Annotated in this window: 55 protein-coding genes (1 of these 55 only partly in view); 17 read left to right on the forward strand and 38 right to left on the reverse strand. The window is 66.5% G+C overall.

Annotated elements, in window-relative coordinates; genetic code table 11:
* Positions 1-384: 384 nt before the first annotated feature.
* The 7 genes from FHR66_RS15795 to FHR66_RS15825 form a co-directional block, all read right to left on the reverse strand.
* Positions 385-2,763, reverse strand: a complete 2,379-nt coding sequence (locus FHR66_RS15795) for a TonB-dependent receptor (protein ID WP_160967261.1) — start codon at positions 2,761-2,763, stop codon at positions 385-387.
* A gap of 295 nt (positions 2,764-3,058) precedes the next feature.
* On the reverse strand, positions 3,059-3,541 hold the full coding sequence (locus FHR66_RS15800) for a nuclear transport factor 2 family protein (protein ID WP_160967259.1): 483 nt from the start codon (positions 3,539-3,541) through the stop codon (positions 3,059-3,061).
* A 120-nt stretch (positions 3,542-3,661) separates the two neighbouring features.
* The gene (locus FHR66_RS15805) at positions 3,662-4,093 is read right to left on the reverse strand and encodes a hypothetical protein (protein ID WP_167087940.1); all 432 of its coding nucleotides are present in this window, start codon (positions 4,091-4,093) and stop codon (positions 3,662-3,664) included.
* 120 nt (positions 4,094-4,213) lie between these two features.
* Positions 4,214-4,606 carry a hypothetical protein gene (locus FHR66_RS15810; RefSeq protein ID WP_160967256.1) on the reverse strand — a complete coding sequence of 131 codons (393 nt, stop codon included), beginning with the start codon at positions 4,604-4,606 and terminating at the stop codon, positions 4,214-4,216.
* Between the two features lie 449 nt (positions 4,607-5,055).
* The gene (locus FHR66_RS15815; RefSeq protein ID WP_160967254.1) at positions 5,056-5,508 is read right to left on the reverse strand and encodes a hypothetical protein; all 453 of its coding nucleotides are present in this window, start codon (positions 5,506-5,508) and stop codon (positions 5,056-5,058) included.
* 59 nt (positions 5,509-5,567) lie between these two features.
* Positions 5,568-5,849 (reverse strand): hypothetical protein, encoded by a 282-nt coding sequence (locus tag FHR66_RS15820; protein ID WP_160967252.1) that lies wholly within the window; start codon positions 5,847-5,849, stop codon positions 5,568-5,570.
* 105 nt (positions 5,850-5,954) lie between these two features.
* Positions 5,955-6,230: a hypothetical protein gene (locus FHR66_RS15825; protein ID WP_237475324.1), complete on the reverse strand. Its 276-nt coding sequence runs from the start codon at positions 6,228-6,230 to the stop codon at positions 5,955-5,957.
* 411 nt (positions 6,231-6,641) lie between these two features.
* Here FHR66_RS15825 and FHR66_RS15830 point away from each other — a divergent pair, with 411 nt between their 5' ends.
* On the forward strand, positions 6,642-7,319 hold the full coding sequence (locus FHR66_RS15830; RefSeq protein WP_160967250.1) for a hypothetical protein: 678 nt from the start codon (positions 6,642-6,644) through the stop codon (positions 7,317-7,319).
* Positions 7,320-7,425: 106 nt separating this feature from the next.
* On the opposite strand, the gene FHR66_RS15835 is transcribed toward FHR66_RS15830, so the two are convergent.
* From FHR66_RS15835 to FHR66_RS15845, 3 genes are all read right to left on the reverse strand, one after another.
* Positions 7,426-7,884 (reverse strand): T6SS immunity protein Tdi1 domain-containing protein, encoded by a 459-nt coding sequence (locus FHR66_RS15835; protein WP_237475323.1) that lies wholly within the window; start codon positions 7,882-7,884, stop codon positions 7,426-7,428.
* Between the two features lie 70 nt (positions 7,885-7,954).
* Positions 7,955-8,218, reverse strand: a complete 264-nt coding sequence (locus FHR66_RS15840; RefSeq protein ID WP_160967248.1) for a hypothetical protein — start codon at positions 8,216-8,218, stop codon at positions 7,955-7,957.
* Between the two features lie 64 nt (positions 8,219-8,282).
* A complete protein-coding gene (locus FHR66_RS15845; protein ID WP_160967246.1) occupies positions 8,283-8,711 on the reverse strand; it encodes a hypothetical protein in 429 nt (142 codons plus the stop codon).
* A gap of 88 nt (positions 8,712-8,799) precedes the next feature.
* On the opposite strand from FHR66_RS15845, the gene FHR66_RS15850 reads away from it, so the two are divergent.
* Entirely contained in the window at positions 8,800-9,501 is a 702-nt protein-coding gene (locus FHR66_RS15850; RefSeq protein WP_160967280.1) for a transposase, read from the forward strand.
* Between the two features lie 188 nt (positions 9,502-9,689).
* Here FHR66_RS15850 and FHR66_RS15855 read toward each other — a convergent pair whose 3' ends face one another.
* The 11 genes from FHR66_RS15855 to FHR66_RS15910 form a co-directional block, all read right to left on the reverse strand.
* Complete coding sequence (locus FHR66_RS15855; protein ID WP_167087942.1) at positions 9,690-10,097, reverse strand: Imm41 family immunity protein; 408 nt, start codon at positions 10,095-10,097, stop codon at positions 9,690-9,692.
* Between the two features lie 36 nt (positions 10,098-10,133).
* Positions 10,134-10,340: a hypothetical protein gene (locus FHR66_RS15860; protein ID WP_160967243.1), complete on the reverse strand. Its 207-nt coding sequence runs from the start codon at positions 10,338-10,340 to the stop codon at positions 10,134-10,136.
* Between the two features lie 408 nt (positions 10,341-10,748).
* Complete coding sequence (locus FHR66_RS15865) at positions 10,749-11,114, reverse strand: hypothetical protein (RefSeq protein ID WP_160967241.1); 366 nt, start codon at positions 11,112-11,114, stop codon at positions 10,749-10,751.
* Between the two features lie 188 nt (positions 11,115-11,302).
* On the reverse strand, positions 11,303-11,785 hold the full coding sequence (locus tag FHR66_RS15870; protein WP_160967239.1) for a hypothetical protein: 483 nt from the start codon (positions 11,783-11,785) through the stop codon (positions 11,303-11,305).
* 373 nt (positions 11,786-12,158) lie between these two features.
* The gene (locus FHR66_RS15875; RefSeq protein WP_160967237.1) at positions 12,159-12,425 is read right to left on the reverse strand and encodes a hypothetical protein; all 267 of its coding nucleotides are present in this window, start codon (positions 12,423-12,425) and stop codon (positions 12,159-12,161) included.
* A gap of 124 nt (positions 12,426-12,549) precedes the next feature.
* Positions 12,550-13,137 (reverse strand): hypothetical protein, encoded by a 588-nt coding sequence (locus FHR66_RS15880; protein WP_160967235.1) that lies wholly within the window; start codon positions 13,135-13,137, stop codon positions 12,550-12,552.
* 1,081 nt (positions 13,138-14,218) lie between these two features.
* The gene (locus FHR66_RS15890) at positions 14,219-15,238 is read right to left on the reverse strand and encodes a P-loop NTPase family protein (protein WP_160967233.1); all 1,020 of its coding nucleotides are present in this window, start codon (positions 15,236-15,238) and stop codon (positions 14,219-14,221) included.
* Between the two features lie 320 nt (positions 15,239-15,558).
* Entirely contained in the window at positions 15,559-16,566 is a 1,008-nt protein-coding gene (locus tag FHR66_RS15895) for a tetratricopeptide repeat protein (RefSeq protein WP_160967232.1), read from the reverse strand.
* Between the two features lie 80 nt (positions 16,567-16,646).
* Positions 16,647-16,856, reverse strand: coding sequence for a hypothetical protein (locus FHR66_RS15900; protein ID WP_160967230.1), 210 nt, complete (start codon positions 16,854-16,856; stop codon positions 16,647-16,649).
* 246 nt (positions 16,857-17,102) lie between these two features.
* Positions 17,103-20,915: a LamG domain-containing protein gene (locus tag FHR66_RS15905; RefSeq protein ID WP_160967228.1), complete on the reverse strand. Its 3,813-nt coding sequence runs from the start codon at positions 20,913-20,915 to the stop codon at positions 17,103-17,105.
* 421 nt (positions 20,916-21,336) lie between these two features.
* On the reverse strand, positions 21,337-24,114 hold the full coding sequence (locus FHR66_RS15910) for a TonB-dependent receptor (RefSeq protein WP_160967226.1): 2,778 nt from the start codon (positions 24,112-24,114) through the stop codon (positions 21,337-21,339).
* Positions 24,115-24,409: 295 nt separating this feature from the next.
* On the opposite strand from FHR66_RS15910, the gene FHR66_RS15915 reads away from it, so the two are divergent.
* The gene (locus FHR66_RS15915) at positions 24,410-25,432 is read left to right on the forward strand and encodes a sugar kinase (RefSeq protein ID WP_160967224.1); all 1,023 of its coding nucleotides are present in this window, start codon (positions 24,410-24,412) and stop codon (positions 25,430-25,432) included.
* Positions 25,433-26,046: 614 nt separating this feature from the next.
* On the opposite strand, the gene fabV is transcribed toward FHR66_RS15915, so the two are convergent.
* The 3 genes from fabV to FHR66_RS15930 all read right to left on the reverse strand — a co-directional run bounded on the left by fabV (position 26,047) and on the right by FHR66_RS15930 (position 29,358).
* Positions 26,047-27,252, reverse strand: a complete 1,206-nt coding sequence (gene fabV, locus FHR66_RS15920; protein WP_160967222.1) for an enoyl-ACP reductase FabV — start codon at positions 27,250-27,252, stop codon at positions 26,047-26,049.
* Positions 27,253-27,631: 379 nt separating this feature from the next.
* Complete coding sequence (locus FHR66_RS15925; protein WP_160967220.1) at positions 27,632-28,264, reverse strand: response regulator; 633 nt, start codon at positions 28,262-28,264, stop codon at positions 27,632-27,634.
* A complete protein-coding gene (locus FHR66_RS15930; protein ID WP_160967218.1) occupies positions 28,261-29,358 on the reverse strand; it encodes a sensor histidine kinase in 1,098 nt (365 codons plus the stop codon). The genes FHR66_RS15925 and FHR66_RS15930 overlap by 4 nt, the downstream gene beginning before the upstream one ends.
* Before the next feature lie 223 nt (positions 29,359-29,581).
* Between FHR66_RS15930 and FHR66_RS15935 the strand changes: the two genes are divergently transcribed.
* The 3 genes from FHR66_RS15935 (at position 29,582) to lldD (ending at position 32,369) form a co-directional block, all read left to right on the forward strand.
* Positions 29,582-30,163 (forward strand): methyltransferase family protein, encoded by a 582-nt coding sequence (locus FHR66_RS15935; RefSeq protein WP_160967216.1) that lies wholly within the window; start codon positions 29,582-29,584, stop codon positions 30,161-30,163.
* Between the two features lie 246 nt (positions 30,164-30,409).
* Complete coding sequence (gene lldR / locus FHR66_RS15940) at positions 30,410-31,195, forward strand: transcriptional regulator LldR (protein WP_160967214.1); 786 nt, start codon at positions 30,410-30,412, stop codon at positions 31,193-31,195.
* A 13-nt stretch (positions 31,196-31,208) separates the two neighbouring features.
* Positions 31,209-32,369 carry an FMN-dependent L-lactate dehydrogenase LldD gene (gene lldD, locus FHR66_RS15945; RefSeq protein WP_160967212.1) on the forward strand — a complete coding sequence of 387 codons (1,161 nt, stop codon included), beginning with the start codon at positions 31,209-31,211 and terminating at the stop codon, positions 32,367-32,369.
* Positions 32,370-32,413: 44 nt separating this feature from the next.
* On the opposite strand, the gene ku is transcribed toward lldD, so the two are convergent.
* Both ku and FHR66_RS15955 read right to left on the reverse strand, forming a co-directional pair.
* Positions 32,414-33,382 (reverse strand): non-homologous end joining protein Ku, encoded by a 969-nt coding sequence (ku, locus tag FHR66_RS15950; protein ID WP_160967210.1) that lies wholly within the window; start codon positions 33,380-33,382, stop codon positions 32,414-32,416.
* A complete protein-coding gene (locus FHR66_RS15955; protein ID WP_160967208.1) occupies positions 33,382-33,777 on the reverse strand; it encodes a hypothetical protein in 396 nt (131 codons plus the stop codon). Before FHR66_RS15955 ends, ku begins: the two co-directional genes overlap by 1 nt.
* A gap of 160 nt (positions 33,778-33,937) precedes the next feature.
* Here FHR66_RS15955 and FHR66_RS15960 point away from each other — a divergent pair, with 160 nt between their 5' ends.
* Positions 33,938-34,240 (forward strand): hypothetical protein, encoded by a 303-nt coding sequence (locus tag FHR66_RS15960; protein WP_167087944.1) that lies wholly within the window; start codon positions 33,938-33,940, stop codon positions 34,238-34,240.
* A gap of 160 nt (positions 34,241-34,400) precedes the next feature.
* On the opposite strand, the gene FHR66_RS15965 is transcribed toward FHR66_RS15960, so the two are convergent.
* From FHR66_RS15965 to adh, 3 genes are all read right to left on the reverse strand, one after another.
* A complete protein-coding gene (locus FHR66_RS15965; RefSeq protein WP_160967204.1) occupies positions 34,401-34,796 on the reverse strand; it encodes a DUF779 domain-containing protein in 396 nt (131 codons plus the stop codon).
* A complete protein-coding gene (adhP, locus tag FHR66_RS15970) occupies positions 34,796-35,824 on the reverse strand; it encodes an alcohol dehydrogenase AdhP (RefSeq protein ID WP_160967202.1) in 1,029 nt (342 codons plus the stop codon). The genes FHR66_RS15965 and adhP overlap by 1 nt, the downstream gene beginning before the upstream one ends.
* 128 nt (positions 35,825-35,952) lie before the next feature.
* On the reverse strand, positions 35,953-37,482 hold the full coding sequence (gene adh / locus FHR66_RS15975; protein WP_160967200.1) for an aldehyde dehydrogenase: 1,530 nt from the start codon (positions 37,480-37,482) through the stop codon (positions 35,953-35,955).
* A 247-nt stretch (positions 37,483-37,729) separates the two neighbouring features.
* Here adh and FHR66_RS15980 point away from each other — a divergent pair, with 247 nt between their 5' ends.
* The gene (locus FHR66_RS15980) at positions 37,730-39,625 is read left to right on the forward strand and encodes a sigma-54-dependent Fis family transcriptional regulator (protein WP_160967198.1); all 1,896 of its coding nucleotides are present in this window, start codon (positions 37,730-37,732) and stop codon (positions 39,623-39,625) included.
* A gap of 186 nt (positions 39,626-39,811) precedes the next feature.
* Here FHR66_RS15980 and FHR66_RS15985 read toward each other — a convergent pair whose 3' ends face one another.
* The 3 genes from FHR66_RS15985 to FHR66_RS15995 form a co-directional block, all read right to left on the reverse strand.
* Positions 39,812-40,231 (reverse strand): hypothetical protein, encoded by a 420-nt coding sequence (locus tag FHR66_RS15985; protein WP_160967196.1) that lies wholly within the window; start codon positions 40,229-40,231, stop codon positions 39,812-39,814.
* Between the two features lie 173 nt (positions 40,232-40,404).
* Positions 40,405-41,055 (reverse strand): hypothetical protein, encoded by a 651-nt coding sequence (locus FHR66_RS15990; protein WP_202394671.1) that lies wholly within the window; start codon positions 41,053-41,055, stop codon positions 40,405-40,407.
* Between the two features lie 54 nt (positions 41,056-41,109).
* Positions 41,110-43,236: a TonB-dependent receptor family protein gene (locus tag FHR66_RS15995; RefSeq protein ID WP_184448821.1), complete on the reverse strand. Its 2,127-nt coding sequence runs from the start codon at positions 43,234-43,236 to the stop codon at positions 41,110-41,112.
* 130 nt (positions 43,237-43,366) lie between these two features.
* Here FHR66_RS15995 and FHR66_RS16000 point away from each other — a divergent pair, with 130 nt between their 5' ends.
* From FHR66_RS16000 to FHR66_RS16025, 6 genes are all read left to right on the forward strand, one after another.
* Positions 43,367-44,569 (forward strand): amino acid aminotransferase, encoded by a 1,203-nt coding sequence (locus FHR66_RS16000; RefSeq protein ID WP_160967194.1) that lies wholly within the window; start codon positions 43,367-43,369, stop codon positions 44,567-44,569.
* Positions 44,570-44,818: 249 nt separating this feature from the next.
* On the forward strand, positions 44,819-45,835 hold the full coding sequence (locus tag FHR66_RS16005) for a class 1 fructose-bisphosphatase (protein ID WP_160967192.1): 1,017 nt from the start codon (positions 44,819-44,821) through the stop codon (positions 45,833-45,835).
* Positions 45,836-45,991: 156 nt separating this feature from the next.
* Positions 45,992-46,504 carry a hypothetical protein gene (locus FHR66_RS16010; protein ID WP_237475322.1) on the forward strand — a complete coding sequence of 171 codons (513 nt, stop codon included), beginning with the start codon at positions 45,992-45,994 and terminating at the stop codon, positions 46,502-46,504.
* A 202-nt stretch (positions 46,505-46,706) separates the two neighbouring features.
* Positions 46,707-46,979, forward strand: a complete 273-nt coding sequence (locus tag FHR66_RS16015; RefSeq protein WP_160967189.1) for a hypothetical protein — start codon at positions 46,707-46,709, stop codon at positions 46,977-46,979.
* 166 nt (positions 46,980-47,145) lie between these two features.
* The gene (locus FHR66_RS16020) at positions 47,146-47,757 is read left to right on the forward strand and encodes a hypothetical protein (RefSeq protein WP_160967187.1); all 612 of its coding nucleotides are present in this window, start codon (positions 47,146-47,148) and stop codon (positions 47,755-47,757) included.
* 162 nt (positions 47,758-47,919) lie between these two features.
* Positions 47,920-48,627 (forward strand): 2OG-Fe(II) oxygenase, encoded by a 708-nt coding sequence (locus FHR66_RS16025; RefSeq protein ID WP_160967185.1) that lies wholly within the window; start codon positions 47,920-47,922, stop codon positions 48,625-48,627.
* Positions 48,628-48,785: 158 nt separating this feature from the next.
* On the opposite strand, the gene FHR66_RS16030 is transcribed toward FHR66_RS16025, so the two are convergent.
* Entirely contained in the window at positions 48,786-49,871 is a 1,086-nt protein-coding gene (locus tag FHR66_RS16030; RefSeq protein WP_160967183.1) for a PA0069 family radical SAM protein, read from the reverse strand.
* Between the two features lie 392 nt (positions 49,872-50,263).
* On the opposite strand from FHR66_RS16030, the gene cls reads away from it, so the two are divergent.
* The 3 genes from cls to FHR66_RS16045 all read left to right on the forward strand — a co-directional run bounded on the left by cls (position 50,264) and on the right by FHR66_RS16045 (position 52,880).
* Positions 50,264-51,736, forward strand: coding sequence for a cardiolipin synthase (cls, locus tag FHR66_RS16035; RefSeq protein WP_160967181.1), 1,473 nt, complete (start codon positions 50,264-50,266; stop codon positions 51,734-51,736).
* A gap of 110 nt (positions 51,737-51,846) precedes the next feature.
* Positions 51,847-52,113 (forward strand): hypothetical protein, encoded by a 267-nt coding sequence (locus FHR66_RS16040; RefSeq protein ID WP_160967275.1) that lies wholly within the window; start codon positions 51,847-51,849, stop codon positions 52,111-52,113.
* A 14-nt stretch (positions 52,114-52,127) separates the two neighbouring features.
* Positions 52,128-52,880, forward strand: coding sequence for a pyridoxine 5'-phosphate synthase (locus FHR66_RS16045; RefSeq protein ID WP_160967179.1), 753 nt, complete (start codon positions 52,128-52,130; stop codon positions 52,878-52,880).
* Between the two features lie 174 nt (positions 52,881-53,054).
* Here FHR66_RS16045 and FHR66_RS16050 read toward each other — a convergent pair whose 3' ends face one another.
* The 5 genes from FHR66_RS16050 to FHR66_RS16070 form a co-directional block, all read right to left on the reverse strand.
* On the reverse strand, positions 53,055-53,468 hold the full coding sequence (locus FHR66_RS16050) for an ExbD/TolR family protein (protein WP_160967177.1): 414 nt from the start codon (positions 53,466-53,468) through the stop codon (positions 53,055-53,057).
* A gap of 315 nt (positions 53,469-53,783) precedes the next feature.
* Entirely contained in the window at positions 53,784-54,197 is a 414-nt protein-coding gene (locus FHR66_RS16055) for an ExbD/TolR family protein (protein ID WP_026143210.1), read from the reverse strand.
* Positions 54,198-54,200: 3 nt separating this feature from the next.
* Positions 54,201-54,626: an ExbD/TolR family protein gene (locus FHR66_RS16060; protein ID WP_010340666.1), complete on the reverse strand. Its 426-nt coding sequence runs from the start codon at positions 54,624-54,626 to the stop codon at positions 54,201-54,203.
* A 40-nt stretch (positions 54,627-54,666) separates the two neighbouring features.
* Positions 54,667-55,431 carry a TonB-system energizer ExbB gene (gene exbB / locus FHR66_RS16065; RefSeq protein ID WP_160967176.1) on the reverse strand — a complete coding sequence of 255 codons (765 nt, stop codon included), beginning with the start codon at positions 55,429-55,431 and terminating at the stop codon, positions 54,667-54,669.
* 96 nt (positions 55,432-55,527) lie between these two features.
* On the reverse strand, positions 55,528-55,725 hold the end of the coding sequence (locus FHR66_RS16070) for an energy transducer TonB (protein WP_167087946.1). The gene runs 477 nt beyond the window's last position; only the last 198 of its 675 coding nucleotides appear in the window; its start codon lies off the right edge, out of view; its stop codon occupies positions 55,528-55,530.

Raw genomic sequence — 55,725 nt, forward strand, 5'->3', positions numbered from 1 at the left:
AGTTACTTTTCTTTGCTCGCGCAAAGAAAAGGTAACCAAAAGAAAGCGCGCCCTGCCTCGCGCCCTCCGCGCTGCGCGCTCCGGGTCCGCGTCCAGCGCGGGGATTCGCGGAAGGGGCATCCTGCCCCTGCCGCGAACGGCGCACATCCATGTGCGCCGCCCTTCGGGTTTTTCCCCGCGCTGGCCGCCGCTTCGGAAGGGAACCCGGTAAATCAAAAGCAAGAGCCAAAGCCAAGCAACAGCAACAGCAACAGCAACGGCTAGGGCTAGGCCCACAGCTACGGCAACGTACTGTTATAAAACGCAAACGGGCGGGAGGGCTTTTGCCCTCCCGCCCGCTGGTGCCGGCAGGTGCTGCCGACGTGGTGCTACGACGCTCTGCGATCAGTGCCAGTGCAAATTGAACGAGACGCCGACGATGCGCGGTTCGTTGTAGACGGCCGCCATGTAGTTCTCGATCACGCCCTTGAGGTTCTTCTCGTTGGTGATGTTGCGGGCGAACGCGGCCACTTCCCATGCGCCGTAGTCGCCGGTATAGCCCAGCTTGAGGCCGCCTTCGAAGTTGCCGTTGGAGGTGAACTCGGTGGAGTCGTACAGCACGAAGCTGGTGTAGCCCTGCTTGTTCCAGTCGGTGGCGACGAAGAACGCGCCGCCGTCGTTGACCGGGATGTCGTAGCGGGCGGCCAGGTTGACGTTGTACTTGGGCGCGTTCGGCAGCGGGTTGCCGTCGATCTGGGCGAAGGTGTTGCTGCCGATGCGGATGGTCGGGTCCTTCACGGTGCACACCACCACGCCGTTCAGGCCGCACACCTGCGCATACACGCGCTTGTCCTGGATCTCGCTGTGCAGCAGGCTCAGGCCGGCGGTCAGCGACAGGTTGGGGATCGAGCGCCAGTCCAGGTCCGCTTCCATGCCGTAGGCCTTGGCCTTGTCGGCGTTGAACAGCACGCCGTTGCCGTTGGAGTCGTTGCCGTTGAGCTGGATGTCGTCGACGGTGTACGTGAAGCCGGTGACGTTCAGGCGCAGGCGGTTGTCGAACAGGTTGCTCTTGATGCCCGCTTCCCACGACAGGATGGTTTCCGAGTCGGCGGTGGTGAAGTCGGAATTGAACACCGCCGAACGGCCCTGGATGGTCGGGCCGCGGAAGCCGCGGGCGACCTTCGCGTACACGTTGACGTTCGGGTTGATCTCGTACATCGCGCTCAGGTCCCAGCTCGGCTGGGTGTCGGCCAGGCGCACGTCGCGGCGGCCCTTGTAGGTGACCACGCCGGCCGCGGTGTCGGCGGTCTTGAGCAGCTTGGTCTCCTTGCTGTCGCGGGTCTGGCGCACGCCCGCTGTCAGGGTCAGCGCGTCGGTGACCTTGTAGGTCAGCTGGCCGAAGCCGGCCCAGGAGGTGTTGCTGTTGTGCAGGCGCACCCAGTTGTTCGGATTGCGCGCGGCGGTCTGCAGGAAGTAGGCGCGCTGGTAGAAATCGGTGGTGTCCTTGCCGTCGAAGTAGAACGCACCGGCCTGCCACTGCAGCGGGGCGTCGCCTTCGCTGGCCAGGCGCAGTTCCTGCGTGTACTGGTCCAGGTCGCGCACCTGGCCCATCGACTGGCCGTAGCCGTTGGGTACGCCATTGACCGGGAAGTTGGCCGCGGCGCCGCCGTCGGTGTCGCCGCGGCTGTAGCCGGAGGTGGTCTCGTAGGCGCTGATCGAGGTCAGCGAGACGCCGCCGAAGTCGTAGATCGCCTTCAGCGAGGCGCCGTGGGTCTTGTAGGCCTGCGGGTTGTCGTGGGCTTCGTCGTAGGCCACCTGGTCGCGCGGCACGTCGACCTTGTTGGAACCCTTGGTCAGCGCGCCGCGCAGGAACAGGGTGGAGGTGCCGTCGTAGTCGCGGGTGTGGAACGAACCCAGCAACGAGAAGTTCTCGCTCGGCTTCAGCAGCAGTTGCAGGCGTGCGTTGCGGTCGTCGTAGCCGCCCATCGCATCCTTCTTCGGGGTGACCGTGCCGTCGGCGCTGGGGCCGTTGTAGGTGTTGTCCACCCAGTTGTCGCGGTGCTGGTACAAGGTGGACACGCGGAACGACAGCACGTCGTTGATCGGGCCGCCGATGCCGCCGTCGACCGAGACCGTGTTGTAGCTGCCGTAGCTGGCGGTGACGCGGCCGGTGTAGTCGTCGCTGGGCTTGATGCTGTCGAACTTGACGATGCCGGCGGTGGTGTTGCGGCCGAACAGCGAGCCCTGCGGGCCGCGCAGCACTTCCACCTGGTCCACGTCGTAGACCGGGTTGGACTTCAACACCACGTGCTCCAGCACCACATCGTCCTGGATGATCGACACCGGCTGCGAGGCGCCGAGATAGAAATCGATGTTGCCCAGGCCGCGGATATAGAAGCGCGGGAAGATGCGGCCGGTAGTGGTTTCGGCGTAGAAGCTGGGCACGCGGCCGGACAGCGCCAACAGCGTGTCGTCGCCGCCGGCGGTGAAGTCGCGCATCGCCTCGCCCTGTACCACGCCGACCGAGACCGGCACCTCCTGCAGGTTCTGCTCGCGGTGTTCGGCGGTGACGATGATGGTGTCCAGCGAGGTCGCCGCATCGCCATTGCCGGCAGCGTTGGCCGGCCGCGTCTCGCTGCCGGCCAGCGACGGCGCGCTGTCCTGCGCGGCGGCGGCGGCGGCGACCGAGGCCAGCACCAGGGCGGCGCAGGCCTGCGCCAGGCGGGTACGGGCCGGCGCGGCGCGCGCGGTCAGCGGCCGCGGGGAGAGTTGGGGATGCAGCATGTCGGATCCTTGTGAGCGCGCAGAATCGAGTCCGTTCGGCTTGCGCAGCAGCCCGCGACGGCATGCGCCATACGGTGGCGCAGCGCGGCACGATATGTCGTTTGTGTTGCACCGCCATTGCAATGGCGGCGCCAGGGCGACGACGCGACGGCGCGTGACCGCTTCACGTCGCGCCACGCCGCCGCTGCGGACATCCGAGGACCGGTATGCGCCACCGCGACCTGGTCAGGCCTGCGCGTCACCACATCGCGCAGACACCCCGGGCACGGACGCCCTCGCCCGCGCCAGTGGCCCATCAAGGCGTGCAGCGCTGCGCGGCGAATTCGGCCAGGCGCCGGGTGAGCGCTCCTTCCTGCCATGCGATGTCGAGAATCACCCAGCGATCGTCCTGCCGGCCGAGCACTACCGTGTCCGTCCACTGCAGGCTATCGACGGCCAGGCGGGCGCGCACCCGGGCGGTGTCGCCCTTGACCTGCGCGATCGTCGAGACAATCGCGGTGGGCTGGTCCGGCCACAGGAAGAACGGACTCTGGTCCAGCATGTGCGGCTTGACGTCTGCCGGCACTCGCCTGGCGCAGGCCGCCTCGTAGGCGCGCTGCGCCTGCAGCGCCGCGAACAATTCCCGCCCCAGCAGATGCCGCACCTGCGCAACGTCGCCGTCGGCATGCTCGGGCGCGATCGCCCAGGCATAGAACGTCTGGACCGTACTCACCGGCGACTCGCCCGCGATCGCGGCGAACGCGCTCAGCCACAGGCTCATCGCACACAGGAACCGCATTCCCCTCATGGATCCCCGACCCCTTGGGCCGCCAGGCGCGGCCCGGCGATCCTCGACCAGGCGCTGCGCGCCGTCAATGCGGGCGCGGCCGCGCGCGCCAGCACGTCATCAGGGCGTGCCTCAATCGCTGTCCACTCCGAGTACGCTCAGGCGCAGCGGCGGTGCGTCCGGGCCGGCCGGCGCATGCGCCAATCGTCCCGTCACCCGCACCACCTGGCCGGTACCTTCCTCGCGCAGATGCGCCGCCTGGTCCGCGGTGACCGCCAGCCGCAGCTGGCGCACCTGCGCGTGCCGCGGCTGGCGTCCGTCCGCCGACGCCGCCACGCACAACGGCTGCGGCAGGATCAGCACCTCTTCCTGGGTGGCTGCCGCACCGGCATCGGCATGCGTGTGCGCATGCGGCGCGGCGGGTTCGACGGACGACGGCGCCAGCGTGCCGGACAAGGTGACCTGGGTCGGCCCGTACGGCAGGCAATGCTTGGGCGCTGCCATCAGCGCGGGCGCAATGCCGATCGACAGCAGCGGAAACAGCGACAGAGTTCGGATCGGCATCGTGGCACGCGGATGGAGACGGGCCGCCGAGCATACCCAAGCGCGATGGCGGCCGTGCTGCAGCCCGGCGGCATCACCGCAGTGTGCCGTACGGCGTTGCCGCCGAGACCACACCGGCCGTCAGGGTTCGCGCTCCACCACCACCTCGGTGAACCGCGGTTCGGCGGCGATCAGCGCATGCAACTGCGCAAAGCACGGATCGTCGTCGCGCATCGCATGCCGGCCGAGGATGCGCTCCCAGAACGAGCGCTGCTTTTCAATCTGCAGCATCCAGGTATGGTTGCCATCGACCTCTTCCTCGGCGTAGGCGCCGACCAGATAGCTGCGCCCCTGGCATTCCGCTTCAGAAGCCCAGCCCCAATCCTCCGGGTCCGGTTCGGACAGGACCATGGCGTGGCCCACACGCACGCGCAACCAGTCCAGCAGCGAACTGCCGCGGATCGGATTGATCGGATTTTCCGGCTCGGCGCTGACTTCAAGCAGGCGGGAGCGGAAGTGAATAACGGGATGCATGCGGCAGCTTGACTCTCGAACGATCGGATGACGGACGCACGCATCGGCGCGACTGCGTTATGCGTGCAGGCGCGGATGCGCAGCCCCGGAGGATAAACGCAGGCGCGTCGGTCCAGGGTGGACAGCGGCGCGGTGCGTCGTGCGGCTCGGCGCAATCGCCTGCGGCCAGCGGACGCGGCGCTGTTGGTGCCGCGCTCGCAGCGTCCGGCGGCCAGAACCGGACGCCATCGCCGCAACCGGCCGGACCCATTGCAGCACGCGTGCATGACAAGTCATCGCATCCTTCGTAGACAGGCACGCGCACCCAGAGACGCCCAGATGCCGATCGCGGCAGCGAGCCACACGCCGGCGACCTTGAAGCAGGACGAGGCGAAGGCCAGGAACCCGCACGGCATTCAACCGCTCCGGTTGCGCCAAAGCGGTCAAAGCGACGCTGCGGCGGCACGGCGTCATGGTGTTTGCCCCGGCTCCGGCTCCAGATCCGGCTCGAACGGACGATCGGGCAGTCGCTGCCCGCACCACGGGCAGAACTGCACGCAGATCGCGTCATTGAGGTACCAGGTCGGATCCTCGCCACGGAACAACTCGAACCCGATCCGCACCACCCTGTCCGGCTTGGTCACTGCCTCGAACATGCTGAAGCAGCAATAGCGAGCGACGCGCTCGCGCCACGCCCCGCTCTCGGGAAACTGTGCCTCCAGCCAGAGCGCACTCCAGGCCTGGCAAGCGCTACATTGCGCCAGATGCGACAGCGCAGCGTAGGTCGGTGGATCAGGGAAATGTTCCTCTTCCACCTCGATCAAGCCTTCGAGCGCCATCACCAGTTCGGGTCTTTGGTGAATCTGATCGCGCAGCGCCGACAGCGTGTATCGCGTGATGAAGCAGGTGCCGGAATGCGGCATAGGTGCAATCCATTGCAGTCCAAGGCCAGAAAGCGTAGCGCGATGCAGCCGCTTCGAGGTTAAGCGCCCGCCGCGCTCCACAACGCATAGCCCAACAGCCCCAATCCCACCAGGGCGAACCCGCCCCAGAAGGCCGCCGCGTCGGCCGAGACCACGCGTGGGGCCAGATAGGCGCTGCGCTTGCCGGATTTGCCGCGCCGTTTGCTGCTCCACGGTTCGACGCTGTAATAGCCGAACGAGAACGCCGGCACCACGAGCATGCCGACGAGATAGCACAGGCCGTAGAGGACGATCTCGAACAGTGGGCGCAGCACGACCTCGGTCAGCAGACTTGCGGGCATGGTGTCACCTGATCCAGGCAGCAGTGATGTGGGGCGTTGGCCACGCCCCTACGTTGAAGCGGCGTGCGATGCTCGCCGAGCAGCAGGTGGCCGTCAATGGCTCGATCACCGGCTATCGCTGAGCAGCCGCTGCACCAGCTCGAATCCGAGCACCGACATCGACGGATAGCGGGCGTACTCGTCCACCGACAACATCCGCACGAAGGTATCGCCCTCGTGCAAGGCGCCGGCGATGTGGAAGGTCAGCAGGTCTGTGGTGTCGCTGGGCAGCGGCGCGTGGCCGATGAGGCGCCATTCGCCACTCTTGAGCTTCTGGGCGCCGGTAAACAGCAATCGGATGTCCTTGTCGCCGTCGCGCACCGGCAGCGGCCGTGCCGGCAACGGACCAAGCGTTGGGGCCGAGCCTGATGTTCCAGCACACAGAAGCCGACCACCTTGCGATAGTCGCCCTGCGGCGCCCACAGCACCTGGCAGAGCGCATACACCGCCGTGTCCAAGGGACCGCGAAGACATCGCCCGCCCGGTACTTCACTGCCATGCCACCACCCTCTTGCGTCTGAAGCCTGGATCGACGCAAGGCTATCCCGCGGTGTGCCTGATGGCATCCACCTTACAGTCCGAGGCGTTCGCCGGCGTCGATGCCGCTGGTCGACGCGCATGACGTGCGATGAGCCGTGCCGCGCGCCACAGCGTCATGCCGGCCAGACGCCGCCACCTCCTCGCCCATCGTTCGCTCGCCACCGGTTCACCCCCGGTGGCCCACACTGTCTCCCCACCTTTGGAGCGACTCTGATGCACAAGACCTGGCTGCTCGCCTTGTTGGCGGTTCCCGCACTGGCCCACGCTGCCCCGGACGAGGACACCGCGATGTGCCGCAACGGCGGCTTCCCCATGAGCACGGCCGGGTTTTCGCTCGCCAAGGTCGCGGTGCCGCGCCTGTACCTGCTCAACGACGACGACGGCTGCCCGGCCAAGGGCGAGGCCGCGTGCCGGCAGCGCGCCTATGTGGTCAAGGACGACACCGTGATCCTGGCGCAGCGTCAGGGCGGCTTCGTCTGCGCGTTCTACCCCAACAAGGTCGGCGGCAGCGCCGGCTGGGTGGCGGCGTCGAGCGTGCAGCCACTGCCGGCGACGGCCGCCCCGAAGCCGCAGGCCTGGGTCGGTCAATGGCACGACGGCGACAACGAACTGCAACTGATCGCCAATGGCGACGGCACCATCACCGCCAACGGCGATGCCTACTGGCCCAGCGCCAACCCGAGTCCCGAGGAAAGGCCCGGCGGCCCGAACCTGGGCGCCGTCACCGCGCGCGGCTTTCCCGAAGGCAATCGGCTGGAGCTGAGCGAGGACGACTGCAAGGTCCGCCTGCAACTGCTCGGCGACCTGATGGTCGTCTCGGATAACCTGCAGTGCGGCGGAGCCAATGTGAGCTTCAATGGTGTGTACCGGCGCAAGGCCGCGAAGCACTGAGGCGCAGCCTCTGCGGTTCCCTCGTTCGGTGTGGTCCAGGCGGCGATCCGGTGCCGCCTGGGTTTTCTTTAGAAGATCGCGCCCCGCGGTGTGATTCCAGTTTGCGTCACAAACCCACGCTTTGCGCGACGAGGTCAGCGAACACCCACACATCGCCCTTGTCGTACGTTTCAGGTGCCTCCGTTCCGCCCAGCGTCGGATAGGGCTGCGGGATATAGATCTGTCCAGGCTTCAACGGGCCGAGACGCGCAGCGATTTCCCGTACGTGGTCGCCGCGTAGCACGTACTCCTCAAAGCCCGGATCGCGCAGGATGGCCTCCTCGAACGCCGCGGTAGAGGCATGCGCGCCATACGACTTGCCCGCGGCCTTGAACGGATGCAACACCGCGTAATCCTGGCTGGCCGGATCATGCAAAAAGAAGTGGCCGAGACTCGAGTAGCCGACGACGACAGTGTACGCCGGGAACGCGTCCGCCCAGGGGCCGAGCACCTCGTGCGATTCCGGCGTAATCAGGTAATACAGCGGGACGTTCGTCGCGTCACCACGCTCTGTACTCTCGCTCATTGGACACCTTGCTGCGATGGCGGCTTAGGATACCAAGGCACGCGCGTCCGCCTGCGTTCATCGTGATCACCTAGGCCTTGGCGACAGCTCCGTAGCACTTGGCAGAGCCATCCAGAAAGAACTGCACGTCCCGCGCCTGGCACCAGGCTTCCAGCTCCGCCTTGAACACCGGCCACAGGTCGCGCGCCCATGCAGGTGCGCTCTGCGCCCACGCGTGCTCGGTGGGGACGTAGACCGTGGGCACGCCCATCGGGAAATCCAGAACGAATTCGCCGCCCGGGCCGGTGCAGACGAGTTCCTCCTTCCAGCGGGGTTGGAATTGGAATGTGGTCATGGGGGATGGCGACCTATGAATGCTGTGCTGATGGCGCGGCGAGACGCTAAACGAGTAGCTTGCTTCAGGTGGCCCACCAGAGGTGTGCGGCCTTGAGAAAGCAGAACAATGCCGCAGGCGCGGTGATGTAGATGCCAGCACGCACGCCCGAAAGATGCGACGCGCGATCGACGGTCGGACGCATCACCCTGATCCACGTCCGCTCGTTCGCAGCAAGACGCCAAAACGACAATGCTGATAGAGCAAGAACAACACCGGCAACGGCCAGCGACACCGGCGTAGCGAACTCGCCGCTCCGGCTATCGAGATAGCCGGCAAAGCTCAGCCCCGGGATCCAAACCAGAAGAACGGCCAGGGCGAACCTCGGTCGGAGCAAGCCGAGGTGAAATGTGCTGGGCCACTTCCAATTTGAGGGCATGCGCGTAAGGAGGATTCGTTTCAATGAAACCAGGCCGGCGGGAAGAACGGGGTGGAAGAACGGGGTCAGGTTCACTTCCTACACGCCGACACGGCGATGCCTGACAATTGTCACGGAGCTTGCTCGATGTCGGTGATAGCGATCGGTGACCATGCTTGCCGGCATGGCTCGTCTTCCTCGCCTTGATCTTCCTGGCATACCCCAACACATCGTACAACGCGGCAATAATCGCCTTCCATGTTTTCTGGATGACAGCGACCGCATGCGCTATCTGCACATGTTGCGTGATGCCCTGCACGCCACCGGCTGCCAGCTACATGCCTACGTCTTGATGGACAACCATGTGCACCTGCTTGCCACACCGCCGGAGGCTGGAAGGGTCGGACAGCTAATGCAGCGACTCGGTCGTCACTATGTCGCCATCTTCAATGGCCGTCACGGCCGTACCGGCACACTCTGGGAAGGGCGCTACAAGTCATGCCTTGTGGACAGTGCCGACTATGTGCTGCGCTGCTATCGCTACATCGAACTCAACCCGGTACGCGCTCGTCTCATCGACGATCCGGCCGCGTATCGCTGGTCCAGTTGCGCAGCCAATCTCGGTCGGCGGGGACACTCGGCCCTAACGCCCCATCCGTCCTGGCTCGCTCTGGGTAATGAGGCAGCCGAGCGGTCCAGCGCTTATCGGGCCTTGCTTGATGAAGTCCTAAGCGACGAACTGCTCGCCGACATCCGCATGTACCTCCAGCAACAACGGGCTCTCGGCCACGATGCATTTCGCAGCATGGTCGAGGCCAAGACCCGCCGCTTCGCTGGTGTCAGGCCAGCCCATCGGCCGCGCAAACCCACCACGATCAACGAATAAGTCAACCTGACCCCGTTACTGCTACCACTGAAGCAAAGGACGCCCAATACCCGCTCGCGCGATCGACTGGTCGGAGAGTAAGCGAGCCGGAGCTCGGCGGTGCGCTCGACCGGGTCGAGGGAAACGCCCATCAGCGTCGCGTCGTGGAAATCGAGTTGGGACAGATCCATTGGGTGCGCCTGATGTGCTTAGTGATGGGTCGACGCCAATAACGGGTTAGGCGGGTCGAGGCTTTCGTATGCCGGCATCCTGCCAGCATAGAAGCCTTCAAACACTAACTGGAACCGCTCAAGCAGGTCGCGGACGTCTTCGTCGGAGACGCCCTTGATCGCAAATAAATCGTTCGGATCGAAGTGACAGCCAAGGAGCATCAGCACGAAGCTGAAGATACGGAACAGAGGCCATGCCGTCTCGCGCTCAAGCTCGCCATCGGTCGCCAAGTCATACAGTGCCTTCTCCAACAGCCAGTACTCGTCCCAGTTCCATCGCATCTCTTCATGGAGCCGGCCGACGAACGAGCCGTCGTCATATGCGGCGCATCGGGCCAAGTTGCGGGTAACAACGTTCGTGGCATTCAAGGCGCTATCCGCTTGCATTGCATCGATCCACTGAGTGCAGTAGGTCCGACTGAGTCAACGGGCGTCTTTGTCATGCCTCCCCCGCGCGCCGAGCACTAGGGTAATGAGGGAACCAGTGGTGCAGAACCCCACTCCCAAAAGGAGGGGATCAAACAGCCTTGCGACAAGATAGGCGCCGCCGATGAAGTATTGAAGCAGGGAGATGAAGACGCATACCACCACCAGAACCATCAGCAGGATGCCCACAGCGCCAAACGTCACGCCAAGTGTCCTCATCCTACTCGGCAGGCCACCAGCCATCCGGAGAGCGGAGTAGTTCACTGAAGCACACATGACAAAGACCAGCGCCACAATCCCTAAGCGAATCGCTGTACCGTCCATCTGTGGCCTATTTGTTTCTCTTGCCGCAGAGGCGCGGCATGGCAGGATCCTCGCCGAGCCAGTGATTGAGGTCAATCGCCACCAATCACTGGATCGGCGGCGGTGTGCAAGGCGTGGCGTCGGTTCGCGTCGTTGGTCCGACTACGGTGGACGTCCGGCACTCGCGCGCCACTCCGTGATCGGCGACGTCGCTGCGTACGGCTCCTTCCGGTTGCGGGCGAGGAGCAGCGAAGCGTCCGCCCACAAGCAGCGTGACCACGCTAGTCGACACTCATCACGACTGGCTCTTCAGTGACCGCCGAGTGCTCGCAGGCCGCAACAGGTCCTTCGCGCAGTAGAGGCACCAGCCACGGCCCTCGCCCCACTTGAGTGCGACGGAGTCGGCACCTGTCTCGTCCTCGCGCCGCAGTTCCTGAAGGGGTCGTCGTGGCCGATGTCGGCGACCAACTGGTCCCGGTAAGCACGGAGGACGGGCACGAAGTCCTTGGCGACGGGCGGCTCGATCAGGACCCTGTCGTCTTCGTCCAGGCCAGACAGAATCTGCTGCTTGATGGCGTCCTCGATGTCGGTCAGATCCTCAAGCACGCGCTCGAGCGCGGAGCCCGACTTTTCGTCCGTGACGAGGTCGCCGCACGAAATGTTCAAACCGCTCATGTTGCCCGGTCTATCAAAAGACTGCGCCGCATTGTAGTGCGATACGACGCAGGCCCGGATCAACCACCCCATACATAGGCGGCTCTTCCAGCGCGCTGCCGGCCACGTGCATGGCCGGATTGGCGCTTGGCCTGGCGGCCGCAGCCGGCAGTGCGGCGCTATCGCAAGCGTCGCCGACGCGTCATCGGCTACTCCGCGCGGTTGAAGCGGTTCATCGTGATTGCCGGCTGGCCGTTGATGTTCAACCAGACCACGGTTTCGGTCATCGTCTTGCCGTCAGGGGCGACGGTGTAGGTGCGCGTCGTGCGTGGCATTCCCTTCAAGTAGAATGCCGCGACCATTACGTTCGGTGCCGGCAGCCACACGGCCGTCGTGTCGATCGTCGGGTATCCATTGCTTGGGGCAGCGGTGCCATCGAGCGGATAGATGGCGACGGCATGGATGTCATGCCCATCGCCACCGACGATGTCGGCATTCGTCTGCCACTTGCCCTTGCCAACATCGCTGTAGGTAATCGCGCCGCTCTTCGGCCGCTGCTCGGGCGGCGCCGGCATGCTCGCGACATCGAGTACCCATTTGCCGAGCAAGGGCGACTTGGAGGATTGGGCGAGCGCGGGCGCGCTGCAGACCAGGCCCACGATCAGCAGCAGTACGGCGAGATGCTTCTTCATGTCGTCCCATCCTCATCATCAATGTAGTTAAGGTCTATGCGCTTTCTGAACTCTGCAACGGAAGCTTCAAGAACATCAAACTCTAGCTGCCGCACGAATAGGGTCATGTAGGTTCGCCGCTCCGGGTCATCCCTGAGGATTTCCATGACCAGTTCGCAATTGATGTACGTCTCAGCCCGATACCATTGCGCGGTCTGACATCACTTGCCACCACATAGCATATTTCTTCTTCTGAATTCATCTTAAAACACTCGACAAGCCTAACGCTGTACATCGCCTATGGAGAACTGGGGTCAGAGGGCGAACTGGGGTCAGAGTGAACTTTCAAAGGTATCGCACACAGGAAAATTGTACTTTGACCCCTATTTTTCCGTTACGCCGCGGTGCCACGAATTTTTTTGAGCCAAAGTACGCCGGCAATAAACATGGTGCCCCCTACAAGAAGAAAAAGGTACGGCAGGTAGCCCGGCCAGGGTAGCTCAGCAGGGACAGCCCGAAAGTATCGATGGGAAGTCTGCCCATCGCTTGACAACATCAAGGAAATCGGAAGCTGATGCAGTACTAGCGGCGTGCCGAGTAGGCCGGTCAACGCGACTAACGCGCCGAGCGCTATTACTAGGTTTGCAAAGACCTTCTTCATGCGACCTAGCTTCTGGGTTAGACCAACCGGCGAATTGCTTGAGAGCAAGGGTCGAAACGCATTCCCAAGGAAAATGCCTATGACCCGTGTTCTGGCTGCAAGGACGGATTAGGCGCCTGATGCCTCATTTCGTCTTCACGCGATTCAATGCTGACCTCAGCTCGGTCCAGTGCAAGATGTAGTTTTCGATTGTGACTGCACTTCTCGGGTTCTCAAGTAACCGAATCCTCACGGCAATTCCTTCGTTCTGCAGCATCTCCTTAGCGTTGCTCAGCATGCGTCTCTTTCCCGTGAGCCAACAGCCGAACTCCGGGGATGCGAGTTGTATTGCTCTCTGGAGCGAGCATTCCAATCTCTGCCGAAGGCAAATGACGCTCGCCTTGTCGCTTGTGTCGAAGTCCGGGCATAACACGTAATGACTGGCACCCGCGTTTGCAGCATCGCATTTGTCTTGAAGATACTCATCAAGACACTGACCGCTACCGACGATTTCAATCTCACCGGACGTAGTGTTAACAAGATGAGCATTTATGCCAACGTAGCAGCGCTCTTGAATACCTCGCAGAACAAAATCTTCGCTGTTTGCACGGACGATCCAGTAGTCACCGCGTTCGGAAAGCGTGCAGGACTGAATAGCAAAGCGCTCCCTTCCTTCGCAAGAGGCTTCGTAGCAGTGAAGCACCAACGCTTTGGCTTGATCTGCCTTGATCATTGGACGCCTAGCGCCTGAGCGAAGCCACACCGCCAAGCGGCATCGGTTTGACGGATTGTTCGGCGAAATGCCGGGAGTTGGTGAAGCATGGACCGTGTTCCCCAGCACCGCCGCCAAGGGCCAAGCATGCCACAGATCGTAGTCTTGCAAGAAAGGGGGCAGGTTCACTTCCTACAGGCCGACACGGCGATGCCTGACAATTGTCACGGAGCTTGCTCGATGTCGGGATCGCGATCAGTCACAACACTTGCCGGCACGGCTCGCCTTCCTCTCCTTGATCTTCCTCGCATCCCAACACATCATGCAGCGCGCCGATAACGCCTTCCATGCTTTTTAGATTACGGCGACCGCATGCGCTATCTGCACCTCTTGCGGGGTGCCCTGGATGCCAACCACTGCCAACTACAGGCCTACGTCTTGATGGACAACCATGTGCACCTGCATGCCACACCGCCAGAGGCTGGAAGGATCGTATAGCTAATGCAGCGACTCGGTCGTCATTATGTGGCCTCTTCAATGGCCTTCACGGCCGCACCCGCGCGCTTTGGGAAGGGCGCTACACGTCATGCCTTGTGGACAGTGCCGACTATGTATTGCGCTGCTATCGCTACATCGTACTCAACCCGGTACGCGCTCGTCTCATCGACGATCCGGCCGCGTATCGCTGGTCCAGTTGCGCAGCCAATCTCGGTCAGCGGGAACACTCGGCACTAACGCCCACCCGTCCTGGCTCGCTCTGGGTAATGATGCAGCCGAGCGGTCCAGCGCTTAGCGCGCATGGCTTGATGAGGACCTAAGCGAGGAACTGCTCACCGACATCCGCAAGTACCTCCAGCAACAACGGGCTCTCGGCCACGATGCGTTTCGCGGCATGGTCGAGGCCAAGACCCGCCGCTTCACTGGTGTCAGGCCAGCCCATCGACCACGCAAACCCACCACGATCAACGAATAAGTCAACCTGACCCCGTCATCACCACCCCGTTATCAGCTACGAGAATGTGCACTCTGGCTCCATTTAGCGTTACCCGAGGAATCGGGCGTGGCTCAACCTGACCCCGTTATCTATTCCAGCCTGCTTTCGCTATAGTTTCTCAAATGCTGGCTTCGGCGCGATGATTTTAGGCGCTTTGGTTTTGATATGAAGCCAGTCTGGAGCATTGACGCCCACAAGCTTAGTTGTTACCCCAACAAGGTTCTGCTGCGCTGCCTCGTTGAGTGCGCCTTCAATCTCAATAACAGTCGCAGTCGGATATTTCTCAAGCTGATGCTGCACGCGCTGCCCCTTAGCACTTGGCTTTGTGTAATACGGTGGCGGCTCTTGCTTGCCCAGCGTGCACATTGCTCGCCCGACTGCCAGGTACGCATCGTTATACAATCCAGTAAATCCGTTTGGATCTGCCAACGTTACTAACCACAAACCATGTTTTTGATCAAATGACACGCCAGGCTTATGCCCGGTAACAGTGGACTCGGGGACAATGCCGATCTTGAGGCCTCTACCGCCCTCAAGTAGCGCGTAGTTTGATTTGACAGTTGCTGCCAGATAACGCTCGTCGCCGGTTCCCGTTAGAAAGAGGTCAGTTTTCCAGATCTTCTTGATACGGTCAGTTAGCTCGGCTTCTGCGGCCTCGCCCTTCGCTGCCCTCGCAACCCAAGTGTCGAACTTGTATGGCCGACCGGAGCCGTCGGGCAATAGGTAAGGAGTGTGACCAGCAGCTTGAATAGTAGCCTCAAGGAAGCCTAGATACTTGGCACGCTCGTAACCGAACAGCAAAGATTCTGGTGCAGCACCCGTAATCGCCTTCGATGCGCGCCGCATTCCATCATGGACTAGCTGCGTTACTAACGGCTCTTTGCCTGTAATGGCTTCATGGACTGCCCATTCAAAGCCGTCTCCACGCATGCCCTTGTCACGATCCAGGCGTACTACCTTGGCAAGTTGACGCATTGTCACATCCTTGATCGGACAGTTCAGATCCGTTAGATCTTCAGCGGAAAGCGAGTCTAGTAGCGCCCGCAGAATTGATCGAGCAACCGCATAAAGGGCCCGTCCATACTCGTCGATCGGCTCGTTCTGCTGAATAAAAGTGATCTTTGCCAACGATATTCTCCGGTAGAGGCTAACGCCTGATTTAAGCCAACCTGCGAGGCGGGTTCGACTTGAACAAAAGGGAGCGGGGCGAACCTTCTAGTCCTTGTATCTCTCGGCTGGCCACATGCACGACATTCACCAGCCGGGCGACATACATCACGATGCCTAGAGACTCTAGGCATGTGTTACGAGCATGGCAGCTCACACGACGAGAACAATCCGCGCCTTCTCGTCGCATACCGCGAATTCAACCAGACGCTACCGCGACAGCCAATGGGACACTCACTTAATTCCCTACGCCCCCTTCCTTCCTCCCCTTTGTTCTGATATCACTTGCGCCGCAGCAGCAAAACAAAATAAGCAATGAAAGCCGCGGGAGTCACAACTATAATATAGCTTACAACTCTACATAGATCACTTGCATTGATTACCCTAGCAATTTTTGGTCCATTGCGGTAATACCAGCGAATAAATGCCTCTCCCGTCGAAGTTCCCGACAGAAATTCAGCTCTGAACTGTCGTAATAGCGTGACGGCCGGGTGTTTCTCGTCGCCCATTGTAGCGGTTACAACAAAACAGGAATCTAGCTTTTTCTTCTCAATAGACGGGGCGACATAACTCGGATTCAGTGATTTAAGCTTTTCATTTGCCGCATCAAGCTGTCCACGCAACGTCTGTTCATAGGCTGGTGATAGCGACCAAACTTTTTGTATGTTGCTGTCATAAGGATCACGATAGGTGACGCCTTCAATATTGTCCTTACAGAGATGTACAATGTTCTCTAGCGTAGTGACATTGTTTGGATCCCAAGCTAGCGCTGATTCCAATCCGCCTAGTAATTGAGCTACTTGGGATATGTAAGAATTCCAGGTACTATCTAGAGCTACATACTCTTGCATCTGTTTGTTCGCCATACCGTAAAGCATGGCGACAATGTGATTCATTTCCTGCACACAGGATTCAACTATTGAGCTACGCCCTTCATTGTCAGATGCGCCTATAGCGTTGTTGAATGCAACGGCCATTTCATTAGTACGGATGTTGGCAATACTTGATTGCCAAGCCGCAGATTTTCCCTTGCCAATCCATGCTTCTGCGCTTCTAGGCTCAATCTCCAGAACTCGGTTGTAATAGCTCTCCGCCTCGCCAAAGTTGCCAGCTAAAGAAGCAGTTCGCGCCATCCCCAGTAGATTGGAAAGACTAGGCGTAGTGGCAGTCACTAAAACATGTGGCCGTGAAACTTCTTCTCCACAGTACATGCACTTCGAAATTTCTACGTCGATTGGAACTTGGATAATCTTAAGGCAACTTGGACACTCAGCTGGAACAAAGCTCATTATTCCCCCTTGTTATTGTGAACTTCATCTATAATGAAGTTAAATGCTGTTCGCGTCACCGAACACGCAGTTTGTGCAAGCTAAGACTTATGCCGGCGGTATTGATTGTTGGTGCTCGGACTACGATAACTACCGCCCTTATGCGAAGAGCCATGGCCCGACGTGTAATGCCCACCATGACTGGTCGTGTGGTGTGAGCCGGGTGCACGCACACGTGCGTCCGCAGATGCCGCAGCCAGGCACATGGCGAACCCTGCCAGCGCCGCGATGATCGAGACTTTGGCAAACATAGATTTCCCCTGAGAAAATGTGGCGTCCTAGCGTTCCCATTACATATGGACACTTTGCGCCGCGTATGCCGCAGGCTCAGCCGTCCAATCAGGTCTGGTGGAAGTCCGTTCTCCCCACAGACAATCCTGTTCTAGCACAGCGTCACACTTTTGGGGGAGACAAATGCGGCCGTCAGTAGGGAACATTCCGAGGTGAATGCGCGCCCCCGCTAGGCAAGGGCGCGTCTTGAAGTGGGGCCGATTAAATCAGGGCACATCCACCACATTGTTTCTCTGCGTCAGTTCTGCCACGTCGCCCTGGGTGACGATACGCAGCCGACCTCCCTTGGCGCTCTTTCCGGCCGGCGCCACCAATCGCACCTGTGCCGTCTTCGGCTCCAGATCGCGCGGCGCCTCCAGCACCGGAAACGCCGCCCGCGCCACTTCCCGGCCACGCGCATCCTCCAGCACCACAAACCCCGCAGGCGCATCCACATGCCCCAGGCTATGCACGGTGACCTCGATAGCATCCGCGGTTACCCGCACATCCCCACGCCCAATCCCCAGATCCGGCCGTAGCTCGACGGGCACCGCGGCAGGCGCAACCAGCTCGAACTCCATCACCACCGTCTTGCCGGCCGGAAACTCCACATCCACCGCCCCGCTCCTCTCGAACGCGAACTCGCGCGTTGCCGCCTTGCCATCGATCTTCCCATCGCCATCGCGATCGATACCCACACGCATGCGCCACTGCCCCGCCATGACATTCCAGCCAGTCATCTGCGCCCGCTGCGTCTTGCCACTGGTGTTGTAGCCGATGACGGTGAAGCGATCCTGCCGCGGCTTCTGCAGCAACAGCGCCACCTGCACCGCGCCTTCCGGATCGGAGAAGCGCCAGCTGACGGTGTGGCCGGGATAGGTCTGGTTGCGCTTGAGGGCGACGCCGCCGAGGCGGGCGCGCTGCAGGTTCACGGTGGGCGATTCGACGCGGTCGCTCCACCAATGGCCTTCGGTGTTCATGTAGAAGGTCTGCAGTTTGTCGCGGGTCTCGGCGCGGTACAGGGTCTCCAGCCAGCGCGGGTCGCCGCTCTGCTCCCAGGCGACGTGGTGGGCGAAGTCCGGGGCGTCGTCGGCCTCGGCGTCGGCCGCCGCCTTGGCCAGGCTGGCGCCCCAACTGTCGCGCTTGCCGAGCACGTCGAGGAAGTTCTCGTTAAGCATTGACAGACCGCCGGGGCCGGCCTTGGCGACGCGGTAGTCGATGGCCTGGAGATAGCGCGCGTCGCCGGTCCAGCGGTAGGCGGCCCAGAAGGTGTGCAGGGTGTCGGGGCCGCCGCTGCCGTCGAACAGGCTGCCGCCGCGGGTCTTGCCGGTGGCCCAGTCGATCTCGTTGGGCAGCGCCCACTGGCCCTTGGCGTCGGTGTAGGCGTGGGCCAGGTAGCCGTCGGCCAGGCCGGTGACGATGCGGCGGCTGCTGGGGTCGGCGTTGTAGCCGCCCAGCAGCAGCGCCGGGTGCAGGATCGGGAACGAGTAGGGCTTCTGCCACTGCCAGTTCGGTTCGCGGTAGACCTTGCGCCCGCCGAACCAGTTGCTGGCGAACAGCAGGTGGCCCTGCGGGTTGACCTGGATTATGGTGTCGAGCGCCTTCACCGTGCGCATCAGCCGCTCCACCGTCAGCGGGTCGCCCCAGTTGAGGTAGAGCATGGCGCTGTTGATGTTGATGCCGTCTTCGTAGGAATGCAGTTCGTCGGTCTCGATGGTGGAGAGGCCGTCGGTGAACATGCCGTTGCGGTAGTTGGCGTCGGACAGGGCGGTGAGCGAGGCGTTGAGCTTGTCCGGGTCCACGCCCATCAGGGCGACGCCGGGCCATTGCTGGGTGAGGTCGGAATCGTCGGAGATGCCGCCACCGAAATCGCCGTAGTCGACCTGGCGTTCGTCGATCCACCAGTTGATGTAACGGCGCGTGGCCTTGAGATCTTCCAACTGCCAGAACGCCCAGCCCGGCACGCCCTTGGGCGGCTGCGGCAGTTGCACCGGCAGCGGGCCCTGGTTGCCGTAGCTGATGTCGGCCCAGTACTGGCGGCCCAGCGCATTGTCCGGGTCCACCCGCAACAGGTCGTGGATGTCGGCATCCAGGCGCGCGTACAGGCGCTGGCGCTTGGAGGTGGTGTGTTCCTCGACCAGGAAGCCCCAGTTGTCCTTGACCTGGTTGAAGCGGTCGGCGATGTGCTCGGCCTTGGCCTGCTCGCGCGGCTTGAACAGCAGGCGGATCTGCGCGCCATCCAGCGCGCGCGCGTCGAACCCGGGCGCGGCCGAGGCGATGCTGAGCATCAGGCTGTCGTCGGTGAGGATGCGGTCGCGCAGGTCCAGCCACAGGGTGCGCGCCCGCCCGGGCGCGACCGAGACCGACACGTCGAGCATGTCGCGGCCGGGCCAGATGGGGTCCTTGACGCGGATGTTGAGCGGGATCAGGCCGTTGTGCGTGGCCGGCAGCTGCAATGCCGGCAGGTCGATGGCGATGCCGTCCAGGCCGTCGTGCATGTTCTCCCAGCCGTACGACCAGCTGCGCATCAGCGGCTGCGCGGCCGGGGCGTCGCCGAGGTTGGAGGGGATGAGCATGTGGACGATGGGCAGCGGCGGCACCGCGGTCTTGTCGTCGGCACGCTTGCGCGACGGCGCCTTGCTCGGCAGCGCGACCACGGTGCTGCGCTCGTCCGGCGGGTAGCGCCCGGCGATGTAGGCGCGCAGTGCGGCGAGGTTGGCGTAGTCCGGGGCGATGTCGCTGTGCACGGTGTAGCGCAGCGTGGCGCTGGGGTTGGCCGGCTCGGCGCCGGCACCGACGTCGTAGGCCCAGATTTCCTGGATCGGGGTTTCCTGGGCGACGTTGGTGAAACGCATGTGGCCGCCTCGGCGGCGCTCGAACTGGTCCACGCTGCGCACGGTGCCCTGGGCGCGCGAGAACAACGGCGCAGGCGTGCCGCCATCGGCGGCATAGGTGGCCTGGCCGTAGGCGGCGCCGCGCAGTTCGATGCGGTTGAACGGTTCGTCGGGCAGGGCCAGGTCCAGCGCCTTGCCGCCTTCGACGTAGACGTTCCAGTCGGGCAGCTGGAAGTAGTCGTTGCGGCCGGGCAGGCGCGAGCGGTTGTACACGCCGGGCCAGGTGGTCTCGGCGATGCCGTCGGTCGCCTTCCACATCCACTCCTTCAGGTCCTTGGCGTCGGCGAACTCGACCTTGCGGATGCGCGTGGACGGCGCGTCCAGCACCGGCGGTGCACGGCCGTGGTCCCAGCCGAAGCGGTGCAGCCAGGCGTTGCGCGCGGCGCTGTCGGGCAAGGCCTCGGCGCTGCGCGGCGCCTGCTGCCGGGCCAGGGCGGCGACACCCGCGGCATCGAGCATGCGGTCGTACACGCGGATCTCGTCGAAGTCGCTGCCGCGCAGGAAGTTGTAGCGGCTCTGCACCTGGTGCGGCGCCAGCACGCGCGCGGCCAGGCCGAGCTGGTCGAGCGCGGCGTCGAAGTCGAGCGAGCCGCCATCGGCGCAGGCCTGGGTGCAGTCCACGCGCGCGGCTTCCTTGCCGTCCACGTACAGACGCACGCCGCGGGTCTCGTCCCAGGCGAAGGCGAGGTGGGTCCAGGCGCTGGGCGCCGGGTGCTTGTCGAGCTTGAAGGAGACGCGGGTGCGCGCCAGGTTGGCGTCGGTGACGAAGGCGTCGAAGCCGTGGCCGTTCCAGTCGATGCGCAACCAGGCCATGTCCCAGCTGGTGTGGTCGGCGTAGCCGACGCGGAAGATCACGAACGGGGCTTCGCCCACCGGGTAGCGCGAACGCCAGAAGAACGACAGCGTGCCACGCTGGGTGTAGAGGTTGCCGGGGGCATTCCAGGACAGCACGCCGTCGTCGGCCCATTCGATCGCCTGCCCGGACACGCCGGTGGGCACCAGGGCGATCTTGTCGCGGAAGTTGGGGGTTGCATCGCCCTGGGCGACGTCGGCGTCCAGGCCGTGGTCGGCGGAGACGCGAAAAAGCAGTTCGGGGGTGGCGGCTGTGGCGATGGTGGGGAGTGCGAGGGTGCAGAGCAGGGCCAAGCGGTGTGCGATGCGGCGTGGAGCCTTCGCGTTGGCGATGCGTGCGTTACAGCTCTGGAGTGCCAAAGTGGATCGGGAAAGCCCGTCGCGGCTGAAGCCGCTCCTACGAAGAGCAGGTGCTGGTGTAGGAGCGGCTTCAGCCGCGACGCGCGGTGCCGGCACATCCGATGGCGTGCATACGGAGCCGATGGCGGTCAGGCATCGCATCGCATGTGCCTCCAGGCGCTGCCATCCCCGGACCCCCATTGCCGCCACACCACGGGCAGCGCGCATAGCGCTGCGGCACATTGCCTGTTTCATCTCGCTCCTTTGCGATCGGCGCGCGCCATGACAGCGCGCGGCGATCTCCCTCCCCGGCCCGCGAGTATGCGGGCGGCGGGGCGTTGCCGATGCCGCAGCGCGGCACCGGCGAACGCAGTCTTCAGAACTTGTAGCGCACGCCGATCGCGTACTGGCGGCCGGTCTCGCTGTAGGTCAGCGGCAACTGCGCGCCGCCCGCACTGGTCTGTACCCACTCGTAGTACGGCACGTTGGTCAGGTTCGACCCTTCCAGGCTGATGTCGATCTTCTCGTCGATCTTGTAGGTCAGCTTGGCGTCCACGACGTTGGTGCCGCGCATGCCGTGCACGTCGAAGCCGGTTTCCGTGGCCGGCACCTGGGTCAGGTAGCCGTCGCGGTGGGTCAGCGACACGCGCCCGCTGAAGCGCTCGCCTTCGTAGAACAGCGTGGCGTTGTACGAGTTCTTCGACAGGCCGGTGAGGTCGGTGTTGAACGACAGCGCGCCGGTCCCGGTGACGTACTGGATCTTCGACTGCACGTAGGTGTAGTTGAGCTGGGTGCCGAAGTTGGCCCACTTGCCCGGCAGGAAGGTGAAGGGCTGGATGTAGTTGAACTCTGCGCCCTTGAGCTTGCCGCCCGGGGTGTTGAGCGGCACGCTGAAGACGAAGTCGTCGCTGGCCGCCGCGCCGGTGCCGTCGAGCAGGCTGACCGGCAGGCCGCTGCTGGAGTACGGGGCGATGGTGCGCGCGGTCTGCACGAAGCTGTCGATGTCCTTGTAGAACAGCGCCAGGCCGAGCATCGCGCCTTCCTGCAGGTACCACTCGAAGCCGAGGTCGGCGGTCTTGGCGCGGATCGGATCCAGGTTCGGGTTGCCGCCGCTGACCGTGCGCGCGCCACCGGCGACGGCGACCGTCACGCCCGGGGTCAGGCTGCCCAGCCCCGGCCGCGTCATCACCTTGGCGGCGCCGAAGCGGATCAGGAAATCCGGGGTGATCTCAGCGACCAGGTTCAACGACGGCAGGGTGTCGTTGTAGGTGCGCTCGACCGTGGTGTTGATCAGGTTGGAGCCGACCAGGGCGTAGCCGGTGGAGGACTGGGTGGTCTTCACGTAGCGCACGCCGACGTTGCCGGAGAACGGAATCGCGCCGATGTCGAAGGCGAAGTCGCCCATCAACCACGCGCCGCGGTCCTTCTCTTCCACGCTGCGGGTGTTGACCGCGCGCTCGGTCAGCGTCCAGGTGCCGGTGCCGCTGTAGATGCCCAGCGCGTCGGCGATGCCGTTTAGGTCGGGTACCGCCCAGTTCGACGGCGTGCCCTCGATACCCTTGAGCCCGGCCAGCGCGACCAGGTCGGTCGGCACGATGCGGTTGCCGGTAGCGAAGGTCGGCACGCTGGTCTCGGAGGCGCGGCGGAACTCCTTGGTGTCGAAGCCGTAGTTCTTGGCCAGCACACCGCCCTTGAGGGTGAAGTTGGGGCCCAGGTTCCACTCGAAGTTCAGCGAGCCGGTGTCGAAGCTGTTGTTGGCCGACTGCGGGCGCATGCGCACTTCGGCCAGCGTCCAGCCGTTGGCGGCGGTCGGGTCGATGCCGTAGTCGAACACCGGCGAGGTGTAGCTGTTGCGGTAGTCGTAGCTGTACCCGGCGACGTTGTTCTTGTCCATGATCACCGTGGTCTGGATCGGGTTCCGGTGCTTGGAACTGGAGGTGCCGATCTCGCCGGTGATCTTGAAGGTGTCGCTGAAGCGGTGTTCGCCGTTCAAGGTGAGCTGCTTGAAGACCGTGTTCCACTCGTCGTGGCGGTTCTCCGAGCGGATGTCGGTATTGTCGAAACGGCCGTACAGCAGCGCGCCGGAAGCCGGGTCGACGTAGCCGTCGCGCACGATCATGTCCGGCTTGCCGTTCTGCGAGCGGCCGCGGCTGAAGCTGATCGCCTCGATGTAGTGCTCGTCGCGCTTGGCGTCGATCTTCGAGTACAGGCCGTCCAGCGAGAACTCGGTGCTGTCGTTGGGCTTCCACTGCAGCGAGCCGGTGACGCCCAGGCGGTTCTGCTCGTGCTCCATCTGCGTGTAGCGCGGGATGCGCGGGCTGAACACGTTGGCGCTGTTGGCCGCGGCGAACGGCGAGGCGGCGCTGTAGCCGTTGTTGCTGGGTCCGTTGGCCCAGCGGGTGGTGCCGCTGCCTTCCTCGAGCACCTGGCGCTCGGAATAGGCCACCGACATCAGCGCGCCGAAGGTACCGTCGGCCCAGGTGTTGGCGACCAGCGCGGCGATGCGCGGATCGGCCTTCTGCGACATGCCGTTGTAGGTGGCCTGGCCGTTGGCGGCGAAGGTGAAGCCGTCGTAGTCGAACGGACGCGCGGTGCGCAGGTCGACCGTGGCGCCCAGCGAGCCCTCCTCGACGTCGGCCGAGGCGGTCTTGCGCACCACCATCTGGGTGAACAGGTCCGAGGCGAACACGTTGAAGTCGAAGCCGCGGCCGCGGTTGGTGCCGCCGCTCTGGTCGCTGGCGCCCACCGTGGTCAGCGCTTCCATACCGTTGATGCGCACGCGGGTGAAGTCCGGGCCGAGGCCGCGCACGGAGATGTTGCGGCCTTCGCCGGCGTCGCGGGTGATGACCACGCCGGGGATGCGCTGCAGCGATTCGGCCAGGTTGGTGTCGGGGAACTTGCCCACGTCCTCGGCGACGATGGCGTCGACCATGCCCTTCTCGGCGCGCTTGATGTCCAGCGCCTTCTCCACACTGGCGCGGTAGCCGGTGACGACGACGGTGTCGAGCTCGGTGGTGGCATCGGCGGAGGCCGTGGCGGGCGGCGCGGACGCCGGCGCCTCCTGCGCCTGCAGGGCACCGGCCTGCAGGGCCAGGCCGATCGACAGCGCGAGCAAGGTAACCGGTGTCTTCCGGCGTTCGGTACGTGATTGCATGTCCTCCCCTCCCAAGGGTTACATGACGGCGTGGAACTGCGGGCGTTGTCGCGAATGACACCGCTGGTCAAAATCAACGTTAACAGTTGCGAAACATTGCGGCATCTTGCAGCGCAACAGAGAGCTAGGCGGGAAGAGGGTCTTTGCAGTCAATGAGATAGCGCAAGAGCGCGACGCCGGCCAGTGCCGAAGCGCCTGCTGACGCACAGAAATGACACCGCTGGTCACTTGTTCTGGCCGACGCCCGCGTTTCGCGGCATGCTTGGCGTCCTTTCGGCCGCCGGACCCGCCCGCCATGACCGCTTCCCGCATCGTCTGCTTCGGCGAACTGTTGCTGCGCCTGGGCGCGCCCGGCCACGAACGCCTGCTGCAGACCCCGCGCCTGGAGGTGCAGGTGGGTGGCGCCGAGGCCAACGTGGGCGTGGCGCTGGCGCATTTCGGCCACGCCGTCTCGGTGGTCAGCGTGCTGCCGGACAACCCGCTGGGCCAGGCCGCCGCCGGCGAACTGCGCCGGCATGGCGTGGACACCGCCGGGGTGCGCTTCGTCCCGGGGCGCATGGGCCTGTACTTCCTCAGCACCGGCGCCGGGCATCGGCCCAGCGAAGTCACCTACGACCGCGCCGGCTCGGCCTTCGCGCTGGATGCCGGCGACCGCCACGACTGGCCGGCGCTGCTGCACGGCGCGCAGTGGCTGCACCTGTCCGGGGTGACCCCGGCACTGGGCGAACGTGGCGCCGCCGCGGCGCTGACGGCGGCACAGGCGGCACGCGCGGCCGGGGTGCGAGTGTCGTTCGACGGCAACTATCGGCCCAAACTGTGGGAGGCCTGGAACGGCGATGCCCCGGGCATCCTCCGGAAGTTGCTGGCGCAGGCGGACGTGCTGTTCGCCGACTACCGCGACCTGGAAGTGGTGCTGGGCCACCGCTACCCGCAGGACAGCGTGCAGGCGAGGGTGGAGGCCGGCGCGCGCGATGCCTTCGCCGCGTTCCCGCAGCTGCAGGCGATGGCCTGCACCCAGCGTTTGGCGCACAGCGTGGACCGGCACAGCCTGGGCGCGATGCTGCTGCGCCGCGACGGCAGCGTGGCGCAGGCGCCGGCCGAGGAACTGAGCGGCATCGTCGACCGCATCGGCGGCGGCGATGCCTTCGCCGCCGGCGTGCTGCACGGCTTGAGCCAGGGCTGGGACGACACCGCCACGATCCGCTTCGGCCTGGCCGCCGGCTGCCTCAAGCACACGCTGCCGGGCGACGTGCTGGCGCTGAGCGAGGCCGAGGTGCAGGCCTGCGTGGGGGCGACGCGGTTCGATGTGAGGCGTTGAAAGGCCGGGATTGGGGATTGGGGATTGGAGATTGGTTTTGCGGCGCTGGCGGTGTGGGTTTTACTTGCGGATTGGCGCTGCGCTGCGGCGGGTTTTTTAGTCCTGATGCTTGATGCTGTGCGGGCAGTTCCGGCACCGCGGCTTCGGTTGTCGCGGCTGAAGCCGCTCCTACGGGGGGAAGCTGCCGCGGGGATGGATGGGGTCTTTGTGGGAGGGACTTCAGTCCCGACGCGGTCTCTATCAACTCGCGCATCGCCGCTTCGCTTGTCGCGGCTGAAGCCGCTCCTCCGGGTGCAGCGGGCGCTCTTCTTGTAGGAGCGGCGTTAGCCGCGACCGGCAATCGCACGTTGGCGATGCGCGGTGCGAGCGCAATGGCGCACATGTCGCTGCTTCGGTGTTGCGGGCAGCGCCGCTAATCCACTGCACGGCCTTGGCCTGCCGCAACTGCATCGCCCTCGCCTGCTTCGCTACGCAGGCACCGCTCATCTCGGCCTCGCCATCGCCGCGGTGGCCACCGGAAAAAGAAAACGGCCGACATCGCTGCCGGCCGCATGTTCTGTCCGGGCTTCGGGATCAAAACGACTCCCGAATCCCCACTCCCGAATCCCCGCCCCTCAGAGCTCCACGCAATCGAACTTCACGTCGGGGTCGACCTCGGCGTCGTAATCCACGTCCTTGCGCTCGAAGCCGAACAGCTTGAGGAACTCGTGTTTGTAGCCGGCGTAGTCGGTGAGCTGGAACAGGTTCTCGGTGGTCACCTGCGGCCACAGCGCCTTGCAGGCGTCCTGCACGTCGTCGCGCAGTTCCCAGTCGTCCAGGCGCAGCCGGTTCTCGTCATCGGTGGCGGCCGGCTGGCCGTCCTCGCGATACAGGCGCTCGCGGAACAGGCGGTCGGCCTGTTCGATGGTGCCTTCGTGCAGGCCCTTTTCCTTCATGATCTTGTAGACCATGGAGATGTACAGCGGCATCACCGGGATCGCCGCGCTGGCCTGGGTCACCACCGATTTCAGCACCGCCACGTTGGCCGTGCCGCCCTGCGGTTGCAGGCGCGCGTGCAGGCGCTGCGCGGTCTGGTCGAGGTCGACCTTGGCCTTGCCCAGTGCGCCGTGCCAATAGATCGGCCAGGTGATCTCGGTGCCGATGTAGCTGAAGGCGACGGTGCGCGCGCCCGGGGCGAGCACGCCGGCGGCGTCCAGTGCGTCGATCCACAGTTCCCAGTCCTGCCCGCCCATCACGGTGATGGTGTCTTCGATCTCCTGCTCGGTGGCCGGCTCGATCGAGGCCTCGATGATGGCGTCCTTGTTGGTGTCGATGGCGGTGGCGGTATAGGTCTGGCCGATCGGCTTGAGCGCCGAGCGCTTCACTTCGCCGGTGCTCGGCAGCTTGCGCACCGGCGAGGCCAGCGAATACACCACCAGGTCGACCTGGCCGCCCATGTCCTGCTTGATCAGCTCGATCACCTTCTCGCGCGCCTGGTCGGAGAACGCGTCGCCGTTGATCGACTTGCTGTACAGGCCGTCGGCCTTGGCCTGCTTGTCGAACGCGGCGGCGTTGTACCAACCGGCGGTGCCGGCCTTCTTCTCGCTGCCGGGCTTCTCGAAGAACACGCCGAGGGTGGCGGCGCCGAAACCGAACGCGGCGGTGATGCGCGAGGCCAGGCCATAGCCGCTGGACGCGCCGATCACCAGCACGTTCTTTGGCCCATCGTGGCGCACGCCGCGCGCGCGCGTGGCGGCGATCTGCTCGAGCACGTTGCGCTCGCAACCGAGCGGATGCGTGGTGGTGCAGATGAAACCGCGGACTTTCGGATGGATGATCAACGTGAATTCCTCATCGGCACAATGCCCGCGGCATCTTAATGTCTGCGGCCGGCGCGCAGAAGTCCCGGCGGCAGCACACGGCGGGGTATGGAGTTCGGTGTGGGTGGAGGCACGCGCGTTCGGGGGTGTCGCGTCGCGACTGAAGTCGCTCCCACATGGGGCGGCGTCGCGGTGGCGGATGTTGTGCTGACTGGAGGGAAAAGCGCTGAGCGGCGAGCCGCGCACCGCGGCGTCGGTTGTCGCGGCTGAAGCCGCTCCTACCAGATGGGACGGTACCGCCATTGCGACGGTGCCGCCATGTCGGATGGAGACAGTGTGGGAGGGACTTCAGTCCCGACGCAGTGCCACTGGCCGGTGCAGCGCTGCCGCTTTGCGCGCATCAGATGATGCGCAAGGTGATCGCCTTGAGCACGGCGCGGGTGCGGTCGCGGGTGCCGAGCTTGTCGAGGATGGTGGAGACGTAGTTCTTCACCGTGCCCTCGGCCAGGAACAGGCTGCGCGCGATCTCCTTGTTGGAGTAGCCGCCGGCGAGCAGGCGCAGGATCGCCACTTCGCGTTCGTTGAAGGTGTCGCGCGGGGCGTCCTCGTCGCGGTAGCGGTAGCGCGCGCGCACCGGGTCGGTGCTGACCGGCTGCAGCAAGGTCTCCCCGGCCGCCACGCGCGCGATCGCCTCGCGCAGGTCCTCCGGTGCGGCGTCCTTGAGCAGGAAGCCCTGCGCGCCGGCGTCGGTGGCGCGCAGCAACAGGTCGGATTCGTCGAAGGTGGTGAGCAGCAGCACCGGCGTGCGGTCGCCGCGCGCGCGCAGCTGCTGCAGCGCCTGGATGCCGTCCATGCCCGGCATGCGGATATCGCTGAGCACCACGTCCACCGGCGTGGCCGCGACCGCGTCGAGCAGGGCCTGGCCGTCGTCGGCCTCGCAGGCGACGACGATGCCCTGGGTCTGCAGCAGCGCACGCAGGCCTGCGCGCACCAGCACCTGGTCGTCGGCCAGGGCGATCCGCAGCGCGCTCACAGCGGCAGCCTCGCGCTCAACTGCATGCCGCCCAGCGGCGTGCGGCCCAGCTCCAGGCGTCCTTGCAGGGCGGCCAGGCGCTCGCGCATGCCGGCGATGCCGTTGCCTTCGCGGATGCGCTCGGCGCGGTGGCCGTCGTCCTCGATGTCCAGGCACAGCTGCTGCCGGTCCTGGCCCAGCCGCACCCGCACATGCGCGGCGTCGGCATGCCGCGCGGCGTTGGTGAGTGCTTCCTGCACCAGCCGCAACAGGGTCTCGGCCAGGTGCGGATCGGTGATGCGCAGCGCCGGGTCGATCTGCAACTGCAACTGCGGTCGTGGGAACGGTGCGGCCAGGGCGCACAGCGCCGTCTCCAGATCCACGCCGCGGTCGTCGCGCAGCGATTGCACCACCGCACGGATATCGGTCAGCAGTTCACCGGACAGCTGCTCCACGGTCGCCACCTCCGTGCGCTGCACCAGCGCCGGATCGGCCAGCAGCAGGCGCAACTGGATGCGCATGGCGGTGAGCTTGTGCCCGGCCACGTCGTGCAGTTCGCGCGCCAGGCGCAGGCGCTCGGCATCGCGGGTGCTGTCGGCGAGCAGCGCGCGGGTGGCCAGCAGGTCGGCGTTGACCCGCGCCAGCGCTTCGCGCGCCAGCTCGGCGGTGCGCGCGTAATGCGCGCTCAGACCGGCGAAGGCGTGGAAGCCGGCGTAGATCAGCGTGGTCGGCAGCGGATGCCGGATCCCGGCGGCGGACAACGCCAGGAACGTGCCGAGGTTGGCCAGCAACGCCAGCGCCAGCACCTGTCGCGGCGGCCACTGCAGCGCCACCTGCGCGACCACCACCACCAGCAGCACCGGCGCGGTGCCCACGCGCGGTTCCAGCCAGACCAGGGCCATCGCAGCCGCGGCCTCCAGCCACAGTGCGGCGTCGCGCCAACGCCCGGGCAGGTAGTGGGCGCCGATCAGCGGTAGCAGGAACAGCGCCGCCGCGATCCAGCGCCAAGCCGCCAGGGCATGCGGCGCGAACTGGAACGACCACAACACGGTGGCCACGGTCAGCAGCCCGGCCAGGCGCTTGGGTTCGATCAGGTCACGCAGGAATCGATTCATGCGACGGATGCTGACCGCGTGCCGACGCCGCAGCAATGGGGCGCACGCAGAAAGTGACTTCCGGCAGGCGGCCGGCATGACCAGCGGCCACTGTCGCGCCACCGCGATGGCGGCACACTGCGTCCATGCCCGCTGCATGCCGGACGATCGGCACGCAGGACGGACCCGATTCATCCACCCTGCCACGCACTGTGTGGCGCACGCTGCCACGAGGAACACCGCCATGCTCCTGACCCTGCGCCATCCGGATCTGCTGTTCCTGCTGCTTAGCCTGAGTTGGGGTGCCTACGAAATGGTGCTCGGGCGCCGCCGCCGCGCTGCCGACGGCGGCGCCCGCGACCAGGGCACGCTGCGCCTGCTGTGGCGCGTGCTGTACGCCGCGGTGGCGCTGGGCGTGTTGCTGTCGCTGCTCGGCGTGTGGCGCTACGCGCCGCACTTGCGCGAACCGCTGCGCTGGACGGCCTGCGCGCTGCTGGCCAGCGGACTGGCGCTGCGGCTGTGGTCGATCCGCGTCCTGGCGCGCTGGTTCACGGTGGACGTGACCATCCAGGAGGGCCACCGCCTGGTTCGCCACGGGCCGTACCGGTATCTGCGGCATCCCTCGTACACCGGCGTGCTGCTGGCGTTCTACGGGCTGGCGCTGGGCATGGGCAACGTGCTGTCGCTGCTGGCGATCGTGCTGCCGGTGACCTGGGCGTTCCTGCGTCGCATCCAGGTCGAGGAAGCGATGCTGACCCAGGCCTTCCCCGAGGAGTACCCGCACTACGCCGCGCACAGCTGGCGGCTGCTGCCGTGGGTGTGGTGAGGCCGCGGCGATCGCCCTGCGGGTCCTGATCCTGGCCGCCCTGCCCCACCTGGCGATGCCGCTGCTGATCGCACATTGGTGGCGGGACGGATGCTGGCCATGGCGGTGGACCATTGCCGCAGCGGCTTATTGGTATTACCAATATTCGCAAGCATCTCTTTGACGTGATTGACGCCACCTGAGATCCGGCGCCTAATGGCCCTGCCATCGCTTTCCCACCGCGTAATTGGTATGACCAAAAATTTCATGACTGCCAGCCCGCCGGTTGCCGCCGAGCTCCCTGCCCGGCTCAGCGACCGGGTCGCCGCACAGCTGCGCACGCTGATCGCGCAACGCGGCCTGGCGGCCGACGCGCGCCTGCCCGCCGAGCGCGCTCTGGCGGCAGAACTGGGCGTCTCGCGCCCGGTGCTGCGCGAAGCTATCGCCCAGCTCGCCAGCCAGGGGCTGCTGCGGGCCCGGGTGGGCGGCGGCACCTACGTGCAACGGCCACCGACCCCGGAGGACCAGGTGGTGGCGCCGCTGCAGCCGTTCCTGCCGCTGCTGCACGCCGACCCCGAGTACCGCTTCGACGTGCTGGAGGCCCGCCATGCCCTGGAAGGCGCCACCGCCTGGCACGCCGCGCTGCGTGCCACCGACGACGACCGCGCGCGCATCGACGCCGCGTTCGAGGCGCTGCAGCAGACCCATGCGCAGGCCGACGCGGCAGCGCAGGCGCACGCCGACGCCGCCTTCCACCTGGCCATCGCCGAGGCCACCCACAACCGCGTGCTGCTGCAGGTGATGCGCGGGCTGTTCGACCTGCTGCAGGCCAACATCTCGCAGAGCCGGCAACAGTTGTTCGCCTCGCCGCGCATCTTCGCCGCGCTGCACGCGCAGCACCGCGCGCTGCGCGACGCGATCCTGGCCGGCGACCCCGAACGCGCCCGCGCCGCCGCGCACGCCCACCTGGAATTCGTGCACAGCGCGCTGCGCACCCTCGACGAGGACGATGCGCGCCGCGCCCGTGCCTCGCGCCTGCCTTCCTCTCCCTGACCGCCCTGCCGCCATGATCATTTCCGCCTCCACCGACTACCGTGCCGCCGCCCAGCGCCGGCTGCCGCCGTTCCTGTTCCACTACATCGACGGCGGCGCCTATGCCGAGCACACCCTGCGCCGCAACGTGGCCGACCTGAGCGACATCGCCCTGCGCCAGCGGGTGCTGCGCGACATGTCGGCGCTGGACCTGCACACCGAGCTGTTCGGCGAACGCCTGGCCTTGCCGGTGGCGCTGGGGCCGGTGGGCCTGACCGGCATGTACGCGCGCCGCGGCGAGGTGCAGGCGGCCAAGGCCGCAGCGGCCAAGGGGGTGCCGTTCACCCTGTCCACGGTCTCGGTGTGCCCGATCGAGGAAGTGGCGCCAGCGATCGATCGGCCGATGTGGTTCCAGCTGTACGTGCTCAAGGACCGCGGCTTTATGCGCAACGCGCTGGAACGGGCCAAGGCGGCGGGCGTGACCACCCTGGTGTTCACCGTGGACATGCCGGTGCCGGGCGCGCGCTACCGCGACGCGCATTCGGGCATGAGCGGCCCCAACGCGCCGTTGCGGCGCATGCTGCAGGCGGTCACGCATCCGCGCTGGGCCTGGGACGTGGGTCTGCGCGGGCGTCCGCACGACCTGGGCAACATCTCCACCTACCGCGGCCACCCCACCGGACTGGCCGACTACATCGGCTGGCTCGGCGCCAACTTCGATCCATCGATCGCGTGGAAGGACCTGGAGTGGATCCGCGAATTCTGGACCGGGCCGATGGTGATCAAGGGCATCCTCGACCCGGCCGACGCGCGCGACGCGGTGCGTTTTGGCGCCGACGGCATCGTCGTCTCCAACCATGGCGGGCGCCAGCTCGACGGCGTGCTGTCCAGCGCGCGGGCGCTGCCGGCGATCGCCGATGCGGTGAAGGGCGAGTTGAAGATCCTGGCCGACTCCGGCGTGCGCAGCGGCCTGGACGTGGTGCGCATGCTGGCGCTGGGCGCCGACACGGTGCTGCTCGGCCGCGCTTTCGTCTACGCGCTGGCCGCCGGCGGCCAGGCCGGGGTGGAGCATCTGCTGACCCTGATCGAGAAGGAGATGCAGGTGGCGATGACCCTGACCGGCGCCAAGTCGATCGCCGCCATCTCGCGCGATTCGCTGGCGCAGGTGACGCGCGAGGGGATGGTCGCGGCGTAGGGCCGCTGCGGCCCGAGCGCCGCCGCAACCTGCCTGACTCTGCCCTACCCGGCCTTGCGCCGCGCCGGCGCCTTGCGCGCAGCTGGCTTGGCCTTGGCCGCCGCCGGTTTGGCGCGTGTCGCCTTCTTCGCCTTGCCGGCCGCCGTCTTGGTGGCCTTTTTCGCGGTCTTGCGCACCGGCACGCGCTCGTCCTGCTTGGCCGGCGTGCGCTTCTTGGCATCCAGGCTCTTCTGCAGCAGCGACATGAAATCGACCACGTTGGTGGTGGCATCCTCGCGCTGCGGCGCCTCGGCATCCTCGTCGACCTGAGCCATGCCCTCCTGCGCCTTGATCCGCTTCTGGATCACCGCGTGCAGCCGCTCGCGGAACTCGTCGTGGTAGGAATCGGGATCCCAGCGCCCGGACATCGAGTCGATCAACTGCGCCGCCATCTCGGTTTCCTTGGCGCTGATCCGGTAGTCGGCGGCCTTGCCGTTGGGCAGCGTGTAATCGTCCAGGTCGACAAGTTCCTGCGGATAGCGAAGCAGGATCAGCACCAGCGCGTCCTGCAGCGGCATCACCGCCGACAGATACTCACGGGTGCGGATCACCACCCGCGCGATGCCGACCTTGCCGGTATTGCGCAGGGTCTCGCGCAGCAGCACGTAGCCCTTCTCGGCCTTCTTGCCCGGCACCAGCACGTAGGGTTTCTCGAAGTAGCGCAGGTCGATCTCGGCGGCGTCGACGAAGGCCTCCACCTCCACCGTCTCGTGGCTTTCCGGCGCGGCCGAGGCGATGTCCTGCTGCTCGACCACCACGTAGTTGCCCTTGCTGTATTCGTAGGCCTTGACGATGTCCTTCCACGGCACTTCCTCGCCGGTGTCGGCGTTGACCCGCTCGAAGCGGATCGGGCGTTTGTCGCGCGAGTCGAGCATGCGGAAGTGCAGATCGATCCGGCGTTCGCCCGACATCAGCGACACCGGCACGTTGAGCAGGCCGAAGGACAGCGTGCCGGTCCAGATCGGGCGCGGCATCAGTGCGCTTCCCCACCGGCGGCCGGCGCGGGCAAATGGTCCAGCGCCTGCCAGGCGTCCTCGATCACCTGCCGCGCCTGGTTCCAGTCCAGCCGCGAGTCGCCGCGCATGAGGTCCCAGTGCGCGGCGAGTTCGTCCTCGGTCTCGGCACCCGGCCCGCGCGGCCAGCCGCGGGCATGGGTCTGCAGGGCGAAGGCGTAGGCCGGGCACAGGTCGCGCCATGGCGTGCGGTGGCGGGCGCGACGCTGGCGATAGTCGGCCAGGCTGTAGCGGCGATAGTCCGGCGCGTCGTGCGGACGCGGCGCGGCGCCACGGCGGCGATATGCCGGTGCGCTCGGCAAGGGATCCAGATGGGCGTTGAACAGCAGCGGGTCGGGGCGGTCGCTGGGGCGCATGGCAGGCTCCGGGCGGCAACGTCGGCGGGGGGATGCGCAGCAGTAGCGCTGCGGCCGTTAGCGACCCGTGACCGACGCGTGGAGGATGCGCGATTCGCAATGGCTTCACCGCGGCGGCGGTGAACTGGACTTCCGCCGCCATTCCCTGGAGGAACCGGACATGTCCACACCTACCGATCCGCTGCGTCGCGCGGCTCCCGTTCCCGGCGAACAGCGCGGCAAACGCGATACACAACTCAACGAGGACCGCGGCGCTGGCGACAGCCCCGAGACCATCGTCGAACACGAACCGCGCACCGGCGAACACCGCCCTGCCCCGCAGGACACGCCAGCGCACTCCACGCCGGACACGGTGCACGGACGGCATGCCGACGCGAACCAGGACGAAGCGCTGGAAGAAACCTTCCCGGCCAGCGACCCGGTGTCGCCGTTCGTGCCGGCGAAGCCGCCGAAGGCGTCTTAGGGCGTCGAAGACGTCGTTATCGCTGTATTGCCACGGTCGCTGTAGTGCTGCGCATGCCTCATCGTTGTAGGAGCGGCTTCAGCCGCGACCGAGGCGTTCCCGAGAACGCCCGTCGCGGCTGAAGCCGCTCCTACAGAGGCATCCGGGTGCGCGCTTTCGCCTACACCTTGCCCGCCGCCTCCAGCACGGCGTACTCGCTGTCGCTGAACAGCCGCGAGCGCACCAGGAAGCGCACGCCCTCGCCGTTTTCCAGCGAGAACATGCCGCCGCGGCCGGGCACCACATCGATGATCAGCTGGGTGTGCTTCCAGTAGGCGAACTGCGACGGGCTGATGTAGAACGGCGCCTCGCCGATCTCGCCCAGCAGCACGTCGCGGTCGCCGACGATGAAGTCGTCCTGCGGATAACACATCGGCGAGGAGCCGTCGCAGCAGCCGCCGGACTGGTGGAACAGCAGCGCGCCGTGCCGCGCCCGCAGCGTCGCGATCAACTGCAGGGCCGGCAGCGTCGCCAGCACCTGCGGCGGCGGCGCGGCCTCGGGCGCGGACATGTCCATCAGGCGGCCATGTCCAGCACGATGCGGCCTTCGATCTTGCCGGCGTGCATGCGCGCGAACACGTCGTTGATGTTGTCCAGGGTGTCGGTGGCCACCGTCGCGGCGACCTTGCCCTGCTCGGCGAATTCCAGCGATTCCTGCAGGTCCAGGCGGGTGCCGACGATCGAACCGCGCACGGTCACGCCGTTGAGCACCATGCCGAAGATGTCCAGCGGGAACTGGCCCGGCGGCAGGCCGTTGAGCGAGACCGTGCCGCCGCGGCGGACCATGCCGATGGCCTGCTCGAACGCCTTCGGCGAGACCGCGGTGACCAGCGCACCGTGTGCGCCGCCGATTTCCTTTTTGAGGTACGCCACCGGATCGGTGGTCCGCGCGTTCACCGTCACCGTTGCGCCCAGGCGCGTGGCCAGCGCCAGCTTGGCGTCGTCCACGTCCACCGCGGCCACGTTCAGGCCCATTGCCTTGGCGTACTGCACCGCCATGTGGCCGAGCCCGCCGATGCCGGAGATCACCACCCAGTTGCCGGGCCTGGTGTCGGTGACCTTCAGGCCCTTGTACACGGTGACGCCGGCGCACAGGATCGGCGCGACCTCGACGAAGCCGATGTTCTTCGGGAGATGGCCAACGTAATTGGCATTGGCCAAGGCGTATTCGGCGAACCCACCGTTGACCGAGTAGCCGGAGTTCTGCTGCGCCTCGCACAGGGTTTCCCAGCCGCCCAGGCAATGCTCGCAATGGCCGCAGGCCGAGTACAGCCACGGAATGCCGACGCGGTCGCCTTCCTTGACGTGGTCCACGCCGGCGCCGACCGCCACCACATGGCCCACGCCCTCGTGGCCGGGGATGAACGGCGGATTCGGCTTCACCGGCCAATCGCCCTCGGCGGCGTGCAGGTCGGTGTGGCACACACCGCAGGCCTCGATCTTGACCAGAATGTCGCCGGCCTGCGGCCGCGGCACCGCCACTTCCTCGATCGCCAGCGGCTTGCCGAACTCCCGCACCACGGCGGCTTTCATCGTCTTGTCCATCGCAACGCTCCTGAAGAAAAACGGGTACTGTCACCATCGCGCGACCGGCGACGGGTTGCCTTGATCCAGATCAGTTGGCGGGCTTGGCGGCGACACACCGGTTGCGTGCCGCCGCCCTGCCCCACGCGTCAGAAAAAGCCCAGCGCCTTCGGCGAGTAGCTGACCAGCAGGTTCTTGGTCTGCTGGTAGTGGTCGAGCATCATCTTGTGGTTCTCGCGGCCGATGCCCGACTGCTTGTAGCCGCCGAACGCGGCATGCGCCGGATAGGCGTGGTAGCAGTTGGTCCACACCCGCCCGGCCTGGATCGCGCGGCCCATGCGGTACAGCCGCGCCGCATCGCGGCTCCACACGCCGGCGCCGAGTCCGTACAGGGTGTCGTTGGCGATCGCCAGCGCCTCGGCCTCGTCCTTGAAGGTGGTCACCGACACCACCGGGCCGAAGATCTCCTCCTGGAAGATGCGCATCTTGTTGTGGCCCTTGAACACCGTCGGCTTGACGTAGAAGCCGCCCGCCAGGTCGCCGTCCAGCGCGTTGCGCTCGCCGCCGATCAGCACCTGCGCGCCTTCCTGCTTGCCGATGTCGATGTAGGACAGGATCTTCTCCAACTGCTCGCCGGAGGCCTGCGCGCCGACCATGGTGTTGGGATCGAGCGGGTTGCCCTGCTTGATCGCCGCCACCCGCTTGAGCGCCTTCTCCATGAACTTGTCGTAGATCGATTCCTGGATCAGCGCGCGCGACGGGCAGGTGCACACCTCGCCCTGGTTGAAGGCGAACAGCACGAAGCCTTCCACCGCCTTGTCGAGGAAGTCGTCGTCCTCGGCCATCACGTCGGCGAAGAAGATGTTCGGCGACTTGCCGCCCAGCTCCAGCGTCACCGGGATCAGGTTCTGGCTGGCGTACTGCATGATCAGCCGGCCGGTGGTGGTCTCGCCGGTGAAGGCGATCTTGGCGATGCGCGGGTTGCTGGCCAGCGGCTTGCCCGCCTCCAGGCCGAAGCCGTTGACCACGTTGAGCACGCCCGGCGGCAACAGGTCGCCGATGACTTCCATCAGCACCAGGATCGAGGCAGGGGTCTGCTCGGCCGGCTTCATCACCACGCAGTTGCCCGCGGCCAGCGCCGGCGCCAGCTTCCAGCACGCCATCAACAGCGGGAAGTTCCACGGGATGATCTGCCCGACCACGCCGAGCGGTTCGTGGAAGTGGTAGGCGATGGTGTCGTGGTCGATCTCGGAGATGCCGCCTTCCTGCGCGCGCACCGCGCCGGCGAAGTAGCGGAAGTGGTCCACGCACAGCGGCACGTCGGCGTTGAGCGTCTCGCGCACCGGCTTGCCGTTGTCCCAGGTCTCGGCGTAGGCCAGCAGCTCCAGGTTCTGCTCGATGCGGTCGGCGATCTTCAGCAGCACGTTGCTGCGCTCGGTGCTGGAGGCCTTGCCCCACGCGTCCTTGGCGGCGTGCGCGGCGTCGAGCGCGGCCTCGATATCCTCGGCGTTGGAGCGCGCCACCGAAGTGAACACCTTGCCGCTGATCGGCGTGCTGTTGTCGAAGTACTGCCCGCTCTTCGGCTCCACCCACTTGCCGCCGATGAAGTTGCCGTAGCGCGACTTGAAGATGGACTGCGGATCGGTGGCATGCGGCTTGGCAGTGCTGACGGCATTCATCGTGGTGTCTCCTTCGGCGGTCGAGAAGGACAGGGCAGGCCCGTCCGGGTAGCTGCGTAGGCGCAAGACCGATGCCAGGTTTTGCGTGCTGCGCCGCGTCACGTCGTCGCACCGCGACACAGCGACGCATACCTGCCGGTTTTGCTGCGTCGCGTCACGCCTGCCGATTGCACCGTGCCGGCGGATGTGCTGTTTATCGGAACACCCGTATCAACAGGTGTCGCAATCTGCGACAGCGGAGCCGGACATGGCGCAGCAACCGTCCCAACATCAGCTCGGCCAGGCCCGCCGCGCGTTCTTCGAACGCGGCGGCGCGCCGGTCGGGCAGGTGCCCGACACCATCCTGCAATCGTGGCAGCGCTGCCAGCGCCTGGGCTTGGCCGCGGATGCGAAGCCCGCGATCGAGCCGCTGGAAGCCTCGCGCCTGCGCGCCCTGCGCGAGGCGCACGAGCGGCTGTGGCGGCTGGCCCGCGCCGAACTGGAGGGCCTGGCCGGCGACGCCGCGGCCACCGGCAGCATCGTGCTGCTCACCGACGAGGCCGGCTGGATCCTCGACGCCGAAGGCAGCCCGCGCTTCCTCGACAAGGCGGGCAGGGTGGCGCTGATGCCCGGCGCGTGCTGGAGCGAGACCCAGGTCGGTACCAATGCGATCGGCACCGCCATCGTCGAAAGCCGCTCGGTGGAAGTGCGCGGCGGCGAACACTACTTCGCCCCGCACCAGATCCTCAGTTGCGCCGCAGTGCCGATCTTCGATCCGTACGGCCGCCTGGCCGGCGTGCTCGACATCTCCGGCGACGCCAGCGTGCAGCACATGCATGCGCTGGCGCTGGCGCGAATGGCCGTGGCCAACATCGAGCACCGCTACTTCGACGATGGCATTCCCGGCTGCGAACTGCTGCGCGTGCACCACGACCCCGCGCTGCTCGGCACGGCGCGCGAGGCACTGCTGGCATTCCGCAACGGCCGCCTGGTGGCGGCCAACCAGGCCGGGTTGCGGCTGTTCGGGCTGGAACGCCACGAACTCGGGCGCGCGCCCTACGAGGCGCTGTTCGAGGAACCGCTGTCGCGGCTGCGGCAGCAGGGCAGCGTGTTCGACCTGCAGGGGCGGGCGCTGCATGGACGCATCGACAGTCCGGCCGACGACCGCCCGCGGCGGCGCCCGCAGCAGGCGCCGATCACCGTGACGGCGTCGCGGCGCTCGGCCGCGGCCGCGTCCGACGCGCCGCTGTTCGACGCCGCACAGGAGCTTGCGCTGGAACGCGCGCGACGTGTGCTAGACGCGCAACTGCCGGTGCTGGTGCAGGGCGAAACCGGCACCGGCAAGGAAGTGTTCGCGCGCGAACTGCACCGGCGCAGCGCGCGCGCCGGGCGCCCGTTCGTGGCGGTCAACTGCGCGGCGCTGCCGGAAGGGCTGATCGAAGCCGAGCTGTTCGGCTACGAGGACGGCGCCTTCACCGGCGCGCGCAAGCACGGCAGCCCAGGCCTGCTACGCCAAGCCGATGGCGGCGTGCTGTTCCTGGACGAGATCGGCGACATGCCGCTAGCCTTGCAGCCGCGGCTGCTGCGCGTGCTGCAGGAACGCGAACTGCTGCCGCTGGGCGGCGGCAAGCCGGTGAAGCTGGATTTCGCCCTGGTCTGCGCCACCCACCGCGACCTGGACGCGGCGATGGCCGAACAACGTTTCCGGCCCGACCTGTACTACCGCATCGCCCACCACTGCGTGCAGGTGCCGTCGCTGCGCGCGCATCCGGACCGGCGCGCACTGGTCGGCGAACTGTGGGCGCGGCTGGGGCAGGGCAGGCGCCTGACCGAGGCGGCCCTGGCGACACTGGGCGCCTATGCGTGGCCAGGCAATCTGCGCCAATTGGTGGCCTGCCTGCGCACGCTGGTGGCGTTGAGCGAGCCGGGCACGCTGGTGGATACCGACGCCTTGCCGGCCTATCTGCCCGGCATCCGCGCGGCGGAGCAGGGCGGCACCCACGTCGCACCGTCGCCGCTGCCGGCCGCCGATCTCGACAGCCTGGCGCTGCGCGCCATGCGCCAGGCCCTGGACGCCTGCGACGGCAACGTCTCGCAGGCCGCACGCCGATTGGGCATCAGCCGCAGCACGCTGTATCGGCGGCTGCAGTTGGGGGCGCAGTAGCGCGGGCGGTGCAGACGCGGGGGACCTCTTCGGCAAGAAGCCGCGCGATCCGCTAGCCCTGGATCGTCTGTAGGAGCGGCTTCAGCCGCGACAGCGATTCATGGCAATGCCCGTCGCGGCTGAAGCCGCTCCTACAGCGGTTTGCCGCGGTCGGGAAGCGGCAGCGGCAAGCGCATGCACGACGGCTCAGTCGTAGCTGTTGTTCATGCACGGCGAGCTGACCGGCGTCAGCACACTGAAGCTGCTTGCGTACAGCGCGATGATGCAGGTCCCCGGCGCATCGCTCTGCACGTAATTGCATTGTTTGCTGTTGCGGCTACGCGAGCTGCCGTCGCTCATCTGGAACGACAGGTTCCAATAGTCGTTGGAGCCGGTCTGCGCACGTAGCGGTATGGAGGCGATCGCGCCACCTGCCGGCAGCGACGCCGAAGCGGCCGGATCCATGTAATCGCCGCAGGTGTGTTTGACGCTGACGTTGTTGATCGTCTGGCCGGTGCAATTGACCACCGTGAAGGTGCCTTGGTACGGCGTGGCACTGACGCCTTCGGCCAATGCGGGTTTGCTCTTGGTGCCGGCGTTGTCGCGGCTGTCGTCGGATGTGCTCATGGTGCGTCTCCTGGAGAGTGCATGGCGGTGTGCGGGGGGTGTCGCTACGCTAGCGCCGCCGCAAAGCGCGCCGCCAGCGTCCGCTGCCGGTTCGCGTAGACAGGTGCAGTGCGTTTGGTAGACGGCTTGCAGTGGCGGCGCAACGTGTAGACACCACGGCACCTGGTACGGATTCACACGAGGCTGCCAAGCGCCTCCTGCCGCAGCGCCGCTACCGCGTGTGCCTCGCGCTGCATCCGGGCTTCGAACTTGCCGTAGTTCGACAGATGCAGATGCTGATAGACGCATCGACCGCCATCGGCGTACAGCTGTGGTAGGCCATCGCCGATCAGTGGCTGCGCACGTAGCCAGCCGAACGACGGCAGGCGACGCAGCAGTCTCGCAACGCCAGCGGAGACGAACACGTGCCGCGCTCGCCCCTGACGCATCGCCATATCGAGCATGCGCAGGTGGCTGGGATCCAGATCGGACACCACCAGGGAGTTGCGTCCGACCGTTGGCAGATGCAGCAGTTCGACGAACGACACCTCCGCGGCGTCTCCCGGCAGGAAGCCCAGTCGCGCGAAGTTGCGGTGGTAGCGACGGCCATCCCCGCGGTAGCCGGGCAGGAGAAACGGATGGTGGAAACGGTGCTGGCGCCAGAAGTCCACGCCGTCCTGGTGATAGCGCAGCAGTTCGGGGAAGATCGGGCTGCGCTCAATGTCAGGTGCATAGTTCGCATCGAGCCCAACGAACAAAAAGCGTGCGTCCCATGGAGCTGCTCCTTGGAACGGACGTTCGCTGAAGTGCCGGCGAAGTTCTGCGCTGGGATGCAGGGTATACATGTGGCGTCCGGAGGCGGCACCTCCAACAGGTGATCGACTGGCAGTTTCTCTCGGCTAGTGCGGCAAATCCCACTGCAGCCCAATCGTATAGCTGCGGTCCGGACCCGGCTCGTAGTAGCGGCCGTTGCCGTCGTTGACGATGACCGAGCCGATGTAGCGGCGATCGAACGCGTTGTCGATGCGCGCGAAGGTGCGCAGGGTGCCGTGCGCGGTGGTCCAGCGCCGCGCCGCTTCCAGGTTGAGCAGCGCGTAGCCGGGTGCGGACTCGCTGGCCAGGTCGTTGACCACGGTGTCGCCGGCGGCAACGCCCTCCACCGCGAACTGCCAGGCGCGCGGCTGCCACTGCCAGCGCGCGAACAATTGCTGGCGCGGTACGCCGGGCAGGCGGGTGCCGGCCGCCACCACCGCGGTGGGCGTGGCGCAGCCGCTGCTGGCGCAGGTCAGGTAGGCCTGGCGCACCGTCGCCTGCAGCCATGTGTAGGCCACCTGCAGTTGCGCGCTGTCGCCCAACGGCAGGGTCAGGCTGGTCTCGGCGCCCTGGCGGCGGGTGCGGCCGATGTTGCGGTAGGTGCTGCGGCCATTGAGGTTGCTGGCCACCGCCAGTTCGTCGTCGGTGCTGGCGCGGAACAGCGCCGCATCCCAGCTGGCGCCGGCGGCGTTGCGCCACTTCGCGCCCAGTTCCAGGTTCTGGCTGCGCGCCGCGGCCAGGTCCAACGCCAGGCCGGCACCGCCGTCGCGGCGGTAGCCCAGCTCGTTGAAGGTCGGGGTCTCGAACCCGCGCCCGGCCGAGGCATAGAGCCGCAGGTCGTCGCTGACGCGGAACACCAGCCCGGCCACCGGCGTGGTCGCTGCGTAGTCGGTGCGGCCGCTGTCGTCGGGATTGCGGCCGACGATGTACGCATCGTCCGAGCGGAATCGCACCTGGCTGTGGCGCAGGCCGGCCAGCAGCGACCAGCGCTCGGCGAACTGCCACCAGGCCTGGGCGAACTGGTCTACGTTCTCCACCCGGTCCTCCTGGTCGCGGCGCAGCCGGCCCTTCACCCCGAGCGTGCTGCCGACGAAGTTCTCGTAGCCGGTGCGGTGCTGTTGCTGGCGGTCGGCGTTGGCGCCGACGGTGAACTGGAACGGGCGGCCACCCAGCGCGCCCTGCCAGGCCCAGCGCGCGTCGAGGCCGCCGTAGTCGCCGTCCAGGTCGATCACGCCACCCGCGTTGAGCGGATTGCTCTGTGCGCCCACCGGAACCGAGAGGTATTGGGTGACGTCGCGGCGTCCGGCATAGCCCATCAGCCGCCAGGTCTGCTGATCCACCTGCTGGGTGAAGATGGCGCCGGCCTGCACCTGGCGGGTGGACTTGCGGGTGTCGAATTGGCCGGCCGCGGCGGTGGCCTGGCGCGGGTCGGCGGCGGCCTGGGCGCGGCTCAGGCCCAGCGGATCCTGCGCATCGGGCGCTTCCAGCGCGTTGAGCAGCAGGTCCAGGCGCCGCCCGGGCGCCAGGTCGATGCCGATCTTGGCGTTGAAGGTGGTGCGCTGCGCACGGCTGTGGTCGCGGTAGCCGTCGGTGCTGAAGTGGGTGGCGGCCAGGTTGTAGTGGACCTCGCCTTGCTGGCCCAGCGCCTGCGCGCTGAGGGCCGCGGTGCCGTGGCTGCCGATCGCGCTGCGCAGCCGCCATGGATCGTCCGGCTGGCCGTCGGCGCTCCACAACTGCACCACGCCGCCGGAGGAGTTGCCGTACAGCGCCGAGAACGGCCCGCGCAGCACCTCGACCCGCTCGCTGCCGAACAGGTTGAAGTTGGACAGCTGGCCCTGGCCATCCGGCATCGTCGCCGGGATCCCGTCCAGCAGCAGGCGCACGCCGCGCACGCCGAACGCCGAACGCGCGCCGAAGCCGCGGATCGACAGCTGGGTGTCCTGCGCATAGTTCTGGCGGTCGCGGGCGAGCAGGCCGGGCACCCCGGCCAGGGCCTCGGAGGCCTGCACGCCGAGGCGGTCGCTGTCGCCCAGGCCGGTGGTGGTCAGCGACGCCGGCAGGTCGAAATCGGCCACGCCGCCGACGCGGGCGGCCTGGACCTGCAACGCGGGCAGGGTGGTGGCGGGATCCTCGCCGGGAGCGGCGTGGGCCAGGGAGGACAACGCCAAGGCGCAGGCCCCGCAGAGCAGGGCAGAGGGCAGGGGAACGGACATGCGCCATCATCGCCCATGTGCCGCCGGGCCGCACCCGGCCAAGCGCGGCAGCGTTTGTTAGGATGAGGTGTTTGACCGCGCCGGCTCCGGTCCCCCCGGCCCCCACCTCCGCCACCGAACGAGTACCGCCGTGTCCTTCTTTGCAAACGTGGAACAGGTCCCAGGCGACCCGATCCTGGGCCTGACCGAGGCCTACAACGCCGACTCCCGCCCGACCAAGGTCAACCTGGGCGTGGGCATCTACTACGACGAAAACGGCCGCATCCCGCTGCTGCGCGCCGTGCAGCAGATCGAGCAGCAGCTGGCGCAGGACGCCAAGCCGCGCGGTTACCTGCCGATCGACGGCCTGCCCGCCTACGACCTGGCCACGCAGAAACTGCTGTTCGGCGCCGAGTCGCCGCTGCTGGCGGCCGGCCGCGTCGCCACCTCGCAGACCGTCGGCGGCAGCGGTGCGCTGCGCGTGGGCGCGGACCTGCTGAAGAAGCTGCTGTCCACCTCGACCATCGCCATCAGCAACCCGAGCTGGGAGAACCACCGCGCGGTGTTCGGCGCCGCCGGCTTCGACGTGGTCGAGTACACCTACTTCGATCCGGCCAGCCACGGCCTGAACTTCGACGGCATGCTCGCCGACCTGCGCCAGCTCGCGCCCGGCAGCGTGGTGCTGCTGCACGCCTGCTGCCACAACCCCACCGGCGCCGACCTGAGCCAGGCGCAGTGGCGCACCGTGGCCGAGCTGCTGAAGGAACGCAACCTGTTCCCGTTCGTGGACATCGCCTACCAGGGCTTCGACAAGGGCATCGACGCCGACGCCTACGCGGTGCGCCTGCTGGCCGAGGTCGGCATCGACAGCTACGTGGTCGCCAGTTCCTACTCCAAGTCGTTCTCGCTATACGGCGAGCGCGTCGGCGCGCTGTCGGTGGTCTCGGCCAACGCCGCCGAGAGCAAGGCGGTGCAGTCGCAGGTCAAGCGCATCATCCGCACCATCTACTCCAGCCCGTCCACGCACGGCGCCGCGCTGGTCGCCGGAGTGCTCAACAGCCCCGAACTGCGCACGATGTGGGAGCAGGAGCTGACCGAGATGCGCGAGCGCATCCACGCCCTGCGCGCCGGCATGGTGCAGAAGCTGGCCGCCCTGGGCGCGCCGGAGTTCGGCTTCATCCAGCAGCAGGCCGGCATGTTCTCGTACTCGGGCCTGAGCAAGGCGCAGGTGGACCGGCTGCGCGATGAGTTCGGCATCTACGCGGTCGGCACCGGCCGCATCTGCGTGGCTGCGCTGAGCCAGAAGAACCTGGACTACGTGACCCAGGCCGTGGCGACCGTGCACAAGGGCTGATCGCGCACGGAAGCATCGCAACACGAAGCCGGAAGCGCCTGCGCTTCCGGTTTTTTTTGTGCCTGCGCTTGCGCAGCTGCTGTGGGAGGGGCTTCAGTCCCCCGACGCATGCCGTCCTCCTGACACGCCAATCTCCCATCGGCCATGGCGTTGCGACGCCATTGCATGCCATCGCTCGCGCGCTAATCGAAATCTCATGCAACAGCCGCGACAATAGGCGCCTTCCTCAACGAAAGGCTGCCTGCGCCCATGTCGCGAACCTCGCTGACCCGCTTCCTGATCGAAGAACAGCATGCCGGGCGTATCGGCCCGGAGCTGCGCCAGCTCATCACGATCGTGTCCCGCGCCTGCAAGCGCATCTCCATCGCAGTCAGCAAGGGCGCCCTCGGCGGCGTGCTCGGCGACGCCGGCACCGGCAACGTGCAGGGCGAAGCGCAGAAGAAGCTGGACGTGCTCAGCAACGACATCCTGCTGGAAGCCAACGCCTGGGGCGGGCACTTGGCCGCCTGCGCCTCGGAAGAGATGGACCACTGCCAACCGGTGCCCGACAAGTATCCCAGCGGCGATTTCCTGCTGCTGTTCGATCCGCTGGACGGCAGCTCCAACATCGACGTCAACGTCTCGGTCGGCACCATCTTCTCGGTGCTGCGCGCACCGCCGGGCACCGACAAGCCCGGCGACGAGCACTTCCTGCAGCCGGGCACCGCGCAGGTCGCCGCCGGCTACTGCATCTACGGCCCCAGCACGATGCTGGTGCTGACCCTGGGCCACGGCACCCACGCCTTCACCCTGGAACGCGAGGAGGGCAGCTTCCTGCTGACCCAGGCCGACATGCGCATCCCCGAGGACACCGCCGAGTTCGCGATCAACATGTCCAACCAGCGCCACTGGGAGGCGCCGATGCAGCAGTACGTGGCCGACCTGCTGGCCGGCAGCGAAGGCGTGCGCGGCAAGAACTTCAACATGCGCTGGATCGCCAGCATGGTCGCCGACGTGCACCGCATCCTCACCCGCGGCGGCATCTTCATCTACCCGTGGGACAAGAAGGACCCGGGCAAGGCCGGCAAGCTGCGGCTGATGTACGAAGCCAACCCGATGGGCATGCTGGTGGAGCAGGCCGGCGGCGCCGCCAGCACCGGCCGCGCGCGCATCCTCGGCCTGCAGCCGGAACAACTGCACCAGCGCGTGCCGGTGTTCCTGGGCTCCAAGAACGAGGTGGCCGAAGCGGTGCGGTATCACCTGGAGCACGACCGCCGCCAAGGCTGAGCGTGGTTCGACAGCCGCACGTGCGGACGCCCCTGGACGATGGCGGCTGTCGCCAGCGCTGCCGTATAGTCGGTACCGCATCGCCGGCATGGTCGCGCCCCTGGCCGGCGCGCGGCGATGCGGCAGGATGCAACCGAGACGAACAAGGAGGTTCCGATGCGTTGGTGCGTGATGCTGGTGGCGGGGTTGTGGAGCGGGCTGCTGTCCGCTGCCGAACCCTTTCGCATGCAGAACCTCATGCTGCTGCAACCCGAATCGGTGATGCGCGATCGCGCCGAGAACGTCGACGCGCTCGCGGCATATGTGAAGGCGCTCAATGCCACCGCGTCGCGCGAACTTGCGCGGGTCGGTGCGCCACGGCCCGCAGCCGGCTTCGTGGCCGTGGCCGTCCGCCCCGGCGGCCGTTCCCGGGTCTGGCTGGATCTGGCACCCGCACTTCCCGATGCGGTGGCGAACCCGCTGGTCACCGCATTGGAGCGCGTGCCGCCGTTCCAGGCCAAGGGCGGCGTAGTGGTGTTCGCGCTCAACGTCACGCTGTGGGACGCGCCGCCGACCGAGCGCCAAGGCCCATGGCCAGCGGCGTGGCAGCGTGCCGCCGAAGGCGAACAGTCGCCGATGGAGGTCGGCGACCTGGTCGATCGGGTCTGGCCAGCGAGTGCGGCGCACTGAGGCTGCATCCACGCGTTCGCGTGCGTTCTGGCGCATGACAGATCCGTCCGCCGCGACGACAAACCGATTTGCACCGCCGGCGGCGCGTCGGCCATCGCCTAGCGTCCTGGCTGCGGTAGGGTAGCGGCGTCCGGCGAGCGCGGAACGCACTGATGGCCGGCGGTCGTCGCGTGCACCGGGTCGTCCCGGGTGGGAGGAAACCATGAACCAGACCCTTGTCGTGCTGTTCTTCTTCGCCACCGCACCGGTCGCGCTGATGCCCACCGTCATCGCGCTGTTCACCCGCCATCGCTGGCGGCGGCGGATCGTGCTGGTCAACCTGGCGCTGTGGACTGTGCTGTTTTTCGCCGCCAGGAGCTTCACCCTGTACAACTCCAGCCGCTTCGAGCTGCCGACCCTGCTTGCGCTGGCGGTGTGGCTGGCGCTGCTGGGCATCGCGATCCGCGGTAATCCTGCGCAGTCGAAGGAACCCTAGCGGAACCCCACACCCGGCAAGCGGACCTCTCTGCATCCTGCATCGCGGTAGCATCGGCAAGCGCTCTTCAGCAGGATCGCAGTAGACAAATCCTCGCCACGGCCGGTCGGACGCGCGACTGGCGCTTAGCATCATGCGCGGTCGTTGAACGCACGGGAGTGCGGAGATGCAAGTTCCGTCGGAGTTCCAGCATAATCTTTCCCAGAGCGCGCTGGATTTTCAGACTCGGGTCTGGCCGCACATCGCTTCGCACCCACGTATCGGCGGGGGCGAACTGCATCTGGTCGAGGCAAACGTGGACACCGCGCTCGCGCGCGATCTGGACACCTTGGCCGGGATCGACGCATGGCAGGTCGTGGGTAACCGCATCGGCATGCGCAGCATCGCAAGCCGAGTCCAATGGGGTCAGGACCGCAGGACCTTTTCCATCCGCTACCGCAAGCCGAGCGGTGCCGAGACCGAATACGAAAAGCGCCTGGCGGCGATCAGGCATCCTGAGCTTGGCCTGAGCTATCCGCACCTCACGGTGCAGGCTTTTCTGGATGAGCGCGGCGGTCGCGTCTGCAGCGTCGCCGCGATCACCACCGAACACCTGATCCTGCAGGCGGAAAAGTTGCTTGGCTGGGGTCGTCTGGTCGACGGTTCGGATAGACGCTTCGGACTTCGACGGCTCCCGGACGGCACCGAATTCCTGTACATGCATTGGGACTATTTGCTGTTCACCGAGTTGGCCCCACACCTGACGATCTTCGAGGGAGCGGCGGCCGACGTCGGCTGAACCCGGCAGTGGCGTTCGCGGGGCGAGGTGCGCCACTGCGGGCCGAGGTCCGCTGGGGCGAACCTCGGCGCGGCCGGGCATGGCAAACCGTCCTCTGCCGGCAACATGCGCACGGGCGTCCGCATAGCTGCGGCGCCGGCAGATCGCTGGTAAGGTCGCGCGATGTCCGACACGCATCCCGATTTCATCGAAGTGTTCGAGGGCGCCATGTCCCGCGAGGACTGCGCCGCCATCCTGCGCCGCCTGCGCGGCAGCACCCAGTTGCGGCCCGGCGAGGTCGGCAGCGGCGTGTTCCCCGAGCTCAAGCGCAGCCGCGACCTGCGCATCAGCGGCCTGGAACCGTGGCGCGACGTGGAACAGCGGCTGCAGCAGGCCGTCTTCGGCGGGCTGCTCGGCTATCTGCGCAAGTACCCGCAGACCCTGATCTCGCCGCTGATGCTGCAGGTGCCGGGCGCCGATGGCCAGCCGCACCGGCTCGGTGCCGACGACTTCGCCCTGCTCGACGATGCCGCGCTGTCCAACCTGGCCCGTACCTGCCTGCGTCCGGGCGCGATCAACCTGCAGTGGTACGAGGCGGGCGAGGGCGGCTATCCGTACTGGCACTGCGAACTGTATCCGCGCGATCCGAGCGCCGAGACCCTGCACCGACACCTGCTGTGGACCCTGTACCTCAACGACGATTTCGAAGAGGGCGAGACCGAATTCCTGTTCCAGCGCCGCAAGATCGCCCCGCGTGCGGGCAGCCTGCTGATCGCCCCCACCGCCTTCACCCACACCCACCGCGGCAACCGTCCGCAGCGCGGCGACAAGTTCATCGCCACCAGCTGGATCCTGTTCCAGTCGGCGCAGGCGCTTTACGGCCGGGAGTAGGGATTCGGGATTGGGGATTCGTCAAAAGCAGGGATTGGGGATTCGGGATTGGGGATTCGCAAGAGCGGCGTGGCGCGGCGGCCTGACGCAGCCACTGCAATCCAGCTGCCAAGAAAGCAGCTTTTACGAATCCCCAATCCCGAATCCCCAATCCCCGCTCAAAACAACTCGCCCTGCGGCGATGGCGGTCGTGGCGGCAGCGGTTTGACGAAGTGGCTGCAATCCAGGCGGCGGCGCGGGGATTGGGCATAGCCCAGCCGTTTGTGCGCCAGCGCGAAGCGCCGCGCCAGCAGGTCGGCATAGACCCCTTCGCCACGCATGCGCTTGCCGAAGGTGCTGTCGTAGTCCTTGCCGCCGCGCAGTTGCTGCACCGTGCTCATCACATGCGCGGCGCGGTCGGGATGATGCGCCTGCAGCCAGTCGCGGAACAGCGGCGCCACCTCGTGCGGCAGGCGCAGCAGCACGTAGCCGGCGGACTCGGCGCCGGCGTCGCGGGCCGCCTCCAGCACCGCTTCCAGGGCATGGTCGTTGATCCACGGGATCACCGGCGCCACCATCACCCCGACCGGCACGCCGGCCTCGTGCAGGGCCCGCATCGCCCGCAGCCGTGCGTGCGGCGCCGAGGCGCGCGGCTCGAGCTTGGCCGACAGCCGCGGGTCCAGCGACGTCACCGAGAAGTGCACGCTGACCAGGTTATCGCGGGCCAGCGGCGCCAGCAGATCCAGGTCGCGCTCGACCAGCGCGTTCTTGGTGATCAGCGAGAACGGGTGGCGGGTCTCGGCGAAGACCTCGATCAGGCGCCGAGTCAGCTGCAGCTTGCGCTCGATCGGCTGGTAGGCGTCGGTGTTGATGCCCAGTGCGATCGGGCTGGGCACGTAGCCGGGCTTGGCCAGTTCGCGGCGCAGCAGCTCCGGGGCATTGGTCTTGGCGAACAGCCGCGTCTCGAAATCCAGCCCCGGCGACAGGTTCAGATAGGCGTGGCTGGGGCGGGCGAAGCAGTAGCTGCAGCCGTGCTCGCAACCGCGGTACGGGTTCACCGACTGCGCGAACCCCACGTCTGGCGACTGGTTGCGGCTGATGATGCTGCGCGCGGTCTCCTCGCTCACCTGGGTGCGCAGGCGCGGTTCGGCGAACTCCTCGCTGTCGTCGGGGTGCCAGCCGTCGTCCTCGGCCTGGCTGACGGTCCGTTCGAAGCGGCCAGGCAGGTGGCTGCCGGCGCCGCGGCCCTTGATGGCAGTGCTCATCGGCATAGGCTACGCGCCGGCCGTCTCGGCGGATGCGACGGCGTGCGCCGGTGCGCTGAATCTTTCAGACCGATGCCTGCCGTATGGCCACATGCGCGGCTCGTGCAGGCATCGAGCGCGACGGCAACGCAGCCGATCGACGCTCCATGCCGACCGGTCGCGACGATGTCGCCGTTCGCCGGAGCGGAACCCGTCGCTCGCGAACGCGATACGACAGGCGTCACGCGGCTGCCGCGAACACGTGGCATACACCATGAAGTGCCGCGCCGGTTCGCAGAACGGGTCGCCACCAGCAAGCCCGACAGCAACCGCGCGCGATCTGGTCGGTCGCCGAAGACCCGCACCGGCATCGCCATCGCCGCAACGGCTACCGCACCCTCTAGAATCCGCCGATGCTCGTGATCGCGACTCTGCAGAACACCTGGGACCGGCTGACCGGCATCCCGCACATCGGCGCCTACGTCACCGCCGCCTACCTGCTGTACATCCTGTGGCTGAGCGGCTGGATCGTGCTGCAGAAGCGCGAGCCGGCGGCGACGCTGAGCTGGGTGCTGTCGCTGGCCGCCTTGCCCTACCTGGGCTTCGTCATCTACTACCTGCTGGGCCCACAGAAGGTGAAGCGGCAGCGCCTGCGCCGCGGCCGTTCGCGTTCGGGCATGGAGCACTACAGCAGCGTGTGTCCGCCGGACACCGACTGCACCGAGCTGGCCAAGATCGCCCAGGCCACCACCGGCCTGGCGCCGAGCTCGGCCACCGCGGTGCAATGGCTGGTCGACGGCGCGGCCACCTACGAGGCGATCGTGCGTGACATCGGCGCGGCGCAGCACCACGTGCACCTGGAGTACTACATCTTCAACCCCGACCGCACCGGCACGCGCATCCGCGATGCGCTGGTCGAGCGCGCCCGCGCCGGCGTGCGGGTGCGCCTGCTGCTGGATGCGGTCGGCTCCTCGCAGGTGCGCAAGCGCTTCCTGCGGCCGCTGCTGGAGGCCGGCGCCGAGGTGGCATGGTTCCATCCCACCCAGTTGCTGCGGCCGTTCAAGTTCAAGCGGCCCTGGGTCAACCTGCGCACCCACCGCAAGATCGTGGTGATCGACGGGCGCATCGCCTTCACCGGCGGCATCAACGTCACCGACGAGGAGAACGAGGCGTTGCGCGCAGACGCCTACCGCGACCTGCACGTCCGCTGCGAGGGCCACGTGGTGCGCAGCCTGCAGCTGGTGTTCGTAGAGGACTGGCTGTACGCCACCCGGCAGGGCCGCGACGCCTTCGACATGGCGCGGATCTGGCCCAACGACATGCCCAGCCGCGACGCCGGCACCATCCAGGCGCAGGTGCTGGTGTCGGGGCCGGACTCGTCGTGGGAGAGCATCCATCGCCTGCAGGTCGCATCGATCTACGAGGCGCAACGGCGGGTGTGGCTGGTCACGCCGTATTTCGTGCCGGGCGAGGCCGCGCGCATGGCGCTGACCTCGGCGGCGCTGGGCGGGCTGGACGTGCGCCTGCTGGTGCCCAAGCGCAGCGACTCGCGGCTGGTGACGCTGGCCGCGCGTTCGTACTTCGACGAACTGCTGCAGGCCGGCGTGCGGATCTACGAGTATGGCCCGCGCATGCTGCACACCAAGGCGCTGATCACCGACGAGGACCTGTGCCTGGTCGGCAGCGCCAACTTCGACAATCGCAGTTTCCGGCTCAACTTCGAGGTCGCCACGCTGTTCCGCGACCGCGGCCTGACCCGGCAGCTAGCCGAACTGCTGGAAGGCGAGATGGCCGACGCGGTGCGCGTGCGCGACGACCGCAAGCGCTCGCTGTGGCGCTACCGGCTGCCGGAGGCGGTGGCGCGACTGACCTCGCCGCTGTTGTAGCCGCGACCATCGTGGTGCCCCCGCGCCCGGACCGTGGCGCGCCGGCCGTGCACCACGTGGAACCGGCACGCCCGGCGGCGCTACACTGCGCCATCCTTGGGGAGATCGTCATGTACTGGCTCTTTCTGCCGCTCGCGCTGGGTGTTTTCGTTCTGGCGTTCACGACGCCGCACATGTGGTTGCTGGTGGTGAGCCTGCTGGCCGCCCTGGCTTTCCTGCTGGCCTGGGCACGCGGCTGGTACGTGGCGAAGATCGGCGACGCCAGCCAGCGCGACGCGATGCCGATGATCGATCCGGCCGAACTGCGCCGGCTGCGCGAGCAGGCCGAGGCGCGCCGCGCCGCGGCCGCCGCCAGCGACGACGCCTCAGCGCCGTAAGCGGCACGCCGGCGATGACCAAGCTCAGCGTCAACGTCAACAAGATCGCGGTGTTGCGCAATTCGCGCGGCGGCGACCTGCCCAGCGTGCTCGAGGCGGCGCGTACGTGCCTGGATGCCGGTGCGCACGGCATCACCGTGCACCCGCGCCCGGATCGGCGCCACATCCATGCCGAGGATGTGCTGGCGCTGGCCGCGCTGACCCGCGAGCGCGGCGTCGAATTCAACATCGAGGGCAATCCGTTCGCCCCGCCGCGGCCCGGCTATCCGGGGCTGATCGCCCTGTGCGCGCAGACGCGTCCGGCGCAGGCGACCCTGGTGCCCGACGGCGACGGCCAGCTCACCTCCGACCACGGCTTCGATTTCGGTCGCGACAGCGAACGCCTGCGTCCGCTGATTGCCGAACTGAAGGCGCTGGGCTGCCGCGTCAGTCTCTTCGTCGATGCCGACAATCCTGACCTGGCGGTGGCGGCCGAACTGGGCGCCGACCGCATCGAGCTCTACACCGGCCCCTATGCCGCCGCGTGGGACGAGGGCGACAGCGCCGCGGCGGCGCCCTTCGCGGCCGCCGCACGCCGCGCCCAGGCCGCCGGACTGGGCGTCAACGCCGGCCACGACCTGGCCCAGGCCAACCTCGGCGCGTTCCTGGCGCACGTGCCGCAGGTGCTGGAAGTGTCGATCGGCCACGCGCTGATCGGCGAGGCGCTGTACGCCGGGCTCGATGCGACGGTGAAGGCCTATCTGGCGGTTCTGGACGCGAACCGGTAGCCGCTAGCTAGACCCTAGCTGCGCTGCCCTGATCGCAGCCGCATGCGGCGACCGCCGCACAACGTCCGCGATGCGCGTGAAACCAGGCTCGGCACGCCACCGGGCTGGAGTCCGACAAGCACGGAACCTCACGCGCGCCAGCATCGCTGCTGACGCGCGCTACAGCCGCGCCGACTAGTGCGCCTGGACGAAACCGATCCGTTGCACGTCGGCGTTCTTCGCCGCCGCAAGCACCTTGGCCATCGCCGCGTACTCCGCATCCGGGCTGGCGTCGATGCGCAGCTCGGGCGGGTTGCCGGCCGCCTGCGCCATCGCCTCCTGCAGGCGCGGCTGCAGATCGCGCAAGGGCAGCGGCGCGGCGTTCCAGAACAGCTGGCCGCTGGCATCCAGACGCAACTGGATCGGGTCGGGCGGCGGCAAAGGCGTGGATGGCGCCGACGTTCGTTGCGGCAGGTCCATGGTGATCGTGCGCGTCAGCATCGGCGCGGTGACGATGAAGATGATCAACAGCACCAGCATCACATCGACCAGCGGGGTGACATTGATCTCCGCCAGCGGTCCCCGATTCCCTGCAGCACTGAACGCCATGGCCAGCCTCCTGTGGGTGTGGTGTTGCGGACCCAGCCTACACCCGCGACGCAGCGGTGTGCGAGGGATGGCGACAGCGGCGTGGCGTGGCCTCGCTGCGGATGGCGAACCAATCCGGTCGCCCGGGCGCAGCTGCCGTCAGCCGCGCGATGTGTACAGCGAGGCGGACGGCGCATCGCGCTGGACCACACGGCGACAGCGTCGAATGGGCAGACAGCAGGCAATCGACGCGCATAAAAAAACGCCACCGTTGCCGGTGGCGTTTGCAGTCGCGTCATGACTGAGGTGTTGCGGTGAAGCGAATTGCGGTGAAGCTTATTGCTGCACGAAGCCGATCTTCTTCATGTCCGAATTCTTGGCGGCGGCCAGCACCTTGGCCATCACTTCGTACTCGGAATCCGGATTGGCATCGATGCGCAGTTCCGGCTGGTTGGTCGGATCGCGCTGGACTTCGTTTTCCATCATCTGCGGGAGCGCAGTCACTGCCACCGGGCTGTTGTTCCAGAACACCTGGTTCGACGCATCGATCCGCAGATCGATCGGCGGCGGCGGATCGCGCAACTGCGGCGGCGGGTTGATGACCCGCTGCGGCAGATCCACGTCGATCGGGTACGTCATGATCGGCGCGGTCACGATGAAGATGATCAACAGCACCAGCATCACGTCGACCAGCGGCGTGACGTTGATGTCGGCCATGGGACCACGGCCGCCTCCTGAGCTGAACGCCATGGCTCAGTTCCCCTTCTCTTTGGTCGCAACGAAACCGACGTCCAGCATGCCCTGACTCTGCGCGATCTTGGTGATCTCGTTGATCGTGCGCATCTTGGTGGTGCGGTCGCCACGCAGGTTGAGCGGCGGCTGCGGGGTCTGCTGTGCGGCGGTCGAGAAGCGCGACTCCAAAGCTTCCTTGGAGATCGGCTCATCGTTCCAGTACAGCGACCCGTCTTCCTTGACCGCCAGCGTGATCGGATTCGAACGCTTGTCGTCCTTGTCCGGATCCTGCTTCAAGTTGGCTTGGGGCAGTTCCACCTTGACCTTGTGGGACATCAGCGGTGCCGTGATGATGAAGATGATCAGCAGCACCAGCATCACGTCCACGAGGGGCGTGACGTTGATGTCGGCCATGGGGCCGCCGCTGTTACCACTACTGAAAGCCATAACGGGCTCCGTTAACGTTGCGTGGACGACTTAGCCGGGATCAGCGAACGCGCGAGCCGGTGGCGAAGAAGTCGTGCAGGTCGTGAGCAAAGGTGTCGAACTTGGCGATCACCGAGCTGTTGACCTTGCTGAAGAAGTTGAAGGCGAACACGGCCGGGATCGCGACGAACAGACCGATCGCGGTCATGATCAGCGCTTCACCGACCGGGCCGGCCACGGCGTCGATCGAGGCGGAGCCGGTGGCACCGATCTTGATCAGCGCGCCGTAGATGCCCCACACGGTACCCAGCAGACCGACGAACGGCGCGGTCGCACCGACGGTCGCCAGCAGGGTCATGCCCGACTGCAGCTTGGTGCTTTCGCGGGTCACGGCCTGGCGCAGGGCGCGGTCGACGAACTCCGAACGGCTCAGGGTCTCGCCCAGGCCATTGCCGGCACCGGCTTCGGCGCGCTGGTGGTGCGCGGCGGCCTGCGCAGCGTCCAGGGCGATCTTGGAGAACGGCTCGGAAGCCGGCTGCTCTTCCATCGCACGGATGGCGTCCTGCGCGTTCGGGGTGTCCCAGAACAGGCTGGTGACGCGGTCGGCCTGGCTCTTCAGGCGGGTGGCGCGGAAGATGTTGATGATCGTCCAGTACCAGGACGAGGCCGACATGATGATGAGGGTGATGAGCACCACCCAGGAGACGGCGAAGTCACCCGGCTTGGAGGTCATTTCGGTGATGAGGTGCTCGAAGCCCATCTGCGACAGGGCGTTCGACGCGTTGTTGCCCCCCGCAGCGGCGGCAATGAAAATTTCCTGCAGCATGACGCGTACCTTTGTTGTGTGTGGTGGTGATGAGGGTGGTGCAAAGAGTAGACAGGGCGGGTGGACCTGCGGTGCGCAGGCCCACGTGCCTTTGTATCAGTTCAGCGCGAAGTTGACCGGGACGCGGACGCGGCCGGCGGTCTTCTGTCCATTGGCCGTAGCGGCGTTGAACCGCCACTTGCGCGCTGCTTCCATGGCGGCGCGGTCCAGGTCGCGGTTGCGGCTGGATTTTTCGACGGCAACGTTCGTCACGTTACCATTCGCATCGACATCGATGATCAGGATCACCTCGCC

It is taken from the genome of Xanthomonas sp. F4, assembly GCF_011761895.1.

Excerpts from the sequence above, each read along its gene's own strand:
- FHR66_RS15795 (WP_160967261.1), bottom strand. The coding sequence starts at position 2,763 with ATGCTGCATCCCCAACTCTCCCCGCGGCCGCTGACCGCGCGCGCCGCG.
- FHR66_RS15800 (WP_160967259.1), bottom strand. The coding sequence starts at position 3,541 with ATGCGGTTCCTGTGTGCGATGAGCCTGTGGCTGAGCGCGTTCGCCGCG.
- FHR66_RS15805 (WP_167087940.1), bottom strand. The coding sequence starts at position 4,093 with ATGCCGATCCGAACTCTGTCGCTGTTTCCGCTGCTGTCGATCGGCATT.
- FHR66_RS15810 (WP_160967256.1), bottom strand. The coding sequence starts at position 4,606 with ATGCATCCCGTTATTCACTTCCGCTCCCGCCTGCTTGAAGTCAGCGCC.
- FHR66_RS15815 (WP_160967254.1), bottom strand. The coding sequence starts at position 5,508 with ATGCCGCATTCCGGCACCTGCTTCATCACGCGATACACGCTGTCGGCG.
- FHR66_RS15820 (WP_160967252.1), bottom strand. The coding sequence starts at position 5,849 with ATGCCCGCAAGTCTGCTGACCGAGGTCGTGCTGCGCCCACTGTTCGAG.
- FHR66_RS15830 (WP_160967250.1), top strand. The coding sequence starts at position 6,642 with ATGCACAAGACCTGGCTGCTCGCCTTGTTGGCGGTTCCCGCACTGGCC.
- FHR66_RS15835 (WP_237475323.1), bottom strand. The coding sequence starts at position 7,884 with ATGAGCGAGAGTACAGAGCGTGGTGACGCGACGAACGTCCCGCTGTAT.
- FHR66_RS15840 (WP_160967248.1), bottom strand. The coding sequence starts at position 8,218 with ATGACCACATTCCAATTCCAACCCCGCTGGAAGGAGGAACTCGTCTGC.
- FHR66_RS15850 (WP_160967280.1), top strand. The coding sequence starts at position 8,800 with ATGGCTCGTCTTCCTCGCCTTGATCTTCCTGGCATACCCCAACACATC.
- FHR66_RS15855 (WP_167087942.1), bottom strand. The coding sequence starts at position 10,097 with ATGCAAGCGGATAGCGCCTTGAATGCCACGAACGTTGTTACCCGCAAC.
- FHR66_RS15865 (WP_160967241.1), bottom strand. The coding sequence starts at position 11,114 with ATGAGCGGTTTGAACATTTCGTGCGGCGACCTCGTCACGGACGAAAAG.
- FHR66_RS15870 (WP_160967239.1), bottom strand. The coding sequence starts at position 11,785 with ATGAAGAAGCATCTCGCCGTACTGCTGCTGATCGTGGGCCTGGTCTGC.
- FHR66_RS15875 (WP_160967237.1), bottom strand. The coding sequence starts at position 12,425 with ATGAAGAAGGTCTTTGCAAACCTAGTAATAGCGCTCGGCGCGTTAGTC.
- FHR66_RS15880 (WP_160967235.1), bottom strand. The coding sequence starts at position 13,137 with ATGATCAAGGCAGATCAAGCCAAAGCGTTGGTGCTTCACTGCTACGAA.
- FHR66_RS15895 (WP_160967232.1), bottom strand. The coding sequence starts at position 16,566 with ATGAGCTTTGTTCCAGCTGAGTGTCCAAGTTGCCTTAAGATTATCCAA.
- FHR66_RS15900 (WP_160967230.1), bottom strand. The coding sequence starts at position 16,856 with ATGTTTGCCAAAGTCTCGATCATCGCGGCGCTGGCAGGGTTCGCCATG.
- FHR66_RS15910 (WP_160967226.1), bottom strand. The coding sequence starts at position 24,114 with ATGCAATCACGTACCGAACGCCGGAAGACACCGGTTACCTTGCTCGCG.
- FHR66_RS15915 (WP_160967224.1), top strand. The coding sequence starts at position 24,410 with ATGACCGCTTCCCGCATCGTCTGCTTCGGCGAACTGTTGCTGCGCCTG.
- FHR66_RS15930 (WP_160967218.1), bottom strand. The coding sequence starts at position 29,358 with ATGAATCGATTCCTGCGTGACCTGATCGAACCCAAGCGCCTGGCCGGG.
- FHR66_RS15935 (WP_160967216.1), top strand. The coding sequence starts at position 29,582 with ATGCTCCTGACCCTGCGCCATCCGGATCTGCTGTTCCTGCTGCTTAGC.
- lldR (WP_160967214.1), top strand. The coding sequence starts at position 30,410 with ATGACTGCCAGCCCGCCGGTTGCCGCCGAGCTCCCTGCCCGGCTCAGC.
- lldD (WP_160967212.1), top strand. The coding sequence starts at position 31,209 with ATGATCATTTCCGCCTCCACCGACTACCGTGCCGCCGCCCAGCGCCGG.
- ku (WP_160967210.1), bottom strand. The coding sequence starts at position 33,382 with ATGCCGCGCCCGATCTGGACCGGCACGCTGTCCTTCGGCCTGCTCAAC.
- FHR66_RS15955 (WP_160967208.1), bottom strand. The coding sequence starts at position 33,777 with ATGCGCCCCAGCGACCGCCCCGACCCGCTGCTGTTCAACGCCCATCTG.
- FHR66_RS15960 (WP_167087944.1), top strand. The coding sequence starts at position 33,938 with ATGTCCACACCTACCGATCCGCTGCGTCGCGCGGCTCCCGTTCCCGGC.
- FHR66_RS15965 (WP_160967204.1), bottom strand. The coding sequence starts at position 34,796 with ATGGACATGTCCGCGCCCGAGGCCGCGCCGCCGCCGCAGGTGCTGGCG.
- adhP (WP_160967202.1), bottom strand. The coding sequence starts at position 35,824 with ATGGACAAGACGATGAAAGCCGCCGTGGTGCGGGAGTTCGGCAAGCCG.
- adh (WP_160967200.1), bottom strand. The coding sequence starts at position 37,482 with ATGAATGCCGTCAGCACTGCCAAGCCGCATGCCACCGATCCGCAGTCC.
- FHR66_RS15980 (WP_160967198.1), top strand. The coding sequence starts at position 37,730 with ATGGCGCAGCAACCGTCCCAACATCAGCTCGGCCAGGCCCGCCGCGCG.
- FHR66_RS15985 (WP_160967196.1), bottom strand. The coding sequence starts at position 40,231 with ATGAGCACATCCGACGACAGCCGCGACAACGCCGGCACCAAGAGCAAA.
- FHR66_RS15990 (WP_202394671.1), bottom strand. The coding sequence starts at position 41,055 with ATGTATACCCTGCATCCCAGCGCAGAACTTCGCCGGCACTTCAGCGAA.
- FHR66_RS15995 (WP_184448821.1), bottom strand. The coding sequence starts at position 43,236 with ATGTCCGTTCCCCTGCCCTCTGCCCTGCTCTGCGGGGCCTGCGCCTTG.
- FHR66_RS16005 (WP_160967192.1), top strand. The coding sequence starts at position 44,819 with ATGTCGCGAACCTCGCTGACCCGCTTCCTGATCGAAGAACAGCATGCC.
- FHR66_RS16010 (WP_237475322.1), top strand. The coding sequence starts at position 45,992 with ATGCGTTGGTGCGTGATGCTGGTGGCGGGGTTGTGGAGCGGGCTGCTG.
- FHR66_RS16015 (WP_160967189.1), top strand. The coding sequence starts at position 46,707 with ATGAACCAGACCCTTGTCGTGCTGTTCTTCTTCGCCACCGCACCGGTC.
- FHR66_RS16020 (WP_160967187.1), top strand. The coding sequence starts at position 47,146 with ATGCAAGTTCCGTCGGAGTTCCAGCATAATCTTTCCCAGAGCGCGCTG.
- FHR66_RS16025 (WP_160967185.1), top strand. The coding sequence starts at position 47,920 with ATGTCCGACACGCATCCCGATTTCATCGAAGTGTTCGAGGGCGCCATG.
- FHR66_RS16030 (WP_160967183.1), bottom strand. The coding sequence starts at position 49,871 with ATGAGCACTGCCATCAAGGGCCGCGGCGCCGGCAGCCACCTGCCTGGC.
- cls (WP_160967181.1), top strand. The coding sequence starts at position 50,264 with ATGCTCGTGATCGCGACTCTGCAGAACACCTGGGACCGGCTGACCGGC.
- FHR66_RS16040 (WP_160967275.1), top strand. The coding sequence starts at position 51,847 with ATGTACTGGCTCTTTCTGCCGCTCGCGCTGGGTGTTTTCGTTCTGGCG.
- FHR66_RS16045 (WP_160967179.1), top strand. The coding sequence starts at position 52,128 with ATGACCAAGCTCAGCGTCAACGTCAACAAGATCGCGGTGTTGCGCAAT.
- FHR66_RS16050 (WP_160967177.1), bottom strand. The coding sequence starts at position 53,468 with ATGGCGTTCAGTGCTGCAGGGAATCGGGGACCGCTGGCGGAGATCAAT.
- FHR66_RS16055 (WP_026143210.1), bottom strand. The coding sequence starts at position 54,197 with ATGGCGTTCAGCTCAGGAGGCGGCCGTGGTCCCATGGCCGACATCAAC.
- FHR66_RS16060 (WP_010340666.1), bottom strand. The coding sequence starts at position 54,626 with ATGGCTTTCAGTAGTGGTAACAGCGGCGGCCCCATGGCCGACATCAAC.
- exbB (WP_160967176.1), bottom strand. The coding sequence starts at position 55,431 with ATGCTGCAGGAAATTTTCATTGCCGCCGCTGCGGGGGGCAACAACGCG.